Annotated in this window: 47 protein-coding genes, 4 tRNA genes, 1 riboswitch and 1 other annotated feature; of the genes, 45 read left to right on the top strand and 6 right to left on the bottom strand. The window is 34.1% G+C overall.

Annotation, left to right across the window (positions count from 1 at the left end; genetic code table 11):
• Positions 1 to 103: 103 nt before the first annotated feature.
• From mscL to EDD63_RS05790, 14 genes are all read left to right on the top strand, one after another.
• Complete coding sequence (mscL, locus tag EDD63_RS05725; RefSeq protein ID WP_134169387.1) at positions 104 to 496, top strand: large conductance mechanosensitive channel protein MscL; 393 nt, start codon at positions 104 to 106, stop codon at positions 494 to 496.
• Positions 497 to 798: 302 nt separating this feature from the next.
• Positions 799 to 2,157, top strand: a complete 1,359-nt coding sequence (locus EDD63_RS05730) for an NlpC/P60 family protein (protein WP_243833741.1) — start codon at positions 799 to 801, stop codon at positions 2,155 to 2,157.
• Between the two features lie 105 nt (positions 2,158 to 2,262).
• Positions 2,263 to 3,543 carry a UDP-N-acetylglucosamine 1-carboxyvinyltransferase gene (locus tag EDD63_RS05735; protein WP_134169389.1) on the top strand — a complete coding sequence of 427 codons (1,281 nt, stop codon included), beginning with the start codon at positions 2,263 to 2,265 and terminating at the stop codon, positions 3,541 to 3,543.
• An 86-nt stretch (positions 3,544 to 3,629) separates the two neighbouring features.
• A complete protein-coding gene (gene rpmE / locus EDD63_RS05740; protein WP_067422584.1) occupies positions 3,630 to 3,833 on the top strand; it encodes a 50S ribosomal protein L31 in 204 nt (67 codons plus the stop codon).
• Positions 3,834 to 3,913: 80 nt separating this feature from the next.
• The gene (prfA, locus tag EDD63_RS05745) at positions 3,914 to 4,987 is read left to right on the top strand and encodes a peptide chain release factor 1 (RefSeq protein ID WP_134169391.1); all 1,074 of its coding nucleotides are present in this window, start codon (positions 3,914 to 3,916) and stop codon (positions 4,985 to 4,987) included.
• A complete protein-coding gene (prmC, locus tag EDD63_RS05750; RefSeq protein ID WP_134169393.1) occupies positions 4,987 to 5,835 on the top strand; it encodes a peptide chain release factor N(5)-glutamine methyltransferase in 849 nt (282 codons plus the stop codon). Before prfA ends, prmC begins: the two co-directional genes overlap by 1 nt.
• 9 nt (positions 5,836 to 5,844) lie before the next feature.
• Positions 5,845 to 6,273, top strand: a complete 429-nt coding sequence (locus tag EDD63_RS05755; RefSeq protein ID WP_134169395.1) for a hypothetical protein — start codon at positions 5,845 to 5,847, stop codon at positions 6,271 to 6,273.
• A 307-nt stretch (positions 6,274 to 6,580) separates the two neighbouring features.
• A complete protein-coding gene (locus EDD63_RS05760; RefSeq protein ID WP_134169397.1) occupies positions 6,581 to 10,234 on the top strand; it encodes a Cna B-type domain-containing protein in 3,654 nt (1,217 codons plus the stop codon).
• Positions 10,235 to 10,303: 69 nt separating this feature from the next.
• A complete protein-coding gene (locus tag EDD63_RS05765) occupies positions 10,304 to 10,486 on the top strand; it encodes a hypothetical protein (protein WP_134169399.1) in 183 nt (60 codons plus the stop codon).
• A 142-nt stretch (positions 10,487 to 10,628) separates the two neighbouring features.
• The gene (locus EDD63_RS05770; protein ID WP_134169401.1) at positions 10,629 to 11,933 is read left to right on the top strand and encodes an RNA polymerase sigma factor; all 1,305 of its coding nucleotides are present in this window, start codon (positions 10,629 to 10,631) and stop codon (positions 11,931 to 11,933) included.
• 270 nt (positions 11,934 to 12,203) lie between these two features.
• Positions 12,204 to 12,416, top strand: coding sequence for a FeoA family protein (locus EDD63_RS05775; RefSeq protein ID WP_166667560.1), 213 nt, complete (start codon positions 12,204 to 12,206; stop codon positions 12,414 to 12,416).
• A 17-nt stretch (positions 12,417 to 12,433) separates the two neighbouring features.
• A complete protein-coding gene (locus tag EDD63_RS05780) occupies positions 12,434 to 12,652 on the top strand; it encodes a FeoA family protein (RefSeq protein ID WP_134169405.1) in 219 nt (72 codons plus the stop codon).
• Between the two features lie 3 nt (positions 12,653 to 12,655).
• Entirely contained in the window at positions 12,656 to 14,710 is a 2,055-nt protein-coding gene (feoB, locus tag EDD63_RS05785; protein ID WP_134169407.1) for a ferrous iron transport protein B, read from the top strand.
• 4 nt (positions 14,711 to 14,714) lie between these two features.
• Positions 14,715 to 14,921: a FeoB-associated Cys-rich membrane protein gene (locus EDD63_RS05790; RefSeq protein WP_134169409.1), complete on the top strand. Its 207-nt coding sequence runs from the start codon at positions 14,715 to 14,717 to the stop codon at positions 14,919 to 14,921.
• Positions 14,922 to 14,967: 46 nt separating this feature from the next.
• Here EDD63_RS05790 and EDD63_RS05795 read toward each other — a convergent pair whose 3' ends face one another.
• Positions 14,968 to 15,342, bottom strand: coding sequence for a metal-dependent transcriptional regulator (locus EDD63_RS05795; RefSeq protein ID WP_134169411.1), 375 nt, complete (start codon positions 15,340 to 15,342; stop codon positions 14,968 to 14,970).
• Positions 15,343 to 15,394: 52 nt separating this feature from the next.
• Positions 15,395 to 15,754 (bottom strand): Spx/MgsR family RNA polymerase-binding regulatory protein, encoded by a 360-nt coding sequence (locus EDD63_RS05800; RefSeq protein ID WP_134169413.1) that lies wholly within the window; start codon positions 15,752 to 15,754, stop codon positions 15,395 to 15,397.
• A gap of 144 nt (positions 15,755 to 15,898) precedes the next feature.
• A riboswitch (SAM riboswitch) is annotated at positions 15,899 to 15,991 on the top strand.
• A gap of 66 nt (positions 15,992 to 16,057) precedes the next feature.
• Here EDD63_RS05800 and metK point away from each other — a divergent pair.
• The 7 genes from metK to map all read left to right on the top strand — a co-directional run bounded on the left by metK (position 16,058) and on the right by map (position 23,186).
• On the top strand, positions 16,058 to 17,158 hold the full coding sequence (gene metK, locus EDD63_RS05805) for a methionine adenosyltransferase (protein ID WP_134169415.1): 1,101 nt from the start codon (positions 16,058 to 16,060) through the stop codon (positions 17,156 to 17,158).
• Positions 17,159 to 17,261: 103 nt separating this feature from the next.
• Positions 17,262 to 17,463, top strand: a binding site (T-box leader).
• 30 nt (positions 17,464 to 17,493) lie between these two features.
• Positions 17,494 to 19,413: a methionine--tRNA ligase gene (gene metG, locus EDD63_RS05810; protein ID WP_134169417.1), complete on the top strand. Its 1,920-nt coding sequence runs from the start codon at positions 17,494 to 17,496 to the stop codon at positions 19,411 to 19,413.
• A complete protein-coding gene (locus EDD63_RS05815; RefSeq protein ID WP_134169418.1) occupies positions 19,413 to 20,333 on the top strand; it encodes a GNAT family N-acetyltransferase in 921 nt (306 codons plus the stop codon). The genes metG and EDD63_RS05815 overlap by 1 nt, the downstream gene beginning before the upstream one ends.
• Positions 20,326 to 20,841 carry a nitroreductase family protein gene (locus EDD63_RS05820; protein ID WP_134169420.1) on the top strand — a complete coding sequence of 172 codons (516 nt, stop codon included), beginning with the start codon at positions 20,326 to 20,328 and terminating at the stop codon, positions 20,839 to 20,841. The genes EDD63_RS05815 and EDD63_RS05820 overlap by 8 nt, the downstream gene beginning before the upstream one ends.
• A gap of 122 nt (positions 20,842 to 20,963) precedes the next feature.
• Entirely contained in the window at positions 20,964 to 21,944 is a 981-nt protein-coding gene (locus EDD63_RS05825) for a MerR family transcriptional regulator (RefSeq protein ID WP_134169422.1), read from the top strand.
• An 86-nt stretch (positions 21,945 to 22,030) separates the two neighbouring features.
• The gene (locus EDD63_RS05830; RefSeq protein ID WP_134169424.1) at positions 22,031 to 22,369 is read left to right on the top strand and encodes a helix-turn-helix domain-containing protein; all 339 of its coding nucleotides are present in this window, start codon (positions 22,031 to 22,033) and stop codon (positions 22,367 to 22,369) included.
• Between the two features lies 1 nt (position 22,370).
• The gene (gene map, locus EDD63_RS05835) at positions 22,371 to 23,186 is read left to right on the top strand and encodes a type I methionyl aminopeptidase (protein ID WP_134169426.1); all 816 of its coding nucleotides are present in this window, start codon (positions 22,371 to 22,373) and stop codon (positions 23,184 to 23,186) included.
• A 219-nt stretch (positions 23,187 to 23,405) separates the two neighbouring features.
• On the opposite strand, the gene EDD63_RS05845 is transcribed toward map, so the two are convergent.
• Positions 23,406 to 23,481, bottom strand: a tRNA-Asn gene (locus EDD63_RS05845).
• Between the two features lie 70 nt (positions 23,482 to 23,551).
• Positions 23,552 to 24,322, bottom strand: a complete 771-nt coding sequence (locus EDD63_RS05850) for an inositol monophosphatase family protein (RefSeq protein ID WP_166667561.1) — start codon at positions 24,320 to 24,322, stop codon at positions 23,552 to 23,554.
• 180 nt (positions 24,323 to 24,502) lie between these two features.
• On the opposite strand from EDD63_RS05850, the gene EDD63_RS05855 reads away from it, so the two are divergent.
• From EDD63_RS05855 to EDD63_RS05890, 8 genes are all read left to right on the top strand, one after another.
• Positions 24,503 to 24,585 (top strand) — tRNA-Leu (locus EDD63_RS05855).
• Between the two features lie 11 nt (positions 24,586 to 24,596).
• Positions 24,597 to 24,670, top strand: a tRNA-Cys gene (locus EDD63_RS05860).
• A 34-nt stretch (positions 24,671 to 24,704) separates the two neighbouring features.
• Positions 24,705 to 24,791, top strand: a tRNA-Leu gene (locus tag EDD63_RS05865).
• Between the two features lie 91 nt (positions 24,792 to 24,882).
• Positions 24,883 to 25,128 (top strand): helix-turn-helix domain-containing protein, encoded by a 246-nt coding sequence (locus EDD63_RS05870; RefSeq protein WP_134169430.1) that lies wholly within the window; start codon positions 24,883 to 24,885, stop codon positions 25,126 to 25,128.
• Positions 25,129 to 25,919: 791 nt separating this feature from the next.
• Positions 25,920 to 26,147, top strand: coding sequence for a hypothetical protein (locus EDD63_RS05875; RefSeq protein ID WP_134169432.1), 228 nt, complete (start codon positions 25,920 to 25,922; stop codon positions 26,145 to 26,147).
• Positions 26,144 to 27,136 (top strand): hypothetical protein, encoded by a 993-nt coding sequence (locus tag EDD63_RS05880; RefSeq protein ID WP_134169434.1) that lies wholly within the window; start codon positions 26,144 to 26,146, stop codon positions 27,134 to 27,136. The genes EDD63_RS05875 and EDD63_RS05880 overlap by 4 nt, the downstream gene beginning before the upstream one ends.
• Positions 27,137 to 27,165: 29 nt before the next feature.
• Positions 27,166 to 27,399: a hypothetical protein gene (locus EDD63_RS05885; protein WP_134169436.1), complete on the top strand. Its 234-nt coding sequence runs from the start codon at positions 27,166 to 27,168 to the stop codon at positions 27,397 to 27,399.
• Positions 27,396 to 27,629: a hypothetical protein gene (locus EDD63_RS05890; RefSeq protein ID WP_134169438.1), complete on the top strand. Its 234-nt coding sequence runs from the start codon at positions 27,396 to 27,398 to the stop codon at positions 27,627 to 27,629. Before EDD63_RS05885 ends, EDD63_RS05890 begins: the two co-directional genes overlap by 4 nt.
• A 731-nt stretch (positions 27,630 to 28,360) precedes the next feature.
• On the opposite strand, the gene EDD63_RS05895 is transcribed toward EDD63_RS05890, so the two are convergent.
• Positions 28,361 to 29,047: a hypothetical protein gene (locus EDD63_RS05895; RefSeq protein WP_134169440.1), complete on the bottom strand. Its 687-nt coding sequence runs from the start codon at positions 29,045 to 29,047 to the stop codon at positions 28,361 to 28,363.
• Positions 29,048 to 29,129: 82 nt separating this feature from the next.
• Between EDD63_RS05895 and EDD63_RS11755 the strand changes: the two genes are divergently transcribed.
• From EDD63_RS11755 to EDD63_RS05955, 12 genes are all read left to right on the top strand, one after another.
• Positions 29,130 to 29,357, top strand: coding sequence for a helix-turn-helix domain-containing protein (locus EDD63_RS11755; protein ID WP_134169442.1), 228 nt, complete (start codon positions 29,130 to 29,132; stop codon positions 29,355 to 29,357).
• Between the two features lie 248 nt (positions 29,358 to 29,605).
• Complete coding sequence (locus tag EDD63_RS05905) at positions 29,606 to 30,784, top strand: hypothetical protein (protein WP_134169444.1); 1,179 nt, start codon at positions 29,606 to 29,608, stop codon at positions 30,782 to 30,784.
• A gap of 12 nt (positions 30,785 to 30,796) precedes the next feature.
• On the top strand, positions 30,797 to 31,228 hold the full coding sequence (locus tag EDD63_RS05910; RefSeq protein WP_134169446.1) for a hypothetical protein: 432 nt from the start codon (positions 30,797 to 30,799) through the stop codon (positions 31,226 to 31,228).
• Positions 31,229 to 31,236: 8 nt separating this feature from the next.
• Positions 31,237 to 31,665 carry a hypothetical protein gene (locus EDD63_RS05915; protein WP_134169448.1) on the top strand — a complete coding sequence of 143 codons (429 nt, stop codon included), beginning with the start codon at positions 31,237 to 31,239 and terminating at the stop codon, positions 31,663 to 31,665.
• A 134-nt stretch (positions 31,666 to 31,799) separates the two neighbouring features.
• Positions 31,800 to 32,240 (top strand): hypothetical protein, encoded by a 441-nt coding sequence (locus EDD63_RS05920; protein WP_134169450.1) that lies wholly within the window; start codon positions 31,800 to 31,802, stop codon positions 32,238 to 32,240.
• Positions 32,241 to 32,253: 13 nt separating this feature from the next.
• Entirely contained in the window at positions 32,254 to 32,694 is a 441-nt protein-coding gene (locus tag EDD63_RS05925; RefSeq protein ID WP_134169452.1) for a hypothetical protein, read from the top strand.
• A gap of 63 nt (positions 32,695 to 32,757) precedes the next feature.
• Complete coding sequence (locus EDD63_RS05930) at positions 32,758 to 33,537, top strand: ParA family protein (RefSeq protein WP_134169454.1); 780 nt, start codon at positions 32,758 to 32,760, stop codon at positions 33,535 to 33,537.
• Positions 33,537 to 34,364 (top strand): ParB/RepB/Spo0J family partition protein, encoded by an 828-nt coding sequence (locus EDD63_RS05935; RefSeq protein WP_134169456.1) that lies wholly within the window; start codon positions 33,537 to 33,539, stop codon positions 34,362 to 34,364. The genes EDD63_RS05930 and EDD63_RS05935 overlap by 1 nt, the downstream gene beginning before the upstream one ends.
• 5 nt (positions 34,365 to 34,369) lie before the next feature.
• The gene (locus EDD63_RS05940) at positions 34,370 to 34,678 is read left to right on the top strand and encodes a hypothetical protein (RefSeq protein WP_134169458.1); all 309 of its coding nucleotides are present in this window, start codon (positions 34,370 to 34,372) and stop codon (positions 34,676 to 34,678) included.
• A 21-nt stretch (positions 34,679 to 34,699) separates the two neighbouring features.
• Complete coding sequence (locus EDD63_RS05945; RefSeq protein WP_134169459.1) at positions 34,700 to 35,143, top strand: SigE family RNA polymerase sigma factor; 444 nt, start codon at positions 34,700 to 34,702, stop codon at positions 35,141 to 35,143.
• Complete coding sequence (locus EDD63_RS05950; RefSeq protein WP_134169460.1) at positions 35,127 to 35,552, top strand: immunoglobulin-like domain-containing protein; 426 nt, start codon at positions 35,127 to 35,129, stop codon at positions 35,550 to 35,552. The genes EDD63_RS05945 and EDD63_RS05950 overlap by 17 nt, the downstream gene beginning before the upstream one ends.
• 98 nt (positions 35,553 to 35,650) lie before the next feature.
• On the top strand, positions 35,651 to 36,280 hold the full coding sequence (locus tag EDD63_RS05955) for a hypothetical protein (protein ID WP_134169461.1): 630 nt from the start codon (positions 35,651 to 35,653) through the stop codon (positions 36,278 to 36,280).
• Here the strand turns inward: EDD63_RS05955 and EDD63_RS05960 are convergent.
• Positions 36,264 to 36,632: a hypothetical protein gene (locus tag EDD63_RS05960; protein ID WP_134169462.1), complete on the bottom strand. Its 369-nt coding sequence runs from the start codon at positions 36,630 to 36,632 to the stop codon at positions 36,264 to 36,266. The two genes, EDD63_RS05955 and EDD63_RS05960, sit on opposite strands and share 17 nt — an antisense overlap.
• 75 nt (positions 36,633 to 36,707) lie before the next feature.
• On the opposite strand from EDD63_RS05960, the gene EDD63_RS05965 reads away from it, so the two are divergent.
• The 4 genes from EDD63_RS05965 to EDD63_RS05980 all read left to right on the top strand — a co-directional run bounded on the left by EDD63_RS05965 (position 36,708) and on the right by EDD63_RS05980 (position 43,918).
• Positions 36,708 to 37,679, top strand: a complete 972-nt coding sequence (locus EDD63_RS05965; protein WP_134169463.1) for a hypothetical protein — start codon at positions 36,708 to 36,710, stop codon at positions 37,677 to 37,679.
• A 199-nt stretch (positions 37,680 to 37,878) separates the two neighbouring features.
• A complete protein-coding gene (locus EDD63_RS05970; RefSeq protein ID WP_134169464.1) occupies positions 37,879 to 41,505 on the top strand; it encodes an LPXTG cell wall anchor domain-containing protein in 3,627 nt (1,208 codons plus the stop codon).
• Entirely contained in the window at positions 41,492 to 42,151 is a 660-nt protein-coding gene (locus EDD63_RS05975; RefSeq protein ID WP_134169466.1) for a hypothetical protein, read from the top strand. Before EDD63_RS05970 ends, EDD63_RS05975 begins: the two co-directional genes overlap by 14 nt.
• A 54-nt stretch (positions 42,152 to 42,205) precedes the next feature.
• Positions 42,206 to 43,918 (top strand): 5' nucleotidase, NT5C type, encoded by a 1,713-nt coding sequence (locus EDD63_RS05980; protein WP_134169468.1) that lies wholly within the window; start codon positions 42,206 to 42,208, stop codon positions 43,916 to 43,918.
• Positions 43,919 to 43,998 lie beyond the last annotated feature (80 nt).

Raw genomic sequence — 43,998 nt, forward strand, 5'->3', positions numbered from 1 at the left:
AACCATAATCAACCATGGTTTAAATACGGTTGATAGAAAGGAAAGGTATGCTGTAGATGACTGTTACATGAGTCATTTATAATATACCAGGAGAGAATCGTATATGAGAAATTTTTTAAAGGATTTTAAAGCGTTTGCGATGCGTGGAAATATGATCGATATGGCTGTTGGGGTTGTTATTGGGGGTGCTTTTAGTACCATCATCAATTCCATTGTTAATGATTTGATTATGCCATTCATTGCATTGTTAACAGATTCAAGTGAACTTGCAGCAGCATCACTTAAAATCGGTGAACGTGGAGGAGAACCAGTATTATTAAATTACGGAGCATTTATTCAAAATGTAATTAACTTTTTGATTATTGCATTCTGTATCTTTGTGGTGATTCGTATTATCGGACGTTTCCAAAAGAAAGAAGAAGCTGCAGTTACAAAAAGTGATGAAGTGGTATTGCTTGAACAAATCCGTGATGCTCTTGTACAAAAAGAAAGTTAAGCTAAATGGTGAAATACTCACCATTTTTTTTGTGGGTTTATGTAAAATAAGGCAAGATGCTATATCATATACTACCTAATTTATATATACGAAACAGGAAATTATACCAATTTCACTAAAAATGCCCGAAAATCGTGTTTATTTCCTAATTACTTTATGTTATATAACTAATATTTTTTCTTTGTAAGTGTCAAAAACCCTTTATTCATGGGCTTTTAGATAAATTTGTGAAACTTTGGGATACGCTTATTTTTAGGTTGCCTTATGTTATTATTACAAAGACGAAAACGAGAGGTGACTCAATGGATTTACAGAAAACACTTATTAAGATTAAAGAATTAGAAAACAAGGGTCTTGAGAATTTAAAACTTGGGATCACATATATAAAAGAAGAAGGGATTCCAACATTTGTTGCATTTGCAAAAAACATGGCAGCAAAGTTCAATCGCTTAAGTGGTACAGAAATTGCGAAAGTAAAATCGTTATTTCAAGAACATGTACACTTTAACTTCAAACACTTTGTAGGAACAACAGCTACAGCAACAGTTGTATTCGCATTAACATTTACCGTAACAGGATTCAGTCGTGTAAAAGTAAATGCAGAAGTATTAGCAAAACCAACAGAAGCTATTGCTTACAACAACAAAGTAGTTAGCGTAAACTATGGTGATGATTCAGCAATCCTAGATATGGTAAAAGATATCGTTGCTGATGAAAACGAAACTGTGTATGGTGTAAAACCAATTACAGTGGAACCAACAAAATCAACTTACGAGATTGGTAACTTTATTGTTGATATCAACAAGCCACAAGCAAGAGAGTTAAAAGAAACACAAATTGAAGTAAAAGTTGAACCTAAAGAAGTATATGCAACAGATTTACAAGGTATTGAAGTTGCTTCAGATAAAGATACTGATTTAAAAAATGCTAATGTAGCACGTACGTACACATTTGATGTAGATATGGTTGATACACAAGCACCAACAATTGCACTTACGACAACGCATGTTGATGTATTAGATACAGACAACTTTGATCCTAAGGAATATGTTGCTAGAGTGTATGACAACTATGATGAAACAGTAAACTACACAGTAACTGGATCAATTGATGCAAATGATGAAGATCTTTACATTGATGGGGATTACACATTTACATACACTGCTGTAGATACACACGGAAATAAAACAGAATCAAAATTAGTTGCAACAGTAACTGAAGATGAAGAAGCTGCAGAAGCTAGACGTGAAGCTGAATTAGAAGAAGAACGTCAAGCAGCAATCGAAAGCGGAGACTACAACCGTGCTTCTGAAATTGCACAAAGTGCACCTTCATATGCTGGGGGAAGCGCAATTGCATCAGCTGCACTTGCTCAACTAGGTGTTGCACAAGACTGTACAGCACTTGCATCTAACGCGCTTGCAGCAGTAGGGATTTACTTCCACGGTTGGCCAGCAGAATACATGAGTTTAGGAACGATTGTATCAGCTAGTGAAGCACAACCAGGTGACTTAATTTACTACGATAACGCTGGAGCTGGAGTACCACATATCGCTGTTTACATCGGAAACGGACAAGCTGTTCACGGTGGATACATGGGAAGTACAGTAATTGCTAGTGCATACATGGGGTCAGGACCTGTATTCATTCGCATCGGATAAAAAATCTAACAACAGATCTTCGGGTTTGTTGTTTTTTTCTTATTGCTTCCCAATTTTTATAAAATGAATTATAATGGTAGGGCGACTAAGGAGTTGAATGTATAAATGAAAGAAATTATTCGAATTGAAGGTGGCCATAACTTAACTGGTCATGTAAAAATATCAGGCTCAAAAAATGCAACGGTTGCACTGATTCCGGCAGCGATTTTAGCAGATGAACCAGTGACAATTGTAGGTGTTCCAAATATAAGTGATGTTAAATCACTAAAAATATTATTAGAAGAACTTGGTGTCAATGTTCTTATTAAAGGAGAAAATGGAAATCATTTAATCATTGATCCTTCAAATATGGAAAATAAACCAATGAATAGCGATACGGTGACAAAACTACGTGCATCGTATTACTTCATGGGAGTTCTACTTGCAAAATACAAACGTGTCGAAATTAAAATGCCAGGAGGATGTTATTTAGGTCCTCGACCTATCGATTTGCATTTAAAAGGATTTGAAACGCTTGGGGCAAAAGTAAACTATGAAGGTGGAAGTTACATTATTGAAGCAGATGAACTTGTTGGAGATAAAATCTTCCTTGATGTTTCAAGTGTAGGAGCAACGATCAATATTATGTGTGCTGCTGTATTCGCAAAAGGAAAAACAACGATTGAGAATGCCGCAAAAGAACCAGAAATTATTGATATTGCAACCTTATTAAATAAGATGGGTGCACAAATTCGTGGAATGGGAACCAATGTGATCACAATTACAGGAGTTGATACACTGCATGGATGTTTCCACGAAATTATTCCAGACCGCATTGAAGCAGCTACGTACTTAACATTGGCTGCAACTGCAGGAAATGACATTACAATTGAAAACGTAATTCCACAACATTTAGAAGGACTTATTTCTAAGTTGGATGATATTGGTGTAAATATGGAAGTCAACGTGGATTCAATTTTGGTCAAAGGACGTAATGAAGTGCTTAAGCCTGTAGATATTAAGACCGCACCATATCCAGGGTTTGCAACAGATATGCAACAACCGCTAACGACACTTCTAACGCAATGTGATGGACAAAGTGTTGTTACTGAAACGATTTATACAGAACGTTTCAAACACTGTCATGAATTGAATAAGATGGGTGCAGACATTGATGTGCGTACGCCAAGCTCATTTATTAATGGACCAACAAAATTATCTGGAACAAGTGTTACTGCAACGGATTTACGTTGTGGAGCAAGTTTGATTATTGCTGGTTTAATAGCATCAGGAACAACAGAAATCGATGAGATTTATCACATTGAACGTGGTTACGAAAATATTGTAGGTAAGCTAAAAAGCTTAGGTGCAAAGATTGAAAAAGTAACGATTGATTCAGACAATTAAGTATTGCATTCTGGCAAAAATGTGGTAATATAATATAGCAACTTACTTTGAGTTCGCATAGAACTTAAGGCGGAAGGAGAGAAGATATGAAAAAAGGAATTCACCCAGAATACCACAAAATCACTGTTAAATGTTCAACATGTGGAACGGAATATGCTGTGGGATCTACTGCTAAAGAATTAAAAGTAGATACTTGTTCACACTGTCACCCATTCTACACAGGAAGACAACGTTTCGCTGCTGCGCAAGGACGTATCGAGAAATTTAACAAGAAATACGGAGTTAAATAGAAAAGCAAAGGAAACTTTGCTTTTTTTCTAGTCTTGATAGCAATATGCTATAATATAAAATGATATAGGAGAAAAACAATATGAGTGCAATGACAGAACGTTTAGATGGAATGATCGATCGCTACAATGAACTTAGTGAATTGATGATGAGTCCTGAAGTGCTTGCTGATAATCGTCGTATGGCTAAACTTGGAAAAGAACAAGCTGCGATGACACAAGCTGTAGAGACTTACCAAGAATATAAAAAAGTCGTACAAGGAATTGAAGATGCGACTGCTTTAATGGAAGAACATGATCCTGAAGTTAAAGAAATGGCAAAAATGGAATTAGATGAATTACAACCACGTAAACAAGAATTACTTGATCGTCTAGAAATTTTATTGATTCCAAAAGATCCTGCAGATCAAAATAATGCAATTATGGAAATTCGTGGAGCTGCTGGAGGAGATGAAGGAAATATCTTTGCTGGTGATTTATACCGCATGTATTCAAAATATGCAGAAAGCAAAGGTTGGAAAATGGAAGTACTTGAAGCGCAAGAAAGTGAAGCAGGTGGATTTACCCGTATCGCTTTTATGGTGAAAGGTGCGGAAGTATATGGACACTTAAAGTTTGAAAGTGGAAGTCACAGGGTACAACGTGTACCAAAGACTGAAACACAAGGGCGTGTACATACATCAACTGCAACAGTACTAGTTGACCCAGAAATCGAAGAAGATGAAATTGATATTAATCCAAATGATTTGGAAATCGATACAATGCGAGCAAGTGGAGCCGGAGGACAACACGTCAATAAAACGGATTCCGCAGTTCGTATTACCCACATTCCAACAGGAATTACAGTAAAATGTCAAGATGGTCGTAGTCAACATGCGAACCGTGAAACTGCATTAACGCAAATTCGTTCAAAAGTATATAGCGAAATGAAACGTCGTGAAGAAGAAGAACGTCATGCAGAAAGAAAAAGTAAACTTGGTACGGGAGACCGTAGTGAGAAAATCCGTACATATAACTATCCACAAAACCGTGTAACTGATCACCGTATTGGTTTAACACTTCAACAATTGGATCGTATCATGGAAGGGAAATTGGATGATATTATCGTTGCCTTACTTGAACAAGATCAACAGGATAAACTTGCTGGTAACGCATAATGTTGTATCGTGAAGCCTTACGCAGAGCACAACAACTTTGCATTGATGCAGGTGTTGGTGAACAAGCACCATTATTCTTATTATTAGAACTTGCGAATTTAGAATCGCATAATTTATATGCGGAATTTGATCAAGAAATGGATGATGCTCTTGTGGATGCATATTATAAAAAAGTAGACCGTCTACTTGCACATGAACCATTAGATCATATTCTAGGATATTCTTATTTTTATGGATTCAAGTTTTTAGTAAATGAGGATGTACTTATTCCACGTCCAGAAACTGAAGAATTGGTTGCAAATGTACTAGCAAGTTATGATGAATTCTTTGCTGGACAAGAAGTGGAGGCTATCGATGTTGGCTGTGGAAGTGGAGCAATTGCAATCGCTGTAGCTCTTGAAGAAAAAAATATCCACATGCAAGCAAGTGATATTAGTGAACATGCAATTGCTGTGGCAAAAGAAAATGCAAAAAACTTAGAAGCAAATGTTACTTTCAAGGTTGGAGATATGTTACAACCATTTATTGAAAGCAGCCATAAAGTAGATATCTTAATTAGCAATCCTCCTTATATTCCTCAAGATGAGAAAATGGAAGATAGTGTCGTTGATTTTGAGCCACATGTTGCTTTATTTGGTGGAAGTGATGGCTTGCATTTCTATAAAGAAATTTTTAAACATGCACATAAAGTCATTAAAGAGAAAAGCTTTTTAGCTTTTGAGATTGGCTATAACCAAAAAGATGCATTATTAAAAGAAGCTGATATATATTTCCCAAATGATAAAAAAGAAGTACTAAAAGATCTTAACGGAAAAGATCGTATGTTATTTATTTACCATAACGTATAAGGAGTAGCGATGAAAAAACTACTAGTTATTATTGCGATGTGTCTTATGATGGTCGCATGTGATAGTGATGAATCAGAAATGGTTTGTACATATAAAAAAGATGATGATAAAGGAAAGATTGTCGTTCGGTATGAAGATGATAAAATCCATTATCTACACTTTTCGTCTGAGCAATATATCGAAGATGATGTTCTTGATGAAGTTGGTGAGAAAGATTTTGCTGATTACTGGAAGCAAAATGTTGAGTCCTTCCACAAAGAAGGGATTAGTGCTGAAGGTACATATGATGGGAAAACACGTATGGGATATATTGAGTTAGAATTAAATTTAGATCAACTTAAGGAACGTAATTATAGTGATTTTTATTTAACGGAAAATCTATCATTGAAGAGTTTTAAAAAACGAGTAGAAGATCAACTCGACTATACATGTAAATAATACTTATAGACACCATGAACTAGGAAATCTATCTAGAAAATGGTGTTTTTTTAATGTCAAAACGCACCGAATTTACACAAATCAAATATTAAGTGAAAAAAATGTAATTAATTCAAGATTTTTTTGAAGATTTTATATAATGTTCAAGTCTATGAAGGTGAAAGGTTCAACGGAACCTTTTCAACTTCACATACACACACAAAATTGGAGTTGAAAAGCAATCCATCAATATCCCTGGATTGCTTTTTCTTGCCTTTTTATATGTGTATGGAAATAGAATAAATTATGTGTGTTATAAGGAGAAAAAATGAAAAAGATTGCAAAATTACTATTAGTTTTTTGCATGTTTCTTGGTGTGCTAGGATTCACTGGAGAAACACTTGCAGCAACTAATAAAGAAATTCCTACGGAAGACTTTGTGACAGGTGGACAGTTGACAGATTTAAATGGTGTCGTAAAAGAGTGGTTTGGTTATTATGATGCATTGCTTGTGCGTTATGATTTCAACTTTGCTGATGCATATGAAGTAAACAGTGGAGATACACTAACAATTCAACTACCAAATGAGCTTAGTGTAGGCAATATGACATTTGATTTAAAAGCGACGGATGCTTTAAATGAAGAAGCAACAATCGGAACCGCAACTGTAAATAAAACAGATAAAACGATTACGATTACCTTCAATGATTACTTTGAAGCAAAAACTGGTCGTAGTGGATACTTTTACATTGGTGCATATTGGGATAGAGATGTCATAGATGAATTGACAAAATATGAACTTCAATTTGTAAAAGATGGCGAAACACAAACCGTAAATGTTGGTAAGAAAAGTACGGTTGATCGAAATGAAATGCTTGCAAAATGGGGAAGTCAGGATTCTGAAGATCCGACAATTATTAACTGGACTGCAAGAATTAATGTAGCAGGAGCAGATATTCCTAATGCAGTATTTGTTGATGATATTATGGATAATCATGAATTGATTGCTGGATTAGAAGGAAATACGTATGTACGAGTTGATATTGGAAAAATTGATTGGGATGAAAAAAATAATCCTACAGAAACAATGCTTGGATACTATACATCTTCTACTACACCTGAAAGATTTACATTTCATGCGAATAATAAAGGATTTACTGTAGAACTTGGAGATTTAATAAGAGGAGCATCAACTGCGCTTCCTGATTCTGCAATTGCTACAGATGAAAATCGACTAGAAGCAAAGCAAACTGGATTGAGTTTGTATGTGAGATACAAAACACGTATTACAGAAGAACATCCAGATGGAATGTACCTAAATAAAGGGACATTGCAAGGAACAGGATATGAAGATGAATCTCATATCGTATTTGAACCAAAACTAATCCATGGTGGGGCTGGAATTGGAACAGCAACGACAACGGTAAAAGTATTAAAAGAGTGGGAACACTTAGGAAATACAGTACAACCAACATCGATTGAAGTTGAGTTATATCAATCAGTAGATGGTTCACAACCAACGAAAGTTACTGGGAAAAATCCTGTAACTTTAAGTGCAACGAATAATTGGTATGGAGAATGGACGAAACTTCCATTAGCCGATACAAACGGAAAAGAAATTACGTATTCTGTAAAAGAAGTGGAAGTACCTGCCGGATACACTTCAGAAACCATCACAAATTCATATAATGATTTTACAATTCGAAATACATACATCCCAAAAACTTCAGTACATGTAGAAAAAGTTTGGGAAGGTGATGCAACGCATAGTGTTTTACGTCCTACATCTGTTGATGTTGTATTGATTAAAACAGTAAATGGACAAAATGAAGAATACAAAACGGTAACATTAACTTCAGATACGAATGGTAAATGGCAACACACTTGGGTAGATTTACCTGTTTATGAAGGAAACGAAACAATTGTATACACAGTTGAAGAGAGAAATCTTACAAGTTTATATACCGGTGTAGTAACAAAAAACTCTGAGAATGACTTTACGATCACAAATACATTCGTAATGCCAAAAACTAGTTTTACTGTAAATAAGGCATGGTTCCAAGATGCTGTGGGAAATAGACCGGCTAGTATCGAAGTAGAATTGTATACAACAGATGGAGCAAAAGAAACTATCATCGATACAGTGACACTATATGCAACATCAGGTTGGACATATACATGGACAGATTTGGACTACTATATAAATGGAAAAGATGCTGCATACTTTGTAAGAGAGAAAACAGTTCCAACAAACTATACATCTGAAGTAGTAGAAGACAGTAAAAATAACTGGACGATTAATAATACCTTTGATATGCCTAAGACAAGTGTCAGTGTAAATAAAGAATGGGTTGGAGGAGTTGAAGGAAACCGCCCAACAAGTATTGATGTCGAATTAATTGCTACAGTTGGAACGACAAGCACAGTAAAAGATACTGTCACTTTAGATAAGAATATAAATTGGGAGTATACATGGACAAATTTAGATGCACTATCAGGTGCTGATGAAATTGTCTATACTGTAAGAGAAAAAACAGTTCCGACAAACTATACATCTAAAGTTACAGAAAATAATACAAATGACTTTACGATTACAAATACGTTTGTAATGCCAAAAACAGATGTATCAGTTAATAAACTATGGATAAATGACAATGATGCTGTACGTCCATCAAGTGTTCAAGTGCAGTTAATAACAACGATAAATGGACAATCAACATGTTCAATCCCTGAAACATTAGATAAAGACAACAATTGGTCATTTACGTGGAGAGATTTACCAATGTTAGATGGAACAGACGAAATTACATATACAGTAGAAGAAGTTGGTGTTCCTGCGCATTATACAGATGCTGTGATTATAAACGGACCAAATGATTACACAATCACGAACACATTTGAAATGCCAAAAACGGATGTAACAGTAGATAAAGAATGGATAAACGACTATGCGGCAATTCGTCCAGATAGTGTAGAAGTAGAATTAGTAGCTACAGTAAATGGAGTAGAAAGTGTAGTTGAAACAGTTGAACTAGATGAAAGTGTAAACTGGACAAAAACATGGACAAACTTAGACTTACTTTCAGGAGCAGATGCGATTACATACAGTGTAAGAGAAATCAATATTCCTCAATACTACACAGATGCAGTAATTACAAACGGACCAAATGATTACACAATCACAAATACATTTGAAATGCCAAAGATAGATGTAACAGTGGATAAAGAATGGCTAAATGACTATGCAGCAATTCGTCCAGATAGTGTAGAAGTAGAATTGGTAGCTACAATAAATGGAGTAGAAAGTGTAGTTGAAACAGTTGAACTAGATGAAAGTGTGAACTGGACAAAAACATGGACAAACTTAGATTTACTTTCAGGAGCAGATGCAATTACATACAGTGTAAGAGAAATCAATGTTCCTCAGTATTACACAGATGCAGTAATTACAAATAAGTCAAATGATTATACGATTACAAATACATTTGAAATGCCAAAAACAAGTGTGACAGTAGATAAAAAATGGTCAAACGATAATGCGTCAGTACGTCCAGACAGTGTAAATGTTCGATTAGTGATGAATAAAGATGGAGAGATTACATACTCTGATATCGTAATTTTAAGTGAATCAAACAAATGGACATATACATGGAATAATCTAGACGTATTAGCGTTAGATAAAGAAATTGTATATACAGTAGAAGAAGTAGACGTACCTAAAAACTATACATCTTCCGTAACAACAAATGATACAAACGATTACACAATCACAAATACATATGAAACACCTAAAGAAGATCCAAAACCAGAAACACCTGGAACTTCAAATCCTTCAAAGGCTCCGGAAAAGGAATTGATTATCAATCCAAGTAAATCCGTAGATACAGGTGATACAACATCATCAACACCTTTAGTTGCAATGGTGTACTTAAGTGGAATCGCAATTCTTTCTTTGTTGTTAAGAAGAAGAAAAAAAGCATAAAGATGTAAACAAATAGGACGATTCACGTCCTATTTGTGTTTATAAGTTCAAATGTATAGGGTGGAGATTATGGAAAACGATGATAGGAAGAAGATAGTGCAAAATAGACGAAAAAATGAATTAACAAGAAATGAATTATCTGATGAGATATTGCGTTTTGTGCTGAAAACTTGGGGGAGTCAAGAAACAATGAATACAACACAAAAAGATGATATGTATAAGCGTATCTGTAAATATCTTTCAGTGAAGTAAAGTTGATCAATTCTTTGTGTTTAAATATGTGTATATAAATGCACAAATTTTTCTATGGAGATAATTGACGAATGATATGAAAATGAAAGATAATGGATAAGGTAATTAAGAGACATAGCAAGGTCTATGTGTGAAGGTGTGTATGAAAGATAAAGAGAAATTAGTAAATATAATTGATCAAGCAAAACAAGGGAACCAAGAAGCATTTAAACAACTCTATGATGAATATGTAGATAATGTATATTTCACAGCATGGAATTATTTACACAATGAAAATAGTGCGCGTGATGTAGTGCAAGATGTTTTTATTCGCGTGCATAAAAATCTACAAAAACTAGAAAATCCAGCGGCATTTTATACGTGGATTAAGCGAATTACATTAAATGTATGTTACGACTATGATCAAAAAAGAGAACCATATGTAGATTTGGGTGATGAAATGACAGTTGAAGATTTCGAAGACATTTCGCAAAAAGATGCAAAAGAAATCATAGAAAATAAAGAACTTCAAAAGACAATTTATGATAGTATTCAATCACTAAAGCCTGCACTTCGAACAGTAGGTGTACTTCGTTATTATGACCAACTATCAGTATCTGAGATATCAGAAATATTAAGTATTCCAGAAGGAACAGTTCACTCGCGGTTGTATCATATGAAAAATAAGTTGAAAACGATTTTGGAAAATCAAGGAATCTCTGCGAAAACGATTCCTGGTTTTGTATTAACTCCATCATTATTCAATATTGTGTATGAGACAATGGCTGCAAGTGTACAAACACCAGTAGTTCAAAACGCCAGTATTGGCGTAGGAAGTGCTGTAGTTGCTGCAAAAGGGGCATCCATGGCTTTCTCGACGAAGGCTGCAATTGCAGCGGTGGTTGGTGTTGCTGGTATTGCAGGTGTAGTTTACTTAAACCAACAAGAACCAACACCAGTAAAGTTGGAACAAAAAGCTCCTGCTACAGCAATCGAACAAGCGAAAATTGAATCGATTGAATACCCTAAAGATTGGACAAAAAAAGCATTTGAGCTACATGTTAAAACAACAAATGACGCATATGATGAAATACTAGTTGATGGAGATTCATCATTAATGATTCATGAAAATGGAGAATATGCAGTAACTTTAATGTTAGATGGAAAACAAATCGATGAGCGTATTGTGAGTATTGACTCATTTGATTTTGAAAGTCCAGATGTAGAAAACTATTCCATTGCAAATACAACATATACGATTCAATTAAAAGATAATGCATCAAAAGTAAATTATGGAAGTTTACGTTATTATGAAAATGATGAACTTGTACAAAAGGATATGCAAATTGATTATGAGACAAATACCATTATCGTGAATTGTGATTTTGAGGTAGTCGGAAAACTATATATTCAAGATTATGCAGGTAATGAGTTAGAATTGATTTTACAAGATAAAGTATCAGAATAGAAAAAAGCATGCCATCGCATGCTTTTTAGTTATGTCTCTTGATTTCTTAAAAGGATCGCATAAGAAATAATTGGGTAAGATTGTCATAAAGGAGTCCCAGACATACAAGTTAGTCATAACTAACTATCCACATAATACACGATATAAAAGTATGTGTCAACTGATATGTTCTAAAAAGTTTTATCTTGAGTTAGAAATAGTTAACAAATCATTGACAAGGAGGTTAACCAGTGCTAACATTACAATGAAAAATAAGAAAGGATGATACATATGCCATTAATTATCGCACCATTAGGAAAATCAGTAAAAGTATTAAAATACTCTTTAGATGAGGGTTCAGAAAAACGTTTGCGTGATTTAGGTTTAGTTCCTGGATGTGAAATCGCTGTTGTTCAAGAAAGTGGCGGAGATTTAATCATCCAAGTGAAAGATGCAAGAATTGCATTGAATAAAAGTTTAGCAAGAAAGATCTTTGTTGCGTAAGCTGTGGGAGGAATACTATGAATTTAAAAGATGTAAAACCTGGAGAAACAGTCACTGTCACTAAGGTAAATGGAGCAGGACCGATTCGCCGTCGTATATTTGATATGGGAATCACCCCAAATACAGAAATTTATGTACGTAAAGTTGCACCATTAGGAGACCCTATTGAAATAACATTACGTGGATATGAATTATCATTACGTAAAGCAGAAGCTCAAGAAATCGAGGTTAAGTAGGATATGAAGATTGCATTAGTTGGAAATCCAAACAGTGGGAAAACAACACTATTTAACGAATTAACTGGTTCAACTGCCAAAGTTGGAAACTGGGCAGGAGTTACGGTTGATAAAAAAGAAGGAACCTATAAAAAAGCGAAAACACCGATGGACATTATTGACCTTCCAGGTGTTTATTCTTTGTCTCCATATACATTAGAGGAAGTAATTGCACGTGATTATATTGTAAATGAGCAACCAGATGCAATTATCAATATTGTTGATGCAACAAACTTAGAAAGAAACTTGTATTTAACAACACAAATCTTAGAAACCGATATCCCTGTAGTTATCGCTCTAAACATGATGGATGTTGTAAAAAAGACAAAAGATGAAATCAACACGAAAGCAATTGAACAAAAACTGGGTGTGCCTGTTATTGAAATCAGTGCACTTCGTGGAGAAAATATTCATGAGCTGATGAATGTAGTTGCTGCACTAGCAAAAAAACGTGAACCACTTGATATTTTTAGTGGAACACAACTAGAAAGTTCATATCGTTCACTTGTTGATTTATTTACAAAACACAATGTAAAACAACCATGTTTTACGGCAAGCAAAGTGTTAGAAAATGATGAGAAGATTTTATCGTTTGATGAAGTAAAAGCTTTGCAAGCTGAAATTGAAAAGATTACAACATTAACTGAAGATAACGAAGCATTAATGGCAGATATTCGTTATGGGTATATTGATGAACAATTACGTAGTGCGATTAAAAAATCAAAAGTACTTGGAGAAATGAGCACATCCGATAAAATTGATAAGGTACTAACAAACCGTATTGTGGGACTTCCAATATTTGCACTAATTATGTTTTTGATTTTCCACTGTACGTTTTCAGAAAACTTCTTAGGACTTGGTATTGCTTCACCTGGGGTATATATTCAAGGGCTAACTGAAATTCCAATTGAATGGATATCTGATGGACTAACTGGATTACTTGATTCACTAGGTGCATCTGCATGGGTATATGGATTAGTCATTCAAGGGATTGTTGCTGGAGTTGGTGGTGTATTATCGTTTATTCCACAAATTCTATTAATCTTCTTATTCCTATCATTCTTAGAAGATAGTGGATATATGGCACGTGTCGTATTTATTATGGACCGAATTCTACGTCGCTTTGGTTTATCAGGAAAAGCATTCTTACCATTATTAACTGGGTTTGGATGTTCTGTGCCAGCAATTATGGGTGCTCGTACATTAGAAGGTGAAAAGGAACGAAAACTTACGATGTTACTAGTTCCATATATGTCTTGTGGGGCAAAGGCACCAATTTGGGCAATCTTTGCAGCTGCAGTATTTCCGAATCATGCAGATATTATGACTTTTGGAATATATTTCTTAGGAATCTTTGTTGCTGTGATTTCTGCAGTTCTACTTAAACGTCTTGTATTTAAAGGAGAAACAACACCGTTTGTTATGGAAATGCCAACCTATCATTGGCCACGGTTTAAAAACTTAATGCTACGTTTGTGGGATAAATTAAAAGGATATATTACACGTGCAGGAACCGTAATTCTTGCAAGTACAATTGTTCTTTGGTTTTTAGGTAACTTTGATTTCTCCTTACAAATGGTGGAAGCAAACTCAGATACAAGTATCTTAGGAGTAGTTGCTGATTCTATTACATTTATCTTTAGACCATTAGGATTTGCAAGTGGAAGTGCTGGATGGAAAGCAGTAGTTGCCATTCTAACAGGACTTGTTGCTAAAGAAGCGGTCGTTTCAACAATGGGAGTTCTTTACACAGGAATGGAAAGTGAAGAAGAATTCTTGGGAGAAGATGAAGCAACAACATCTCTTGTCGCAACAATTGGACAAACCTTTACGCCACTTGCTGCCATCTCATTTATGGCATTTAACTTATTAAGTATTCCATGTATGGCTGCAGTTGCTGCTTTACGTGCAGAAATGAATGATCGTAAGTTATTTATATTTACGATGACATATTGGGTTGTGATTGCTTGGATTGTTTCATTCTTAATCTACAACGTGGGAAGCCTACTGGGGTTCTAGAACTATGAAACCTGTAGACATTGTAGTCCTTGTACTAGCTATTGGCTTTGTGGGGTTCATCGTCTATACGCAATACAAAAAACACCAAGCAAGAAAAGCAAGTGGTATTATAGGGTGTGGAGGAAGTTGCACAGGCTGTTCAGATAAAGCAGCATGTGAAACCATCCGTAACATCAAAGAAATAATCAAAGAGGATGAAGCCAAGAAATAATGGCAACATCCTCTTTTTTGGTAAATAAAAAATAGCGTATGACTCGCTATTTCTTATACTCATTAATCATTCGTTCAATACTCTCGAATGTTTCGTTTGATATGATGTGTTCAATTCGACACGCATCTTTTTCTGCTATTTCTTCTGAAACTTTCAATACCTCAATCAAAAAGCTTCGGATGGTTGTGTGACGATGAAAAATCATCGCTCCCATTTCTTTTCCAGACTTTGTAAGTGTGATGCCACCGTAAACTTCTTGGGTGATGAGACCGCGATCCTTTAAGTTGTTAACAGCTTTATTTACACTTGGTTTAGAGACACCCATCATTTTTGCTACGTCAATCGAACGCACTTTATCGCTTTGTTCAGACAGAACCATGATGGTTTCTAGGTAGTCTTCTAATGATTCGCCTAAAAGCATATTATCACCTCGCTTATCGCTATTATATCATATGATGTCTAATTTTTTCACATTATGCCTGGCGAATCATATCTAGGTAGGTTGCTTCTTTGAAGCCAACAGTAACTTGATCGTTCACCATTAAGATTGGTCGTTTTACTAACATTCCATTGCTAGCTAATAATTTGATTTGTTCATCTTCACTCATAGAATGAATCGTATCTTTGATTCGCATTTGGCGATACACGCCTCCAGAGGTATTCCAGAAACTTTGAAGTGATACATTACTCATTTCATAAAGCTTTCTCAGTTCTTCTTCAGTCAGTTTCTCTGCTACGATATCTCTTGTTTTAAACTGCACATTATTCATTTCCAAAAAGCGTTTTGCTTTTTGACATGTGCTACATCTTTGGTAACCCATTAGTAGTATCATATATGTTCTCCTCGAGATTTACCTACATATTATAACGTGATAACGCTTTCTTTTCTACCCTTTTGTTAGTGATGTAAATCTGGTATAATTTCAAGGTGAAAATACTTGCTTTACTTGTACCTTTATGGTTAAATAACCATACATCAATTATCAAGAGATGGGGTAGAGAGTTAGCTCGTTAGATCCCACGCCAACCTCACTATATGTGAAAGGTGGTACTGCTAACAACGATAAGAGAAGAATACTTGAAAAAGCAATGCCTTCTCGTGAGGCATTTTTTAATTGCCAGAAAGGAATTTATTGATGAAAGATTACATTTTTACCAGTGAAAGTATCACTGAAGGGCACTCAGATAAAATCTGTGACCAAATTGCTGATGCGATTTTAGATGCTGCATTACGTGAAGATCCAAATAGTAAAATGGCGGTGGAAGCGACAATTAAAGATGATTTTGTGTTAATTTATGGAGAAGCAAACACGAAAGCAGTAATTGATTATCCAGCAATCGCGAAAGCAGTAATTAAGAAAATTGGCTATGAAGAAGACTATAATGTACTTGTGAAAGTAAACCGTCAAAGTGCAGAAATCTATGCTGCTGTAGAAGAAAATGATGGAGAAGTTGGTGCTGGTGACCAAGGGTTGATGTTTGGTTATGCATGTGATGAATCTGATGAATACATGCCTGCTCCAATTTATTATGCACACAAACTGGCACGTAAACTTACAGAAGTACGTCGTCAACATGCAGATATTTTAAAACCAGATGGAAAAACACAAGTATCTGTTGAATACAAAGATGATAAAGTAAGTCGTATTGATACAGTTGTTGTTTCTACACAACATGCTGAAGGTGTAAGCCAAGAAGAAATCAAAGAACTTATTATGAATGAAGTCGTACGTCCTTCATTAGAAGTAGAACTTGTTGATGAAAATACAAAATACATTATCAACCCAAGTGGAAGTTTCATTGTAGGTGGATCCTTTGGTGATTCAGGAACAACTGGACGTAAAATCGTCGTAGATACATACGGTGGAATGGGACGTATTGGAGGAGGATGTTTATCAAGTAAAGATCCAACTAAAGTGGACCGTTCTGCAGCATATTATGCACGTTATGTTGCCAAAAGTGTAGTAGCTAATAAACTTGCACGTCGTTGTGAAGTTCAAGTTGCTTATGCAATTGGTAAAGGAGAACCTGTATCGTTATTAGTAGATACATTTGGTACAGGAGTTACAAGTGATGAGCAACTACTTGAAATCATTAAAAAGAACTTTGATTTCTCAGTACGTAACATTCTTGAAGAACTTGATCTGAAAAAACCAGTATATGCAAAAACTGCATGTTATGGACATTTCGGAGATCCTCAATTCAGTTGGGAAAAAATTAAAAAAATCGAAAAATAGAGAATTTAAAGATAGTTTCACTTATGAGACTATCTTTTCTTTTCAAATACAGGTATTTGCATATTCTCTTTAATTATTGGACAAAGTATATTATAATAGGTTGGAATAAGCGATGAGAAAAAGAGTAAGTATGAAACGTTCTCTAGAGAGCAAATGGTTGGTGTAAATTTGCGAATGCGTCATAGTGAAGATGGTTTTTGAGCTTTCATATCGATATGTAGGTATGAACGTATGCGGCGTTAACGCACTTAAGGTATGTATAAGCATACAAAATAAGGTGGTAACACGGTAGTCTCGTCCTTTGGGTGGGATTTTTTATTTTATATGGAGGTAACATGGAAAAGAAAAAGTATTATCTAACAACCCCAATTTATTATCCAAGTGATAATTTTCATATTGGGCACTGTTATACAACAGTAATTGCAGATACATTAGCACGTTATAAACGTGCCAAAGGTTTTGATGTATTCTTTTTAACAGGTACAGATGAACATGGACAAAAAATTGAAGAACGTGCAAAACTTGCTGGAACAGATCCAAAGAGTTTCGTGGATAAAATTGTCGCTAATGCGCAAGACTTATGGTCATCATTAGGAATTACATACGATAAGTTTATTCGTACAACAGATGAATATCATGTCAAAGCTGTTCAAAAGATGTTCCGTGATTTATATGAAAAAGGGGATATCTATAAAGGTGAGTATGAAGGTTGGTACTGTACACCAGATGAGTCATTTTGGACAGATTCACAACTTGTCGATGGAAAATGTCCAGAGTGTGGACGTGAAGTAAAAAAAGTAAAAGAAGAATCGTATTTCTTACGCTTAAGTAATTATCAAAAACAATTAGAAGAATACTTGGAAAGTCATCCGGAATTGATGCAACCAGAATCTCGTTATAAAGAAATGTTAAATAACTTCTTAAAACCAGGTCTTCAAGATTTATCGGTTTCAAGAACAAGTTTCAAATGGGGAATTCCTGTTGATTTTGATCCAGACCATGTAATCTATGTATGGATGGATGCACTTTCAAACTATATTACAGCACTTGGATATAACAGTGATGATGATTCTTTGTTTCAAAAATACTGGCCAGCTGAACTGCACCTAGTTGGAAAAGAAATCTTTAGATTCCACACATTAATTTGGCCAATTATGTTGATGGCACTTGATTTGCCATTACCAAAACAAGTGTATGGACATGGATGGCTAGTTGTTGATGGAGGAAAAATTTCTAAATCATTAGGTAACTATAAAGATCCACGTGTATATATTAATGACTATGGCGTAGACGCTGTACGTTATTACTTGTTAAGTGAAGTACCATTTGGAAATGATGGAAACTTCTCAGAAAAACTACTCGTGGAAAGAAGTAATTCAGATTTAGCCAATGTATTAGGAAATTTAGTAAACCGTACAGTAAGTATGACAAACAAATACTTTGGTGGAACTGTAACAAATACGAAAGTACATGAAACCGTAGATGAAGATTTAATTCGTACAGTAAATGAATTAAATGCAAAAGTAGAAGCGAAAATGGATACATTACATGTGGATGCAGCGATTGCTGAAATCTTCAATGTATTAAAACGTACCAACCGTTATGTTGATGAAACAACACCTTGGGTGTTAGGAAAAGATGAAAGTAAACAAGATCGTCTACAAACTGTCTTATTTAACTTGCTTGAAGCAATACGTGTTTGTACAATCCAATTAGAAGCATTCATTCCAAAAAGTGCACAAGCGATTTTTGATCAACTACAAACAGATGCACGTACATTTGATACTGTTGCCTTTGGTAGTGTGGATAGCTACACGGTCGTAGAAAAACCTTCCATTCTATTTGCGCGTATTGATGAAAAAGAATTAGAAGAAAAATGGGCAAAAGAAGCTGCTGCAGTTGAAGAAACTACAGAAGAAGTACAAGAAACAAAACCAGAAATTACATTTGATGATTTCATGAAAACGGAAATGAAAGTTGGTTTAATCGAAGCGTGTGAAAAGCATCCAAAAGCAGATAAACTACTTGTTTCACAAATCAACATTGGAACGGAAACACGTCAAGTGGTGAGTGGAATTGCACCAGACTATACACCTGAAGATATGATTGGTAAAAAAGTTATCGTCGTGACAAACTTAAAACCAGCAAAAATTCGTGGTGTGGAAAGCCAAGGTATGATTCTTGTTGGTGAAGATGCAAATGGAATTGAGGTCGTAAATCTTAAGAGTATGGAACCAGGAGCAACTGTTCGCTAATGAAACAACATAAACGATATCAAACCAGTATAATTTTATTACTGGTTTGTTTCGCATTTATATACAAAGGAATTCGTGATGCGCAAACGCCAATGATTGTCATCGGTGTGTTTTTAGCAATATATGCGACGATACGAATCGTCTTATTACTCACCTTATCAAATGTAGCGCAACAAGAAATTGTGGAAGATAGTGATATGACAAGCGCTTACTTGCGTACAAATTATGAGCGTTACATCGAAATGTATATTCTTTATAAAAAAGGTGAATGCGAAGTTCTATATGAAGAAAATGATGGCTTGTTGCTGCTAAGTCATGCAGATGATATGTATTATGCAAGTGCTAAAAATAAACAAGCAGCGATGGATATTTTACAACTCATTCCACAGGATTATCATGGCTTGTGTGTTTGCGATGATATTTTTATAGAATGCATAGATTCGTATATTACGTATGGGACAAAGTTCAACTCATACAATTTGGTATATGAAAAACAAGAGAAAGCAGTGCTGACAAATACAACAATTCGTATTCAACCATTAACTGAAAAAGATATTGAGATTGTAAAGCAAACGTACAGTAATCCAATTTATGATCAGCCTGGGTATATTGCATCATGTATTAAAAATGGAATGCTTGGTGCATATGTGGATGATAAACTTGCTGGATATATAGGTTTACATAACAGTGGAGCAATTGGACTTTTAGAAGTGTTTGAAGACTATCGTCAACAAGGGATTGCCAAAACACTTGTAGCAAGTATGATTAATCACTGCCTTGAGACAAAACAAATTGCATATACGCAAGTTCAACAAAAAAATGAAACTTCATTGCAGTTACAAGAAAAGTTAGGATTTACAAAAGCAGATAAACCGTGTGTGTGGATATTTAAAAAAGAGATGGAGACATTACATGAATAAAGATGCATTAGACTTACTTTATAAACGACGAAGTATTCGTTCGTTTAAAGACACACAAATTCAAAAAGAAGAATTAGATGCAGTATTAAAAGCTGGTGTTCTTGCACCATGTGCAATGAATCGACAAACGACTTTGATGGTGGTCGTGCAAAGTCAAATTTATCGCGATGCATTAGTTGAATTAAAAAATGCTGGAACTGATAAAGATCCATTTTATGGAGCACCTACAATTATTGTGCTTTTTGCACCTGCAAATCACTATACAGCAATTGAAAATGCGTCGGCAGTACAAATGAATTTGATGCATGCAGCAAATGCGGTAGGACTGGCTTCATGTTGGGTACATATGCCAAAGGAAGTTTTCCAACAAGTAGAAGGAAAACAATTGATGTATGCATGGGGATTACCTGATGATGTGATTAGTATTGCAGCATTAGCTATAGGTTATCAAGATGGAGAAACACCTGAAGTCCCAGATAAAGAACAACATATTGTAATAAGTGTATAAACGTGGAGGAATCTGCGTTTTTATTTTGAAACGAAGAGAGAAAAACATGGATTACACTTTTTTTGAAAAATGCTTGCGTGTATAGTTGGTATATAGTGTACAAAAAAGGTAGGAGGTACATTATGAAAATAAGTGATGTTGAAAAGAAGGTCAAAGTAAGTAAACAAACGATTATATACTATGAAAAGGAAGGTTTACTTCAACCAAAACGAGATGAAAATGACTTTCGTATATTTGATGATGAAGACATACGCCAACTGGAAACAATCATTCAATTGCGAAGTTTTGATATTTCAATCGATGATATTCGTTTAATCTTACAAGGGAAAGTTTCGCTTCAAGAGATTCTAGATATTACATCTATCCAATTGGAAGAAGAAATGGAAATTATGAAAAGACGTGTAGACCTAATTCAAGTAATCAAAGAAAAAGAATTACCTGTACTTAAAAATTATAAGCATCTTTCAAAACAAACAGATGGTTTAAAACTTGGTTATTTCAAAACCAATAAAACACCATCACTAGGAAGAAGGATGACAAGAAAACTAGCGTGGCGACGTTTACTTAATGTGTTGCTTTTTTATCTCTTATTTGGTGTGTTTCTTAGTGCAATTGTAAGTATGATTGATGTTACACTTCCACCGATTGTGGGAATGTTGATAATTGGTGCACAAATACTTTGCAATATGATCTTAATTGGGTATACGAGATTTAGTAGTGATATTTATAATCGAAATAATTATATAGAGTTCTTAGAGGATGGTGTAAGGTATTATAAAAGCAATTCATTTTTTAAGGATGTACGATACTGGATATCTGCACTTTTTAAAACCAATGCATCACTACTAACATTTTGCGCGTATACAGATATACAAGAAGTAGAAATACAAATGCAACGAAAGATATTGTACTTTGGCTTTGGACCCGCCGGTTTTCCGTATGAGCAATATAACTTTACCTTTACATTAGCTGGAAATAAACTACAATTACGAAATCCATTTACTGCTGCAGATGATCGAATGCTTATTGCTAATATACTAAAACGATATGTATCAAATGTTACTGATGCAGGACAATTTATCGAGAAGTATACTACGTGCTAAAAATGTAGAATCGCAAGTCATATCAAGTAAAGCTTGTATAAACTTGGTATAATACATATATTGTAAGTTACAGAAAGGATATGCATATGCCAGTACAAGTAAAACAATTTATGGTAGATTGGGTGAAACAACATGTAGCATCAACACCAACCTTGGATGAGATGGCTCATGCAGTAGGGTACTCAACCTATTACTGTTCACGACACTTTAAAGAACTTACGGGTATGACATATAAAGTCTATGTATCGAAGTGTAAACTAGAAGCAATTGCAAGCGAACTTATTATGACAAATGAAACAATTACCGTGATTGCACAACGGTATGGGTATGCATCAAGTGATGTGCTAAGTCGTGCATTTTACAAGCAATACCAAAAATCACCAAGTGCGTATCGTAAGCAGTATATGGATATAAAAGGAGCGTAAAATGAATAGAGATGAAATACAAGCAAAAATTGAAGCTTATAAAAAACAAGGATGTAAAGTTCCAACCATGGATCTAATTAAAACGGAAGAACAAATTCAAGGAATTAAAAAAAGTAGTGAAATCAATATTGCACTACTAGATTATATTGGAGCTTTTATAAAGCCAGGTGTTTCTACTGCATATGTAGATGAATTGATTCACGAAAAGACATTATCTTATGGAGCAATTCCAGCACCATTAAATTATGAAGGGTTTCCAAAAAGTAGTTGTATTTCAATTGATGATCAAGTATGTCATGGAATTCCGTCCACAAAAGAAATATTGATGGAAGGCGATATTGTGAATATTGATGTCTCTACAATCTATGATGGATATTTTTCAGATTCATCAAGAATGTTTTGCGTTGGTAAAGTAAGTAAAGATAAACAGAAACTGGTTGATGTTGCTAGAAAATCAATGCTTGAAGGTATCAAACAAATCAAACCATGGGAACCACTGGGAAATGTTGGTGCTGCAGTAAATGCATATGCGAAAAAACACGGATATTCAGTTGTTCGTGAAATTGGTGGACATGGCGTTGGCTTGGAGTTTCATGAAGAGCCATGGGTTGGTTTTACAACGAAGAAAAACACGGGAATGCTAATGGTTCCAGGTATGGTATTTACTGTTGAACCGATGATTAATGAAGGAACTGCAGAGATCTTCCAAGATGCGGATAATGGATGGACAATTTATACAATGGACCAAAAACCATCCGCGCAATGGGAAAATACGATTCTTGTTACAGAAGACGGATATGAAATTATTACCTACTAGAAATAGTAGGTATTTTTTAGGTCAAATGATTTAAAAGTTTATTTGATAGGAAGGAAAGTGATTCAACAAATGTATCGATACTTATGCTAATGCTTGTACTTGGTATTGGTAGTTTAGGTATCTTATTGGCTAGAAGAAAAGTGAAATAAAGATAAGAGCGTAATACGCTTTTTAAACAAATAAAAAAGCACTGACATAATCAGTGCTTATCACGCTTCATGGCGCCTGAAACAGGACTTGAACCTGTGACCGTTCGGTTAACAGCCGAGTGCTCTACCAACTGAGCTATTCAGGCATTGCTTTGTTATTATAGCAAAGAAAAAGTACTCTGACAAGTACCTTTCTTTAAAAAATTATAAATTTTATTAACGTTTTGTTGCTTCCTTTAAGAAGGTGAAATTACTTGCATTACCGGCAATCATTCCAATTGGTTTTTCATAACTCCAAGTCTCCGGTGCAATTGGCTCAATTAGTCCGCCAGCTTCTTCGATAATGATTCGTCCAGCCGAGAAATCCCATGCGCTAAGTGAAGCTTCAAAGAAACCATCAAAGCGTCCACACGCAACATAACATAAGTCCAATACTGCACTACCACAACGTCGTATGTCACGACCAGTTAGCAATAACTTGCGAAATGTATCAAAAGTATAATCGATAAGTCGCTCTTTTGAATATGGGGCAGTCCCCACCGCAAATAAACTATGTGCTTCATCAGCAGTACTTACATGAATTGGTTCTCCATTTAGAAAACTACCCTCGCCTTCAGTTGCATAAAACAATTCATTAAGGTAAGGATTGTACACAACACCTAGAATGCTTTTTTGTTTGTAAAGTAAAGCAATAGACACACAACTCATTTTTATATCGTAGAAAAAGTTGGTTGTTCCATCGATGGGGTCAATTACCCAAACATATCCATCATCATAATCCTTAACATCATTTTCCTCAGCTATAATTTTCGCATCAGGCATAATCGCGCGTAAACGTTCAATTACAAATTCCTGTGTTTTTACATCGGTACTTGTAACAATATTGCTTGCACCATCTTTTTCATTTGTTTGAAAATCTCTATGTTCTTTAAAAAAACGACCTGCCTCCACTGCGATTGTTTTTACTTGATTCAATACTTCTAACATAACACCCTCCATGATTATCCTATCGTATCATAATTTGTGATAATAATCTTATTGAATCACAAATAATTCATGACAAAATGTGTCGAAAAAGATGCGAAAATACTAGCGTGAAATATTTTGATTTTTTTACATTTTTGATATTGCAATTTGTTTTGACTATGCTATAATATAAAAGCACTTGCGCGTGTGGCGAAATTGGCAGACGCACCAGACTTAGGATCTGGCGGGCAACCGTGGGGGTTCGAGTCCCTTCACGCGCACCATTTGTATTTGGGGTTCCTTAGCCAAGTGGTAAGGCAATAGACTGCAACTCTGTGATCACCAGTTCAAATCTGGTAGGAACCTCCATTTTTGAAAAGTGACGAAGTGTGCAAATAAATATCGGGCCGTGGCGGAATAGGCAGACGCAACGGACTTAAAATCCGTTGAGGGCAACCTCGTGGGGGTTCAAGTCCCCCCGGCCCGACCATTTTTAATGCTTCGGCATATAGGTTAATCTATTTATATTTATAGATTGACTTGTATGCCGTTTTTTTGTTTTACCAGGAAGGAGTGATTCGGTGGAGGATAGACAATGCTTAAAAGACTTACATGGAATTATTATTCACAACGTTCGTTCTGAGCTTGAAAAAAAAGAAATGTCTTTGTATAAGCTTGCAAAAGATGCGAATATTGGATACTCAATACTGTGGAAAATGTTAGATCCTAAAAAGGACGCTACCTTCTCAGTTAAAACTCTGCATAGGGTTGCAAGTACACTGGATATGACGGTAGCAGAAATTACAAAGCAAAAACAAAATCAGTAAGAGCAAAAAAAAACTAACTTCTATGTTTGGCGACGTTCAAGTTAGTTCAAGTATTTGCCTTCAAAAATTTTCTTCGCTATTTCCGGCACGTTTTTAGTGTACTCATAAAGCCACAAGGCCCCTGTACGTCTATAATATACCATTTTAGAAAATAATTCGCAAGACATAGAACAAGAAAAAAAGGCCTTATTTATAAAAATGAACATAAACAACATTTGGCATTGTTACTTTATCGAGAAAAATAACTGAAACATGTAAGTCCAATACATATAACGGTAGGATTTCCTAATATCCTTACAATTATTAGGCTCTCCGAAAAATACGACCAAAGGTCGTTTATATAAACAAAAGAAAGGAAATTAAAATGAACATATTAATTACGATCGTACTACTAAGTACATTAGCTGCAGCAAGCTACTCAATCTACAATTATATTCTTGTTCGATGCAAATTGAATAATAGACGTTCCTAAAAAAGACACGTCTTGAACTACAGAAATATTTGGGATTGCCTAATAACCCATTGCCCATTCTATCCTTGAAACACACACTACACACATAGATATGATTACTTCATACTAATTAAAGCAAAGGCGTAACAATTATTAGGCATTATTGTGAAATGCGACCATGGTCGTTTAAATAAACGAAAAAAGTAAGAATAATACATGGGATTGCCTAATAACCCAAAATTCTTCCACCTCACAAAAACATAGACATAAATAAGACAAACACAAAATATGAGGTACTAATTATTAGGTTCTGCTTTTGCAGAAGAAAGGAAATTATCTTATGAAAAAATTAATGGTAGGAATGGGAGAAGTAATGATGTTAGTACTAATGATCATTAATATGTCTTTAAATGAAGCATACCTTCCACTTGCTTATTTAGGTTCATTACTAGTTCCAGTAGCGTGTTTATTAGTAAACATTCTTCGCGAACTAAGAAATACAAATGAAAAGCTAGATGCAATTCATACTGAACAAATTACTGATAGAGTTTGCGGTGATAAAGAATGAATTTGAGTGAAGTTGGAAAGCTTGACGAAATAATAGTGACGCATTTTTTACTATTCATCGTTTTTCTTTATCTGTCGCTGGTGTATTACTTTGAGATGCACGAGAAAATTAAAAAAGACAAGAAAAGTAAAAAGTACTTACTTAGTAGTGGTTACTTTTTAGCATTACGTTTGTTCAGTGGTTTGAACTTGCTATTTGGAATAGTAGGAATATTTATATCACGATTGATTTTAGATGGTCGTTTGCGTGTGGAACCTATATATAGTTTCTTTACATTTGGAAGGAATGAAGAAATTCTATCCAATATATATATCATTCAGGCAATGTTTATGATAGTAACGCTTATTTATACTGAACATCCAAAATTGAGAAAAATGAGAACAGCAATTTTGATATTTATTATTGCCACGGTATGTACTGCAGGAGTGATATATGGGATGGAGCAAATTGTGAAAGAGAACACAGAAATAAAGTCAGCAAAAAGAACAGAAGTTCAGATAACAGTTCTTGATGAAAATGGAAACACTGACAAGGATTTGAAGGTAAATTGCTTGTTGTTATCTTGTGATGAAGTCGATGAAAAATACTTTGAAGAACTACACTTAACTTTTAATGAAGATGCAATGGAAATCGAACCCAATACAACTGGTTTCATATTTGAAAAAGTAAATTCGGACAAAGAATATTCCAATAATCTGTACTTGAACGAATCAGTAAAAAATAATGCATATAAAGTGATTCAATTATCTGCATATGCTGCATTGAATGGTGAAAAGTTCAACTACACTGTAAAGAGAACGTGTAAGGATCCAGTAAATAATAAATATATTACAAAAGGTGATACTGAATGGTTGTTGATCAAAAAGAATCTCTACGAACTTTCCCAAGCGGGGACTGTTTTTGAGATTAAACATAAAACATTGACTTTAGAAGTAATGCAGCTATATGAAAGTATCGAAAGTAACTTTGATAACTTAAAAGTAGAATAGAATATGGATTAACATGGAGGAACTAAAAGATGAATTTGAGTGAGTTTTTAGAGTTTATTAAAAATGAACAGCAAATAGAAGTTTGTTGGCTAAATGAAAAAGGTGGATACTCAGGAGATCAAATTATTGGCTTATGTAAAGAAGTTAGGACAAGAATACCTAATCATATTGCAGGAAAGAGAGTAGACGAATGTTTCCTGTTGCTTAAATGTGCATATGATGGTCACTTAATTATTGCAGAGAGAATGAGGTATAAGAAATGAATGAAAAACAAAAGCAAACGTTCGTTGATGGAGTTATTACTGCATGTGGGATTATAGCAAGAAGAAATTTGTATACATGTTCTTGTGATAGTGATATTAAAGAAATTTTGCAAGGTGCTGCATTTACTGGAGAACAGTGGAATTCATCAAATTGCAAACAGGAGAAGGAAGATATATTACTGGCAATGAATGAAGAAGAACTTAGCGAAGTGTTAAAAACATGGGATTGATAAATAAAAAAAACAAGGTGGTTACCTTGCTCAATTGTGTTTAATGGACTTAAGACGTTTGAAAAGGAGGTGTCAGTCATGTTTGAAGTAATTGCAATTATTATAATGCTTTTCATGACATTTGTGGCGCTATCACCAATATTGATATTGTTTGGAGTCTTATTTGAAAATATGTTTAGAGAACTTGACTCAATCGTATGCAAGACAATCTTAAGTGCTATTTTTATTCTCGTCATTATTATAGTTTGCTCATTACCTGTTATTTATTTTATGCAAAACAAGTAATGACGATTACTGCTTCTTAGTTTTGAAGCATCTATATTCACTCTCAATAAGTTTAGTAGATTTTATATATTTAGAAGGGAAAGATAACATTATGACTTTAATACAATTATTTAAACGTTTAAAGAAGGACCAGCAATCCGAGTCTCAAATTTTTGAATTAGAGAAGACAGTTACTTTTTTAGAACCAATAAACTATGAATTGTTTACTCAGAAAGACTTAAGATTTGTTCTAAGAGCTTATCTAGAGTCAAGAAACAATGGAGAACGATATAAAACCATTAAAACTAATGATTTGCTTTGTACTCTTAAATTAATGCATCTAAACAAAATAAAGAAGGAGTATATGATAGAAGACTCTAGTGGAATACGAAAAAAAAGAAGACAGATTCTTGTTAAAGAAATTCGTCAACTTTTTGAGGAAGATGCATTTGATGCATGGTTCACAGTTATAGGAACTTTCGAATCACGGCAATCAATGAGGGAATGGCTTGACCAAGGTCAACAATCTTTGTAGTGATATCAATAAAATCTTTCGCACTTTTCTTAGATATTTTGCTTTTATTGTTTAGCGTATCTATAACCTCTAACAAAAACTCGCGGTCAGTATCATCTATTCCAGAATGATTTTCAACTATTGATCTTTCACTGGAGAAGTCTCCAGCTATGTTCGAATTAACTTCAACACCTTGCGAATTTTTAATAAATACACCAGTGAAGTTTCCGAAGTTATCGCCCGATGACTTAGAATTATCTTCACGATATGGTTCAAAGTAGTATAGTTTTACTCTTTTGTGATTAAAAAGTTTACCAGGGTGTAGATCAAGTGTCTGTACACTAGTTATTTCAATAGGATAGCTATATGTCTTTAAGTTAATAATCTTACCTAATTCATACCTATCTTTCATTATTTGAAGTTTGTGCTTTTCGTAAGTACTATATTCGACTGAGAAATAATCTTTATATGGCGTATACGTTATTCCTGATTTATAAGGTTTGAGGTTATCCAATTTTGATAGAACAATATACTTGAGGACCTGATAACCAAGATATCCAAGAACAAAAATTATAACTAGGATAATTCCTGGAATAACTAAGTTATCGATTAATGGTTGTGTGTTACTTGAGTTGTTCATATCTATACCTCCATAAAATACCTACAATATATCGGCGGTAACGCCTATTTGTCATTATATCAAATATAGAAAGGAATTCAAAATGTATATAAACAACAACTTTAAATACTTATTACAAAATAACAATACGAATACGTTTCGCTTATCAAAAGAAGTAAATATTGATGAATCAACTCTTAGACGAATAAGAAATGGACAAGTAAATAATCCTTCAATTGAGACAGTGGTCATGATCTGCAGCTATTTCAAAGTTTCATTGGATGATTTCGTCCATATGGATTTAAGTCAGGACAAACATCGTCAACAGTGATTAGTAATATGCTGTGAGTCAAATCGGGAATTAAAAAGAAGGGGAGACACCCAGTCGATTGTATTGAGAGCCTCTGACAGATCAACAAAGATATAACACATCATGCAGGAGTCGATACATGGACAGATTATGACGTTTAGGAATATTACTTATGATAAATAATTTTTCATTTTTCAAGGGGAAAAAAGCACTACGTGTAACGGCGGTGCGTATTTATACGGCATGTGCCGTAGAAGGGATGTTAATTAATGAATACATTGAATTATAGTTACTTATTGGAATCAGCATTAACAAACAAGAAATACTCACAATTGGATTTATTTAAATCGTTAGATGTGATTAGTGATGGAAAAAAATCTAATGTTTATTTGAGATGTGAACCTATACATGAGGAGTCATTTGATGGATATTTTGAAGATAAGACAGAAAATTCATTCTTTATATACAAGTTTAATGGTGGATTACTCACTTTTAAGAACCAATATAAAGAGTTTATTGATAACTATAAACAAAAGAATAAGAAAGCAGTTTATGCAACACAACTGAAAATGCTTTATCCAAGATCGATGAAAACTGTGAAAGAACGAAAGCAATTCATCTATGAATTCATGCACAATATAGTGAATTCAAATACAAAGGAAATTAATGATAAAGGGAAGTTAGTTAATAAAACTACACATGTGCCATATGTTGTAGAAAATATTGAAAATGAATATGCGCAAACAACATACGCTTTGATAACAGTGATAGATCGAGTGTATTTAGGTAATTATAAGCATAAACGATATCGACAAACACAATACATTGATAGTCGAACAAAGAAGTTTGCTAAGGATACTTGCCCAGAAGAATATAAAGAGCTTTCGTATAAAGCCGGAGACTTCATGTTAGACAAAAAAGGTAGAAAGATAAAGAATGATGTGTTATTTGGAAAGCGTGAAAGATTCTTTGCTTACCCCAAAAATGGATGGCTTAATTTCATCAATCGATTAAAGCGATGTGTAATAGCTGCATTCTGGAAACTTCGTAGTAACGGTTTTACTGAAGGTAAAGTATTACGTAAAAGTCAAAACTTGCGTCATTATCCAAAAGTCATAAGAAGAAGAATCGGTGCAATAAATCATGCAAAAATAATAGTTCAATACACAATTAACTATTTGTTGAAGTGGGAATACGAAATGAACTTGGTTAGAAAGGATAAAGACTGGAAGTTGGAGAAATTGAATAGTACAGTTGCCTACCAGCAATTAGAAAAGATATTTGAACATTATAAAGCTAGATTTAAAAATCAATACTTCCATGATAAAGACGGAAAGAAAAGGTATATTCAGTATTACAAACAACGAGTAAATGACTTAGAGAACAATATTGAGATCCTGATCAGAATGTTCTTTGAAGAAATTGAGAATGTGCAACTTACGTTATAAAGGAGAAAAGTTATGGATTTATTTCAAGAGATTAATACGTTTACGATCACTATATTAATTGTAGCTGTTATATGTATTGGAGTTATTATTTTTGCTAATTCTGTAAAGGTAAAGTCATATATGAACAACAAAAAAAGCATACTGCATGAAATTAATCGAATTATCTCAAATCATGAGGTTGTTGAAGCGCATGTAGGGATTGAAGAGATAACCAAAGTAAGTAAAAGAAGAGTTATAAGGAAACGCAATTTGTATGTTACTTTCAAAAACTCCCAGACGCAGCAGGTATTTAAAAAGATTTTTTCATTAAATGGAATAAAAGTTAATTATATTGACGGTCTTGGTCGCTTTTTAGATGTTGATATCGAGAATGAAGTTATTGTATTACATGCAAAAGCAATTGCAACTCATGATCGTATTGTGGATAGACGAATTCACAGATAAGAAAGGGTGTGTTTATATGCCAAAGTCATAAAGCATCAAGAACAATAATTCATCTTGGTGATCACGATCCTTCAGGAATTGATATGACGAGAGATATCCAGGAGCGTCTTAACCTATTCGAAGCAGATGTAAATGTAAAACGAGTAGCTTTAACGAAAAGACAAATCACTAAATATGGGCCACCACCAAACCCTGCTAAACTTACGGATTCACGCGTTGATAAATACATCGATAAATATGGAACTAGTAGTTGGGAACTTGATGCATTAGAACCACAGGTGATTGAAGACATTATTAAACAAGAAGTAAACAAGCTTGTAGATAAGTCTCTTCTTAAAGAGGTCGAAATGAAAGAAAACAACGACAAAGAGATCTTATTGAAGATTGAAAACAATTATGATCAAGTAAAACATTTTATAGAGAGTGAACAATTATGAAAAAACGTATAACAAAGATGAATAAGCAAAAGATTGTTGTGATTGTAAAATCGGTCTTGGTCATTTTATTGATTCTTGGGTATCTGCTAGTCAAGTACCTGGAAGAGAGACCATTTTAGAGAGGGGGAATAGAAGTGATAGCAATTGGATTCACTCTTACTTTACTGATATTAGTAATTGTTGAATATGTTACTCGCTATGATAAATGTCTAGCTCATTGTCATCGATTGAATAAAGATCAATTGGCAAAGCTTAATCTGATAAAGATTGATGAATATCATGATAGAACAACTCGCGTCTATGTATATCAGTTCAAGGATGTAGAGTTTGTTGTACATCGAGAAAGATTTAGGATTCAAAATAAAGACATTGGAATCTACGTACATAAAAACGCGAGGTTCGTTTGTAAGTACCAAGCATTATCAAAAAACTTCAAGACAGGTTTTTACCAGGCATACTTACAAATCAAATATCCACGAACATTTGGGAAGATTGTGATTTATAGATCCATGAGTACAAAGGTATCAACGTATTTAGAAGAATTTATGAAGCAAGAAAAATTATTGGAAATTTAAAAGGAGAAATGTAATGAAGATTATTGAAACATTATCAGAAATACTTACTGAAATGAAAAATACGAAAACTATTAGTATAGAAGAAGAATTAGAAACAAGAAGTGTCAATGGAATACTTGTTGAACTTACTTCAAAAGAAACATATGAGCAGGCGTTAGTTATTGCTTCGATGATAGCAAAGAACTATAGCTTCTTTGAATGGCATCTAGCAGATGTATTGTTAGAGCTTGACCAATGTTGCATCACATATCCAGATAGAATTGAAGAAAGAATATTACATGGGTTTATCATCAAAGAACTAACTGGAGAATATCCTGATGGAATTTGTGCAGAATTGAAATGTTTAGATGAATGGATGGCTTATATTAGAAGTTTAGTGATATTAAACATGAGTCATAAGAAAGAACTTTATAGCTTGAGAAGAGAAAAACTAATCGAAGCAGAAACACATTAAGTGAGATGACAGTTACTGTCACTTATATATGACATAAATGAAACTTAAAAGAGGAGATACGAAATGACAACAGTATACGCAATAGAAAATCAAAAAGGTGGATGTGGTAAGACAACTACATCAATCCAAATCGCTGATTATGCAGCACATGTAGCAAATAAAAAAACACTAGTAATTGATGTGGATCCATCAGGAAATCTAACAAAAACGTTTTTAGGAACTGAAGTAGTGAAAAGAGATCTATTTACATTCTTGATGAATCGTCCAAAATCAACTGAAGGAATTGATGCATTTCAAAAAGTTGATGAAAACTTATATATGCTCGGTTCAACAAAACAACTAAATGGAATTAACATGCAATCGGACTTCGATGCACCATTGATGCTTAGAGAAGCGCTAGAACCATTCAAGTGGCTATTCGATGTAATCATTATTGATGGATGCCCTGAAATCACACAACTTACGCACAACTTGTTTGCAGCTGCAGATAAAGTGATCGTTCCTATGAACCCAGGGTCCTATTCAGTTATGGGACTTGCAGATCTACAAAATGAAATTAGTTTTGTTAGAAAGATGTATAACCCAAATTTAAAAATTCATGGATTGTTATTGTCTAATATTGATAAAAATACAAAAGCAGAACAAGCAATCAATGAAATGGCTAAGACATGCTGTGATTTGCTAGATACCAAAGTGTTTGATAATACGGTGTATCATACAACAGTAATTAATGATGCACAGATTGCAGGTATTCCAATTCGCAAATACAAGAAAAGTCATAAAGTGAATATGGTATACACGGAACTGTGCAATGAGATATTTAAAGAGGAGGGTTGGAAGTAATGGACGTACAAGCAATGTTTGAAGCAAGTAATCGTGATGCACAAACACATGAAGAAGTTAAAGTAGTTCAAAATCGACCTAGGCTCCTTCATTACACACAATTAATTGCTCATGAACGTAACAGGAAGATAGATCAAGAGAAAGTAATGGATCTAGTTGATTCGATTATGGTAATTGGTTTGGAACAATGTCCCACAGTAAATGTGATACCAGGACAACCTGGTAAATTTAAACTTACTGCTGGACATCACCGTACTGAAGCAGTTAGATATCTAGTTGAAGTGCTAGGTATGAAGGAATTCGAATACATCAATTGTATTGTAAAAGAAGTAGACGCAATCGATGAAGAAATGAGTTTATATGATACGAACTTGGTAATTAATGAACTTAGCAATTATGACAAAATGCAAGCAATTGGACGCAAGTCAGAATTAATTCAAAAGATGAAAGATCGTGGAGACAATTTACCAGGTAAAATGAGAGACTTATTAGCTGAAAATCTAGATATGGCCACAACTCAAGTCCAAAAATATCTAACAGTCTACCGTAAAGCATCTCCAGTAACTAAGGAAGCTCTTCAAAATAATGAAATATCTTTTGAACAAGCTTATGCACTGTCAAAAATGTCATTTGAGGAACAGGATACTTTAGCTAATAAAGACAACAAAATAAATGCACAGAAAAGTGATAAGAATGCAGATATAGAAACTTGGTGTTACAAACTCATTAACAAGGAGTTCACAAAAGGATTAGAATATGGCCACATTGACGAGCGTGATTATGATGCTTTGTGCAGTATATTGTATAAAGCAATGGAAAGGGGTTAGTAGTTTTGAAAGAAATAGAGATGTACTCACTTGCATTAGAACTGACAAAAACTATGAAGACACATGCTAAAGCAAAGTCACATTCTGAATTTAAGTTAGAAGAGTTCGAACTAAAAACATTAACTCTTGGTCAACAATATAGAACAGTATCATTGCTAGCAACGCAAAAAACACTAATATTCATGTGGAAAGTATATGAGGAGTTAATAGACGAGTTAGAAAGAACTCCAACATTTGTTGAAGTACGAGAAAGAATTAGAAGGTATAAAATGCATGGGACTACAAAGAAGCTGAGAGTTCTGGAGCAAAGATGATAAAAAGAAGGAGGATAAACTATGTTGCCATATATAAACATGATTGATGAAAAGAAAACGCGTGAGCAATTGCGTAGACACATTAAATCGATGGAAATACTCATAGATCAGCCAATGTTTTATGAAGAAAACTCTCTACAGTCATGTAGTGTCATTGATACTACGCAACAAGGGAATTCAGATCGTGATGTTCAATTACACAAAGCAATTAGAAACATGCAACTATCGGAACAAAAATCAAATTACATTGAATTCTTTATGACTGCATTGAACAAACTTCCTGCAGATAAAAGAAGTCTTATAATTAACAGGTATTTTCATAAGATGGATGAAGAAGAACTTCAAGACTGTATGGGGTATGGATTAAGAAAATTGAGGGAAGAGTTGAAAGATGCAGAAACACAATTGGCAATTTGTCTAAATTGTGAAGTCGAAAGGAAACCAAAACATGCAAACAAAAACTAAAGCGATTATTGCGATTGTAACTGTTGTTTTTATCCTTGGTGCTGCAGCATTTGTTGTATCAAGTGAGTTTATGCATCAGCAAGATGAAAAAGCAGTAGTTGCTGAAAAGGAAAAACAAGAAAAAGAGGCAGAACAAACAAAGAAACAAAAACCCGTTTTAGATCTAACTCAAGAAGAGGTTGATTTAGAAGTTGGTTCGACGTTTGTGTTCGAAGACTATATAAAACGTGCTGAAGATGAAAAAGGCTATAATTTAAAAGACTTTGTAAAAGTTGGTAAGCAGTTGAATACAGATACTGAAGGGAAATATAAAGTCACGTATAGACTCGATTTACCAAGTGGTGAGAATATATCGAAAGATTTAATCGTTAATGTCATAAAGTTCGAAAAAAGCACGAATCCGGATTAAAGTTTATGATTTTTAAAAGTAAGAGTAGTTCATACGTTGTACCTTTATTCCTTAGCATATTTGTTATATTATATTTAGTGACATATAAAGGGGTAAACATGGATGGATTAATAATAGCAATAGTATCTGCTGTATTAACTTGGTTTGTAACCAAATTAATAGATGGGAATAACAAAAGACTGGATATGAGCTGGTTGATATATGAAGATCTATTGAACAATCTCTACAGAGCAAGAGAACTTGAAAAAAGATATGTTTATGAATTGAGTAAGCAACTAGAAAATTTTGACCAGGTAGATTATTCATCAGATACGATTATAGTGAGATTTGATTTTGAAGTATTAAGTGACATACTCATGGAGTTTATGAGATGCAGAAACAAATTTCTATCGCATTCTAGAATCTTTCAAAAGAAAGTAAGCACAAGTAGAAAAGAAAAAGTAGCAAAATGGATGAACATTGAAACGAATGTACAAAAATTTACAAATTGTTTGATTGAATATAACGATTATTTTGAACATGATTTTCAATATATGAATGAATTTTATGTAAAACTTAACGCAGTTCGAAGCGAAATTAAGTATGAAAAGTCAGTTTATCCAGGACAAATTGGAGAAAATGTGGACTCAATAATCAAAGAATTTCACTCAATCAACTTGAAAGTTACGCATTCTCCAGAAGAAGGAATCGTTGATTATATAAGCAATGTGTTTAAAAAAGTGGTTTAATAGTAATTGTGAGGCATATGAAACCCTTATAAATAAAGGACTTTTGAATGGTGTGCAAAAAAGCGACCAAAAAGCGTGCAAAAAAGCGACCAAAAAAGTGACCAAAAAGCGTGCAAAAAAGCGACCAAAAAAGTGACCAAAAAGCGTGCAAAAAAGCGACCAAAAAGTTGACCAAAAAGCGTGCAAAAAAGCGACCAAAAAGTTGACCAAAAAGCGACCAAAAAGTTGACCAAAAAGCGTGCAAAAAAGTGACCAAAAAAGCGACCAAAAAACGACCAAAAAAGTGACCAAAAATGTGCCTTTTTTTGTAACATAGGAATGTGCTAAAATGATAGTGTGGAATTTTAGACATAGCACATCTCCTGAAAGATGTGTTTTATTTTATCTTTTTTGGCTAATAAGAAAAAACTATAGAGGAGAAAGAAAAATGAAAAATGTTCTAAAAAACAAGAAGGTAGTAATTTCTACCGTTGCTGGGATCGCGTTGATCGCGTTAATCTTTACGGCTATATTTGTTAGTACACAACAAGACAAAAGAATTAGCTTAAAGAAAGATGTTGTTGTTGTTGAGTTAGGTGATGAAGTATCATTAGATGCAAAAGATTATCTTGATACAGATGATAAGAGTATTTTATCTAAAACGAAAGTATCTACTAATGCGAAAAAGGTAGATGGGATTGTACCTGTAGGGGATTACAAAGTTGACTTGAAATATGGAGATGAATTATTGACTCAAAAAGTACAAGTTAAAGATACAACTTCACCAGTGTTCAAGGATCCTAAAGCAAAAGTAGAAGTGGATCGTGAATTTGATGGTGATTTAGCAACAAACTTCAGCGCAGAGGATCTAAGCGAAGTTAAGATTACAATCGACAGCAAAGATGTTGATCTAAACAAAGCTGGTTCATATAAAGCTAAAGCAATTGCAACAGATAAATACAAAAATAAAACTGAGCAGGCTTTTGAGGTAGTAGTTGGAGAAAAATCAAAAGCAGAAAAAGAAGCAGAAGAGAAAGAAAAGGCTGAAGCTGAAAACAAGCAAACAGAAACTTCGAATAACGGAAGTCAAGGAAGTACAACTGGAAATGCTTCAAATGGAACTGCAGGTACAACTGGTGGTAACAATAATGGAACTGCAGGTACAACTGGTGGTGGTACACAAACACCTGTTCCTTCGAATCCTAATGTGCCAAATGCTTGTACATTCATTAAATGGAATAATGTAGGAAATAGTGGCAAAGTTTTTACTGAGTATAATTTTTGGGATGATAACGATTATGAACTTATGGAAATATGGGCATTAAACAATCAGCCTAGTTGGTCAAACACTTTCACAATCTACAGTATTGATGACAATTGTGGGAATGTGGGAACAACAATAAATTGGGAAACGAACTAAATTAAGGTAATAGTGAATGAAGTAAGAAATAATCGAGAAGTAAAGCTGATAGAAAAAACTATCAGCTTTTTTAATACCAAAATGAAAGGAAAATCTAATGAAATACAAAAGAATAAGAGGACCATGATGCATGGTTATCAATCAGACAACTTAAATAAGTTGTCTTTTTTCATTTATAGACAGAGGAGGAAAAATAAAAATGAGAAAATTGAATTTATTAACAATTAAACCAATCAAAAGACTACTAGTGAGCTTGATGGTTATTTTTACATTTTTGTCATCAATTAGTGTATCTAATATTGACGTTTTAGCTGCACCGGTAGGGAATGTAAGTGTCGTAAAGACTGGATATACTTTTAGTTGGGAATCAGATACACCAATCAATCCTGCTAATCAAATTATGTCCGCATATGGATATGAACTTTCTAAGATTTATGCAGATGGGATATTAACAACATGTTTTGATCCAACAGTCGTTGTTTTAACTGGAGGTGGATATAACAGTGATCCAGCCATTGAGACTGCCACGAGAAAACGCTTAGCAAGATTAGCAGTTGCAAATGATATTAATTCTATGTCCGATGAGGCGTACGCTGCTTTTCAAATCTATCAGCATCAGATTATGTTCAGTGCATCCCATGGGTTTAGAGTTACAGCAACAAACGTAAACAACTTACAAGGATATATTAACCAATTTGAAGCAAAGGCAACTTCATTTTGGACAAAGCCAACTTTTAATTTAGGAGATGGAAAAATCACAGTTGGTGAAACTAAAAAGTTCAATGCAACAAATGGTGTGACTTCTGGTTGGGATGTATTTAAACAATCAACTGGTGTAACTGCATCTTTTTCAAATGGAGTTCTAACAGTAACAAATAACAATACAACTGATGAAAATATCGAAATACAATTAGTTAAAAAAGTTGGTGGATACAAAAGACCATCTTTAAATTATAACAAAGTACAATCACAACAACTTGGTATATTTGGTATTAGTGACCCAGACCGTTTTCCAGTAAATTTACAAAACTTGCGTTACGGATCTTTAGAAATTGCGAAAATGGATAATCACGGAAATTATATTCCAAATACAAGCTTTGATATTTTCTATAATGACAATGGTTCGAAAATTGGATCATATACTACTGGTGCAGATGGGAAAGTGAAAGTTGACCAAATTTTACCTAAAGAAGTAAAAATTGTTGAGACAAGTGTTCCAGCACCATTGATTTTAGATGCAACACCTTCATATAAGACAATTGTTCCGAACGAAACTGTTTCATACACAAAAACAAACGTTCGTGCTGTTGGTAAAGCTACTCTAACAAAAGTCGACAATGATACAGGTGGAACTACTCCACTAGGAGATGCACGATTAGATGATGCTCAATATGCATTAAAAGCAAAAGAAGATGTTTTAGATCTTGTAACAAATACAGTGATTTATTCGAAAGATGAAATCGTAAAAGAAGAAGTACTTGGTACAGATCTAACAATGATTGTTGAAAACCTACCTGTAGGTGAATATTACTTTGAGGAAACAGTTGCTTCAACTGGTTATCATTTAGACACAACGAAATACGACATCGATTTAAGATATGTTGATTCTGCAACAGCAGTGATTGAAAAGTCAGCACAATCAAGAGAACAAGTTATTCTAGGAAAAGATGCATTGTACAAGGTTTCATCAGATGGAACATCAGGAGTATTGCCTTTTGTAGAAGGTGCTGAGTTCACATGGAAGTTAAAAAGCGAAGTAGACTCAGTTGGATGGGATAATGCTCATACGTACTTTGTTGGTAGAACTAATGCGTTTGGATACTTGATTACTGATTATATGCCTTATGGAACTTATCTGCGTGAAGAAACAGATACTCCAGCTAACTGTATTAAAGCTCCAACTAGAGTTGTAACTATTCACGAGCAAATTGATGATCCTCAACCAGAAATTGTTAATGATGCACCATTTAAAGCGAAAGTTAAGTTTGTTAAACAAGACGCAGATACAGGGGAAAAAGTAACTTACGATTACGTTACTTTCAAACTAATTGATACAGCTACTGGTGAATACGTTAAACAAAAAGTTGGAAGTAGATGGATTGATGAATTTACTACAACTGAAGATGGAACAATTGCTGGAGTGATTACTGGTGAAGCAACTACACCTTTATTACTTGATGTAAGCAAATATGAAATCGTTGAAGCAAAAATTCCGACTGGATACTTAGATGTTAAAACGCCAATTTACGTTGATGTAAATGATAGTGCAAGCTATGAAATTGATGATAATTTCGATCCAGTGATTACAGTTGTTGTTAAGAATAAACAACCAAAAGTACAAATTGAATTAACTAAAACATTCGAAGAAATGGAAACTACTTACGACAAAGTAGCTGGTTTTGAATTTAAAACAGTTAATGAAGTTATTTCTGCAATTGATGGTTCTGTGCTATATGACGCTGGAGAAGTTATTAACAATCCAAATTCTCCAGATGGATTATGGTACACAGATCCCGTAACAGGAAAATTAGTTATTTCTGATCTATTCTTAAGTGCTGGTGAATTAACTACATACACACTTCAAGAAAAAGTTACATCTGAAGGATATGTATTAGATGAAACAGTTCATGAGTTCGTGTTTGAACAAACAGATACATATACAGATTTGTATATTGAAACAGCTAAAGTTGAAAATAAATTAATTCGCACAAATCTTGAAGTAGTGAAAACTGATAAGTATACAGGTGAAATCATTATTGGAGTAGAAGGGTTTGAATTTACGTTCGATTACACATTTAACGGAGAAGAATTTTCAGTTACAGAAGCTGTTGATCCAGAGACTGGTAAAGCAACATTTAAGGACATCCCTTATTCAGCTGAAGGAACAATTACAGAAACAGCAACTAATGATGCTTACTTCTTATCAGATGAAATCAAGCAAGTAAAAGTTGATAAAGACTTACCTGGAATCGGTGAAGTATATTCATTTGAATATGAAAATAAAATCAAGCCTACTATTGGTACTTTAGCAACTGGAATTAATGGCGAAAAAACATTAGACCCTACAATTGATAATGTATTAATCGATGTATCAATGGTAGATGGATTAGATCCTAGTATGATCTTTACTTTTGTTACAAAAGCTTGGATCTATGATGAAGGTGGAAATCACACTTTGTATAAAGAAGTAAGATATGAAAACGTTACTTTTGAAGAAGCTGATGCAGACTTTATAAGCAAAATTGAAGCAGAAAAAGATTCTCTTCCAGCTGGTGCTAAACTCTTCTTTACTGAAGATATTTACGAAGCAGGTAAAGATAATCCTGAAGTAGATACACTTTTTGTGTCACACAATGACCCTGAAGATGAAGGACAAACTGTTCGCTTTGAAGAAACAGAATTTACGATCAATGTAGCGAAAAAAGACACTGCTACAAAAGAGCTAATTAAATCGAGAGAATTTAAGTTTGAGGCGAAATTCTTCAAAGATGACAAAGAAGTGAAAGTAGAATCATTTGATGGTGATACTGACACAGGAATTGCTACACAAACATTTACTGGAATTGGAAATTTCGATTATGTAGAGATACGTGAAATTGAAGCTCCAAAAGGATATGTGCTATCTGACGAAGTAGTGAAAGTAACACATGAAGACTTTGATGAAGAATACACATATACGTTTGATTACTTTAACTCTTTAATTGAAACTGCAGCACTTCCTCAAACTGGAGATACTACAAACACAACAGGATTCCTTGCATTATTAACTCTTTCTGCATTTGGTGGTCTTATTGTCATTAAAAAAAGAAAAAGTGAAAAAAATTAAAATAATTACTTTGTACTTGTTGTCATGCTTACTTCTTGTAGGCTGTCAACAAGCTACAAAAGAAGAAGTAAAACATAAGGAATCAGAAATAAGCGTTTCTGTAAAAGACTTATCACCACCGAACATTACACTCACAAAGAATCGAATAGAAATTATTGTAGGTGATGATCTAGATTTATCAAGTTATATAAAAGTTACTGATAATGTGACAAAGAACATTGAGTACAAACTTGAAGGAGACTATGACAAAAATGTTCCTGGTGAATATGCAATATCCATCTTTGCAAAAGATGAAGAAGGAAATGCAACGAATAAAGAAATAAAGATCATTGTTAAGGAAAAAGAACTTCCAAAAGAAGAAACAAAAACACCAGCATCTAACACTGTAGATAAATGGACTGGTAATTCTTCAACAACTCAAAGCGAGGTAGTACAACCTCCATTACAAATACCATTGAAAGAGAAACCACAAGCTAAGCAGTTTTTATTTTCAAATGGTTATACAACATCGACAGGAAATAACCCTGCAGATCGAGCATGTTCAGAATACCTGTTTTCTCAACAAGGAAGCGGATATGGAGGACAATGTAAGATTCTTTACTCAGAAGATGAGTATCCGATAGGAACGGAAGCTATCTTCTTTTAAAGGGGTGACAGTCACTGTCACCCCTAACTTATATGAAAAGAAAGGGGGCATTATATGACTATGCTATGGCTAGTTAGTAAAGAAGTTGTTGCAACCAGTGAACTAATAAATAGGAATAGAGAAGAGTTGTTTGAGCTTCAAGAAAAGAATATTCTCGGAGTAAACGACTTAGATATATTAAATGTAAAGAAAGAAATATCCAATCAGCAAGTCTATTTGAAAATGATGCGTGATGAACAACGACAAACATTTAAAGAATATCTTCAAGAACAGGTAGATGATGAAGAATTTAACCTTACAGACAATGTTGATGAAGCAATATATAAGATAGACGACATGATGATTAGTGGGGATTTTGATATGGGAATTCGAGGTCTTGATCATCATTCGATAAAGCCTGATGCATTGGAATGGGAAGACATCATTGATTTTGGAACATTAATCATTCCAGAAACAAAAGAATATGTCGGAGATGATAGTGATTATCACCTACGCGAACTGGGATTTAGTCCTTTGGATAAGAGCAAAAACCGGTATGTTGGCTTTGATAATGGTGAAGAAAGTGTAGATATTGCTCATTTAGACACTAGGGATGTATTACAAGAATTGGAAGAAAGCACACTACGAAAAATATTAGAAGGTAATGAAAAAGTGCTTGGATTTGAAGCTACAAGAGATCCAGAATGGATAAAAATTTCAGAACTAAGAAATACTAGAGAATACTTCTCTATTACGGAAGCGTTGAGTGGAGAAGTAGATATTCTAAAAGAACAAAACATTTTTAATCAAACAGTGAGTCAAATTGATTTTACTGAAGATCACATTATGTACTTGCATGAGACCTTTGGCTATGAGGAACCAACAAGGATCTTTGTGGATATTGATGGAGTATTAGCTAAATTCAATAATCACTTAGAGTCTTTTGATATTTTGTACCAAGAAGGTTATTTCGAAAATCTTGCACCTCAACAAACGATGATAGATACGGTGAATGAATTAAGAAGTTTAGATCATTCAAATATATACATTTTGTCATCTGTATTGGACTCACCTTATGCGATACCCGAAAAACTTACCTGGATAGAAAAACACCTTCCTAATTTCCCAAGAGAAAATATTATTTTCTCAGAGTATGGAAAGTCTAAAACGGAGTTTATACCAGGACAAATTGGAGAAAAAGATATATTAGTTGATGACTATACAAAGAACCTAAAGGAATGGGTAGATGCTGGTGGGAATGGAATTAAAGTTCTAAATGGAATTAATAATACAAATGGAACATGGAATGGAAACAAAATATCCATTCACGATTTAAAACTTTCTGAATCACTTCAAAGAAGTGTACAGAACATTAAGGATGGAAAGACGTTTATAAACGAAAGCAGTCATGTAGATGGAACACTTAATGTGAAAATCAATTACGATTCAAAAAACCCAAATTCAATTACAAAACAAATTAAAGAGATTGAATCTGCTTTGACAAAAAACGGATTAGTAAAAAATCTAGCTTGGTCATTATCAGTGGATCAAGAAGTTATTGTTGATAATCAACAATTGTCAGCAGATGAACTTAAGGTTGCTTCATCGATTAAGGAAACGTTTTTAGAAAATGATGGGAAATCATTCATTAAATTAGCGAAGATCCATTTATCTGATACATCAGGGTTCCATGAAGATCTAAGTGTTGCTCGTAAAGAACAGTTACTGGAGCATATTGAAAAGAGTTTGGATATGACTAAAGAGTACATCTTTTGTAGAATAGCATGACAAATGCAAAGGAAATTGAAAAATCTAGTCAAAACAAATGAACCAGCAATTGCAAAAGTATGACTAAAAGCTAGTCAAAT

Source organism: Breznakia blatticola, assembly GCF_004365815.1.
Classification (GTDB): Bacteria; Bacillota_I; Bacilli_A; order Erysipelotrichales; family Erysipelotrichaceae; genus Breznakia; species Breznakia blatticola.

Bases quoted from the DNA above. Each gene is read 5' to 3' on its own strand.
- mscL (WP_134169387.1), top strand. From the start codon at position 104: ATGAGAAATTTTTTAAAGGATTTTAAAGCGTTTGCGATGCGTGGAAAT.
- EDD63_RS05730 (WP_243833741.1), top strand. From the start codon at position 799: ATGGATTTACAGAAAACACTTATTAAGATTAAAGAATTAGAAAACAAG.
- EDD63_RS05735 (WP_134169389.1), top strand. From the start codon at position 2,263: ATGAAAGAAATTATTCGAATTGAAGGTGGCCATAACTTAACTGGTCAT.
- rpmE (WP_067422584.1), top strand. From the start codon at position 3,630: ATGAAAAAAGGAATTCACCCAGAATACCACAAAATCACTGTTAAATGT.
- prfA (WP_134169391.1), top strand. From the start codon at position 3,914: ATGAGTGCAATGACAGAACGTTTAGATGGAATGATCGATCGCTACAAT.
- prmC (WP_134169393.1), top strand. From the start codon at position 4,987: ATGTTGTATCGTGAAGCCTTACGCAGAGCACAACAACTTTGCATTGAT.
- EDD63_RS05755 (WP_134169395.1), top strand. From the start codon at position 5,845: ATGAAAAAACTACTAGTTATTATTGCGATGTGTCTTATGATGGTCGCA.
- EDD63_RS05760 (WP_134169397.1), top strand. From the start codon at position 6,581: ATGAAAAAGATTGCAAAATTACTATTAGTTTTTTGCATGTTTCTTGGT.
- EDD63_RS05765 (WP_134169399.1), top strand. From the start codon at position 10,304: ATGGAAAACGATGATAGGAAGAAGATAGTGCAAAATAGACGAAAAAAT.
- EDD63_RS05770 (WP_134169401.1), top strand. From the start codon at position 10,629: ATGAAAGATAAAGAGAAATTAGTAAATATAATTGATCAAGCAAAACAA.
- EDD63_RS05775 (WP_166667560.1), top strand. From the start codon at position 12,204: ATGCCATTAATTATCGCACCATTAGGAAAATCAGTAAAAGTATTAAAA.
- EDD63_RS05780 (WP_134169405.1), top strand. From the start codon at position 12,434: ATGAATTTAAAAGATGTAAAACCTGGAGAAACAGTCACTGTCACTAAG.
- feoB (WP_134169407.1), top strand. From the start codon at position 12,656: ATGAAGATTGCATTAGTTGGAAATCCAAACAGTGGGAAAACAACACTA.
- EDD63_RS05790 (WP_134169409.1), top strand. From the start codon at position 14,715: ATGAAACCTGTAGACATTGTAGTCCTTGTACTAGCTATTGGCTTTGTG.
- EDD63_RS05795 (WP_134169411.1), bottom strand. From the start codon at position 15,342: ATGCTTTTAGGCGAATCATTAGAAGACTACCTAGAAACCATCATGGTT.
- EDD63_RS05800 (WP_134169413.1), bottom strand. From the start codon at position 15,754: ATGATACTACTAATGGGTTACCAAAGATGTAGCACATGTCAAAAAGCA.
- metK (WP_134169415.1), top strand. From the start codon at position 16,058: ATGAAAGATTACATTTTTACCAGTGAAAGTATCACTGAAGGGCACTCA.
- metG (WP_134169417.1), top strand. From the start codon at position 17,494: ATGGAAAAGAAAAAGTATTATCTAACAACCCCAATTTATTATCCAAGT.
- EDD63_RS05815 (WP_134169418.1), top strand. From the start codon at position 19,413: ATGAAACAACATAAACGATATCAAACCAGTATAATTTTATTACTGGTT.
- EDD63_RS05820 (WP_134169420.1), top strand. From the start codon at position 20,326: ATGAATAAAGATGCATTAGACTTACTTTATAAACGACGAAGTATTCGT.
- EDD63_RS05825 (WP_134169422.1), top strand. From the start codon at position 20,964: ATGAAAATAAGTGATGTTGAAAAGAAGGTCAAAGTAAGTAAACAAACG.
- EDD63_RS05830 (WP_134169424.1), top strand. From the start codon at position 22,031: ATGCCAGTACAAGTAAAACAATTTATGGTAGATTGGGTGAAACAACAT.
- map (WP_134169426.1), top strand. From the start codon at position 22,371: ATGAATAGAGATGAAATACAAGCAAAAATTGAAGCTTATAAAAAACAA.
- EDD63_RS05850 (WP_166667561.1), bottom strand. From the start codon at position 24,322: ATGTTAGAAGTATTGAATCAAGTAAAAACAATCGCAGTGGAGGCAGGT.
- EDD63_RS05875 (WP_134169432.1), top strand. From the start codon at position 25,920: ATGAAAAAATTAATGGTAGGAATGGGAGAAGTAATGATGTTAGTACTA.
- EDD63_RS05880 (WP_134169434.1), top strand. From the start codon at position 26,144: ATGAATTTGAGTGAAGTTGGAAAGCTTGACGAAATAATAGTGACGCAT.
- EDD63_RS05885 (WP_134169436.1), top strand. From the start codon at position 27,166: ATGAATTTGAGTGAGTTTTTAGAGTTTATTAAAAATGAACAGCAAATA.
- EDD63_RS05890 (WP_134169438.1), top strand. From the start codon at position 27,396: ATGAATGAAAAACAAAAGCAAACGTTCGTTGATGGAGTTATTACTGCA.
- EDD63_RS05895 (WP_134169440.1), bottom strand. From the start codon at position 29,047: ATGAACAACTCAAGTAACACACAACCATTAATCGATAACTTAGTTATT.
- EDD63_RS11755 (WP_134169442.1), top strand. From the start codon at position 29,130: ATGTATATAAACAACAACTTTAAATACTTATTACAAAATAACAATACG.
- EDD63_RS05905 (WP_134169444.1), top strand. From the start codon at position 29,606: ATGAATACATTGAATTATAGTTACTTATTGGAATCAGCATTAACAAAC.
- EDD63_RS05910 (WP_134169446.1), top strand. From the start codon at position 30,797: ATGGATTTATTTCAAGAGATTAATACGTTTACGATCACTATATTAATT.
- EDD63_RS05925 (WP_134169452.1), top strand. From the start codon at position 32,254: ATGAAGATTATTGAAACATTATCAGAAATACTTACTGAAATGAAAAAT.
- EDD63_RS05930 (WP_134169454.1), top strand. From the start codon at position 32,758: ATGACAACAGTATACGCAATAGAAAATCAAAAAGGTGGATGTGGTAAG.
- EDD63_RS05935 (WP_134169456.1), top strand. From the start codon at position 33,537: ATGGACGTACAAGCAATGTTTGAAGCAAGTAATCGTGATGCACAAACA.
- EDD63_RS05945 (WP_134169459.1), top strand. From the start codon at position 34,700: ATGTTGCCATATATAAACATGATTGATGAAAAGAAAACGCGTGAGCAA.
- EDD63_RS05950 (WP_134169460.1), top strand. From the start codon at position 35,127: ATGCAAACAAAAACTAAAGCGATTATTGCGATTGTAACTGTTGTTTTT.
- EDD63_RS05955 (WP_134169461.1), top strand. From the start codon at position 35,651: ATGGATGGATTAATAATAGCAATAGTATCTGCTGTATTAACTTGGTTT.
- EDD63_RS05960 (WP_134169462.1), bottom strand. From the start codon at position 36,632: ATGTCTAAAATTCCACACTATCATTTTAGCACATTCCTATGTTACAAA.
- EDD63_RS05965 (WP_134169463.1), top strand. From the start codon at position 36,708: ATGAAAAATGTTCTAAAAAACAAGAAGGTAGTAATTTCTACCGTTGCT.
- EDD63_RS05970 (WP_134169464.1), top strand. From the start codon at position 37,879: ATGAGAAAATTGAATTTATTAACAATTAAACCAATCAAAAGACTACTA.
- EDD63_RS05980 (WP_134169468.1), top strand. From the start codon at position 42,206: ATGACTATGCTATGGCTAGTTAGTAAAGAAGTTGTTGCAACCAGTGAA.